Annotated in this window: 57 protein-coding genes (2 of these 57 cut by a window edge); 31 read left to right on the plus strand and 26 right to left on the minus strand. The window is 72.4% G+C overall.

What is annotated here, in order from left to right; translation table 11 throughout:
* Positions 1-33, minus strand: the beginning of a protein-coding gene (locus ACFVST_RS12300) for an inorganic diphosphatase (protein WP_390149684.1). 459 nt of this gene lie to the left of the window's left edge; only the first 33 of its 492 coding nucleotides appear in the window; its start codon is at positions 31-33; its stop codon lies off the left edge, out of view.
* A gap of 85 nt (positions 34-118) precedes the next feature.
* Between ACFVST_RS12300 and dacB the strand changes: the two genes are divergently transcribed.
* The 6 genes from dacB to folE all read left to right on the plus strand — a co-directional run bounded on the left by dacB (position 119) and on the right by folE (position 7790).
* Positions 119-1675 (plus strand): D-alanyl-D-alanine carboxypeptidase/D-alanyl-D-alanine-endopeptidase, encoded by a 1557-nt coding sequence (dacB, locus tag ACFVST_RS12305; RefSeq protein ID WP_390149560.1) that lies wholly within the window; start codon positions 119-121, stop codon positions 1673-1675.
* Positions 1676-1747: 72 nt separating this feature from the next.
* Positions 1748-2869, plus strand: coding sequence for a zinc-dependent metalloprotease (locus tag ACFVST_RS12310; protein ID WP_390149562.1), 1122 nt, complete (start codon positions 1748-1750; stop codon positions 2867-2869).
* Positions 2870-3140: 271 nt separating this feature from the next.
* Positions 3141-4232 (plus strand): tRNA lysidine(34) synthetase TilS, encoded by a 1092-nt coding sequence (tilS, locus tag ACFVST_RS12315; RefSeq protein WP_390149564.1) that lies wholly within the window; start codon positions 3141-3143, stop codon positions 4230-4232.
* A 55-nt stretch (positions 4233-4287) separates the two neighbouring features.
* Positions 4288-4848, plus strand: a complete 561-nt coding sequence (hpt, locus tag ACFVST_RS12320; RefSeq protein ID WP_390149566.1) for a hypoxanthine phosphoribosyltransferase — start codon at positions 4288-4290, stop codon at positions 4846-4848.
* A 185-nt stretch (positions 4849-5033) separates the two neighbouring features.
* Complete coding sequence (ftsH, locus tag ACFVST_RS12325) at positions 5034-7079, plus strand: ATP-dependent zinc metalloprotease FtsH (protein ID WP_390149568.1); 2046 nt, start codon at positions 5034-5036, stop codon at positions 7077-7079.
* Between the two features lie 105 nt (positions 7080-7184).
* Positions 7185-7790: a GTP cyclohydrolase I FolE gene (gene folE, locus ACFVST_RS12330; RefSeq protein WP_390149570.1), complete on the plus strand. Its 606-nt coding sequence runs from the start codon at positions 7185-7187 to the stop codon at positions 7788-7790.
* Between the two features lie 13 nt (positions 7791-7803).
* Here folE and ACFVST_RS12335 read toward each other — a convergent pair whose 3' ends face one another.
* The 6 genes from ACFVST_RS12335 to ACFVST_RS12360 all read right to left on the minus strand — a co-directional run bounded on the left by ACFVST_RS12335 (position 7804) and on the right by ACFVST_RS12360 (position 12750).
* Entirely contained in the window at positions 7804-8292 is a 489-nt protein-coding gene (locus ACFVST_RS12335; protein WP_390149572.1) for a DUF3180 domain-containing protein, read from the minus strand.
* A 105-nt stretch (positions 8293-8397) separates the two neighbouring features.
* Positions 8398-9009 (minus strand): 2-amino-4-hydroxy-6-hydroxymethyldihydropteridine diphosphokinase, encoded by a 612-nt coding sequence (folK, locus tag ACFVST_RS12340; protein WP_390149574.1) that lies wholly within the window; start codon positions 9007-9009, stop codon positions 8398-8400.
* On the minus strand, positions 9006-9365 hold the full coding sequence (folB, locus tag ACFVST_RS12345) for a dihydroneopterin aldolase (protein WP_390149576.1): 360 nt from the start codon (positions 9363-9365) through the stop codon (positions 9006-9008). Before folB ends, folK begins: the two co-directional genes overlap by 4 nt.
* Before the next feature lie 144 nt (positions 9366-9509).
* On the minus strand, positions 9510-10001 hold the full coding sequence (locus ACFVST_RS12350; RefSeq protein WP_390149578.1) for a nuclear transport factor 2 family protein: 492 nt from the start codon (positions 9999-10001) through the stop codon (positions 9510-9512).
* Positions 9998-10861 carry a dihydropteroate synthase gene (gene folP / locus ACFVST_RS12355; protein WP_390149580.1) on the minus strand — a complete coding sequence of 288 codons (864 nt, stop codon included), beginning with the start codon at positions 10859-10861 and terminating at the stop codon, positions 9998-10000. Before folP ends, ACFVST_RS12350 begins: the two co-directional genes overlap by 4 nt.
* Complete coding sequence (locus tag ACFVST_RS12360) at positions 10858-12750, minus strand: phosphatidylglycerol lysyltransferase domain-containing protein (protein WP_390149582.1); 1893 nt, start codon at positions 12748-12750, stop codon at positions 10858-10860. Before ACFVST_RS12360 ends, folP begins: the two co-directional genes overlap by 4 nt.
* A gap of 130 nt (positions 12751-12880) precedes the next feature.
* Between ACFVST_RS12360 and ACFVST_RS12365 the strand changes: the two genes are divergently transcribed.
* Entirely contained in the window at positions 12881-13996 is a 1116-nt protein-coding gene (locus ACFVST_RS12365; RefSeq protein WP_390149585.1) for an alpha/beta hydrolase, read from the plus strand.
* 72 nt (positions 13997-14068) lie between these two features.
* Complete coding sequence (locus ACFVST_RS12370) at positions 14069-15028, plus strand: hypothetical protein (RefSeq protein WP_390149587.1); 960 nt, start codon at positions 14069-14071, stop codon at positions 15026-15028.
* Between the two features lie 57 nt (positions 15029-15085).
* Here ACFVST_RS12370 and ACFVST_RS12375 read toward each other — a convergent pair whose 3' ends face one another.
* The gene (locus ACFVST_RS12375; RefSeq protein WP_390149589.1) at positions 15086-16399 is read right to left on the minus strand and encodes a PH domain-containing protein; all 1314 of its coding nucleotides are present in this window, start codon (positions 16397-16399) and stop codon (positions 15086-15088) included.
* Positions 16396-16902, minus strand: a complete 507-nt coding sequence (locus ACFVST_RS12380) for a PH domain-containing protein (protein WP_390149591.1) — start codon at positions 16900-16902, stop codon at positions 16396-16398. The genes ACFVST_RS12375 and ACFVST_RS12380 overlap by 4 nt, the downstream gene beginning before the upstream one ends.
* A gap of 31 nt (positions 16903-16933) precedes the next feature.
* Between ACFVST_RS12380 and ACFVST_RS12385 the strand changes: the two genes are divergently transcribed.
* Positions 16934-18085 (plus strand): NADH-quinone oxidoreductase subunit D, encoded by a 1152-nt coding sequence (locus tag ACFVST_RS12385; protein WP_390149592.1) that lies wholly within the window; start codon positions 16934-16936, stop codon positions 18083-18085.
* On the opposite strand, the gene ACFVST_RS12390 is transcribed toward ACFVST_RS12385, so the two are convergent.
* Entirely contained in the window at positions 18050-19081 is a 1032-nt protein-coding gene (locus tag ACFVST_RS12390) for an SAM-dependent methyltransferase (RefSeq protein WP_390149594.1), read from the minus strand. The genes ACFVST_RS12385 and ACFVST_RS12390 overlap by 36 nt on opposite strands.
* Before the next feature lie 109 nt (positions 19082-19190).
* Here ACFVST_RS12390 and ACFVST_RS12395 point away from each other — a divergent pair, with 109 nt between their 5' ends.
* Positions 19191-20387, plus strand: coding sequence for a sensor histidine kinase (locus ACFVST_RS12395; RefSeq protein ID WP_390149595.1), 1197 nt, complete (start codon positions 19191-19193; stop codon positions 20385-20387).
* Between the two features lie 74 nt (positions 20388-20461).
* Here ACFVST_RS12395 and ACFVST_RS12400 read toward each other — a convergent pair whose 3' ends face one another.
* Both ACFVST_RS12400 and ACFVST_RS12405 read right to left on the minus strand, forming a co-directional pair.
* Positions 20462-20830: a hypothetical protein gene (locus ACFVST_RS12400; RefSeq protein ID WP_390149596.1), complete on the minus strand. Its 369-nt coding sequence runs from the start codon at positions 20828-20830 to the stop codon at positions 20462-20464.
* Positions 20827-21309 carry an ATP-binding protein gene (locus ACFVST_RS12405; RefSeq protein WP_390149597.1) on the minus strand — a complete coding sequence of 161 codons (483 nt, stop codon included), beginning with the start codon at positions 21307-21309 and terminating at the stop codon, positions 20827-20829. Before ACFVST_RS12405 ends, ACFVST_RS12400 begins: the two co-directional genes overlap by 4 nt.
* Before the next feature lie 214 nt (positions 21310-21523).
* Between ACFVST_RS12405 and ACFVST_RS12410 the strand changes: the two genes are divergently transcribed.
* From ACFVST_RS12410 to ACFVST_RS12420, 3 genes are all read left to right on the plus strand, one after another.
* Positions 21524-22387 carry a helix-turn-helix domain-containing protein gene (locus ACFVST_RS12410; RefSeq protein WP_390149599.1) on the plus strand — a complete coding sequence of 288 codons (864 nt, stop codon included), beginning with the start codon at positions 21524-21526 and terminating at the stop codon, positions 22385-22387.
* A gap of 15 nt (positions 22388-22402) precedes the next feature.
* The gene (locus tag ACFVST_RS12415; RefSeq protein ID WP_390149601.1) at positions 22403-22609 is read left to right on the plus strand and encodes a DUF397 domain-containing protein; all 207 of its coding nucleotides are present in this window, start codon (positions 22403-22405) and stop codon (positions 22607-22609) included.
* Between the two features lie 198 nt (positions 22610-22807).
* Entirely contained in the window at positions 22808-23014 is a 207-nt protein-coding gene (locus ACFVST_RS12420) for a DUF397 domain-containing protein (RefSeq protein WP_390149603.1), read from the plus strand.
* Between the two features lie 38 nt (positions 23015-23052).
* Here the strand turns inward: ACFVST_RS12420 and ACFVST_RS12425 are convergent, their stop codons facing one another.
* Together ACFVST_RS12425 and ACFVST_RS12430 are read right to left on the minus strand one after the other, a co-directional pair.
* Positions 23053-23745: a class I SAM-dependent methyltransferase gene (locus ACFVST_RS12425; RefSeq protein WP_390149605.1), complete on the minus strand. Its 693-nt coding sequence runs from the start codon at positions 23743-23745 to the stop codon at positions 23053-23055.
* An 82-nt stretch (positions 23746-23827) separates the two neighbouring features.
* A complete protein-coding gene (locus ACFVST_RS12430) occupies positions 23828-24331 on the minus strand; it encodes a hypothetical protein (RefSeq protein WP_390149607.1) in 504 nt (167 codons plus the stop codon).
* A gap of 217 nt (positions 24332-24548) precedes the next feature.
* Here ACFVST_RS12430 and ACFVST_RS12435 point away from each other — a divergent pair, with 217 nt between their 5' ends.
* The 3 genes from ACFVST_RS12435 to ACFVST_RS12445 all read left to right on the plus strand — a co-directional run bounded on the left by ACFVST_RS12435 (position 24549) and on the right by ACFVST_RS12445 (position 26970).
* Positions 24549-25301 (plus strand): DUF6879 family protein, encoded by a 753-nt coding sequence (locus ACFVST_RS12435; protein ID WP_390149609.1) that lies wholly within the window; start codon positions 24549-24551, stop codon positions 25299-25301.
* Between the two features lie 10 nt (positions 25302-25311).
* Positions 25312-26160: a helix-turn-helix domain-containing protein gene (locus ACFVST_RS12440; protein WP_390149611.1), complete on the plus strand. Its 849-nt coding sequence runs from the start codon at positions 25312-25314 to the stop codon at positions 26158-26160.
* A 102-nt stretch (positions 26161-26262) separates the two neighbouring features.
* The gene (locus tag ACFVST_RS12445) at positions 26263-26970 is read left to right on the plus strand and encodes a response regulator (RefSeq protein WP_390149613.1); all 708 of its coding nucleotides are present in this window, start codon (positions 26263-26265) and stop codon (positions 26968-26970) included.
* Between the two features lie 34 nt (positions 26971-27004).
* On the opposite strand, the gene ACFVST_RS12450 is transcribed toward ACFVST_RS12445, so the two are convergent.
* Positions 27005-28234, minus strand: coding sequence for a threonine aldolase family protein (locus ACFVST_RS12450; protein ID WP_390149614.1), 1230 nt, complete (start codon positions 28232-28234; stop codon positions 27005-27007).
* A 172-nt stretch (positions 28235-28406) separates the two neighbouring features.
* Between ACFVST_RS12450 and ACFVST_RS12455 the strand changes: the two genes are divergently transcribed.
* From ACFVST_RS12455 to ACFVST_RS12500, 10 genes are all read left to right on the plus strand, one after another.
* Positions 28407-29354, plus strand: coding sequence for a Rossmann-like and DUF2520 domain-containing protein (locus ACFVST_RS12455; protein ID WP_390149616.1), 948 nt, complete (start codon positions 28407-28409; stop codon positions 29352-29354).
* Positions 29351-30349: a pantoate--beta-alanine ligase gene (gene panC, locus ACFVST_RS12460; protein WP_390149618.1), complete on the plus strand. Its 999-nt coding sequence runs from the start codon at positions 29351-29353 to the stop codon at positions 30347-30349. Before ACFVST_RS12455 ends, panC begins: the two co-directional genes overlap by 4 nt.
* A complete protein-coding gene (locus tag ACFVST_RS12465; protein ID WP_390149620.1) occupies positions 30346-32082 on the plus strand; it encodes an L-aspartate oxidase in 1737 nt (578 codons plus the stop codon). Before panC ends, ACFVST_RS12465 begins: the two co-directional genes overlap by 4 nt.
* Positions 32083-32087: 5 nt before the next feature.
* Complete coding sequence (gene nadC / locus ACFVST_RS12470) at positions 32088-33095, plus strand: carboxylating nicotinate-nucleotide diphosphorylase (RefSeq protein WP_390149621.1); 1008 nt, start codon at positions 32088-32090, stop codon at positions 33093-33095.
* Position 33096: 1 nt separating this feature from the next.
* Positions 33097-33894 (plus strand): type III pantothenate kinase, encoded by a 798-nt coding sequence (locus ACFVST_RS12475; RefSeq protein ID WP_390149623.1) that lies wholly within the window; start codon positions 33097-33099, stop codon positions 33892-33894.
* Positions 33895-34016: 122 nt separating this feature from the next.
* Positions 34017-34613, plus strand: a complete 597-nt coding sequence (locus tag ACFVST_RS12480) for a hypothetical protein (RefSeq protein ID WP_390149625.1) — start codon at positions 34017-34019, stop codon at positions 34611-34613.
* A gap of 13 nt (positions 34614-34626) precedes the next feature.
* The gene (locus ACFVST_RS12485) at positions 34627-34809 is read left to right on the plus strand and encodes a hypothetical protein (RefSeq protein ID WP_390149627.1); all 183 of its coding nucleotides are present in this window, start codon (positions 34627-34629) and stop codon (positions 34807-34809) included.
* Positions 34810-34943: 134 nt separating this feature from the next.
* Positions 34944-35369 (plus strand): BlaI/MecI/CopY family transcriptional regulator, encoded by a 426-nt coding sequence (locus ACFVST_RS12490; RefSeq protein ID WP_390149686.1) that lies wholly within the window; start codon positions 34944-34946, stop codon positions 35367-35369.
* A 9-nt stretch (positions 35370-35378) separates the two neighbouring features.
* The gene (locus ACFVST_RS12495; protein ID WP_390149629.1) at positions 35379-35909 is read left to right on the plus strand and encodes an amino-acid N-acetyltransferase; all 531 of its coding nucleotides are present in this window, start codon (positions 35379-35381) and stop codon (positions 35907-35909) included.
* 222 nt (positions 35910-36131) lie between these two features.
* Positions 36132-36470 carry an Lsr2 family protein gene (locus ACFVST_RS12500; protein ID WP_390149631.1) on the plus strand — a complete coding sequence of 113 codons (339 nt, stop codon included), beginning with the start codon at positions 36132-36134 and terminating at the stop codon, positions 36468-36470.
* Here ACFVST_RS12500 and ACFVST_RS12505 read toward each other — a convergent pair.
* Entirely contained in the window at positions 36443-37042 is a 600-nt protein-coding gene (locus tag ACFVST_RS12505) for an SCO3374 family protein (RefSeq protein ID WP_390149633.1), read from the minus strand. The genes ACFVST_RS12500 and ACFVST_RS12505 overlap by 28 nt on opposite strands.
* Positions 37043-37493: 451 nt before the next feature.
* Here ACFVST_RS12505 and ACFVST_RS12510 point away from each other — a divergent pair, with 451 nt between their 5' ends.
* Positions 37494-40019, plus strand: coding sequence for an ATP-dependent Clp protease ATP-binding subunit (locus tag ACFVST_RS12510; RefSeq protein ID WP_390149634.1), 2526 nt, complete (start codon positions 37494-37496; stop codon positions 40017-40019).
* Positions 40020-40512: 493 nt separating this feature from the next.
* On the plus strand, positions 40513-41154 hold the full coding sequence (locus ACFVST_RS12515) for a M23 family metallopeptidase (RefSeq protein WP_390149636.1): 642 nt from the start codon (positions 40513-40515) through the stop codon (positions 41152-41154).
* A 57-nt stretch (positions 41155-41211) separates the two neighbouring features.
* Here ACFVST_RS12515 and ACFVST_RS12520 read toward each other — a convergent pair whose 3' ends face one another.
* On the minus strand, positions 41212-41796 hold the full coding sequence (locus ACFVST_RS12520; RefSeq protein ID WP_390149638.1) for a TetR/AcrR family transcriptional regulator: 585 nt from the start codon (positions 41794-41796) through the stop codon (positions 41212-41214).
* Between the two features lie 247 nt (positions 41797-42043).
* On the opposite strand from ACFVST_RS12520, the gene ACFVST_RS12525 reads away from it, so the two are divergent.
* Complete coding sequence (locus tag ACFVST_RS12525; protein WP_390149640.1) at positions 42044-43642, plus strand: MDR family MFS transporter; 1599 nt, start codon at positions 42044-42046, stop codon at positions 43640-43642.
* Positions 43643-43746: 104 nt separating this feature from the next.
* Here ACFVST_RS12525 and cseC read toward each other — a convergent pair whose 3' ends face one another.
* The 6 genes from cseC to ACFVST_RS12555 form a co-directional block, all read right to left on the minus strand.
* On the minus strand, positions 43747-45216 hold the full coding sequence (gene cseC / locus ACFVST_RS12530; protein ID WP_390149641.1) for a two-component system sensor histidine kinase CseC: 1470 nt from the start codon (positions 45214-45216) through the stop codon (positions 43747-43749).
* A gap of 5 nt (positions 45217-45221) precedes the next feature.
* Positions 45222-45929: a two-component system response regulator CseB gene (cseB, locus tag ACFVST_RS12535; protein ID WP_390149644.1), complete on the minus strand. Its 708-nt coding sequence runs from the start codon at positions 45927-45929 to the stop codon at positions 45222-45224.
* A 30-nt stretch (positions 45930-45959) separates the two neighbouring features.
* Entirely contained in the window at positions 45960-46565 is a 606-nt protein-coding gene (locus tag ACFVST_RS12540) for a hypothetical protein (RefSeq protein ID WP_390149646.1), read from the minus strand.
* Positions 46566-46606: 41 nt separating this feature from the next.
* Entirely contained in the window at positions 46607-47155 is a 549-nt protein-coding gene (locus ACFVST_RS12545) for a SigE family RNA polymerase sigma factor (protein ID WP_390149648.1), read from the minus strand.
* Between the two features lie 162 nt (positions 47156-47317).
* Positions 47318-48295: an A/G-specific adenine glycosylase gene (locus ACFVST_RS12550; RefSeq protein ID WP_390149650.1), complete on the minus strand. Its 978-nt coding sequence runs from the start codon at positions 48293-48295 to the stop codon at positions 47318-47320.
* A gap of 118 nt (positions 48296-48413) precedes the next feature.
* Complete coding sequence (locus ACFVST_RS12555) at positions 48414-49127, minus strand: phosphatase PAP2 family protein (RefSeq protein ID WP_390149651.1); 714 nt, start codon at positions 49125-49127, stop codon at positions 48414-48416.
* A 197-nt stretch (positions 49128-49324) separates the two neighbouring features.
* Between ACFVST_RS12555 and ACFVST_RS12560 the strand changes: the two genes are divergently transcribed.
* A complete protein-coding gene (locus ACFVST_RS12560; RefSeq protein ID WP_390149653.1) occupies positions 49325-50176 on the plus strand; it encodes a hypothetical protein in 852 nt (283 codons plus the stop codon).
* Between the two features lie 31 nt (positions 50177-50207).
* On the opposite strand, the gene disA is transcribed toward ACFVST_RS12560, so the two are convergent.
* Both disA and radA read right to left on the minus strand, forming a co-directional pair.
* The gene (gene disA, locus ACFVST_RS12565) at positions 50208-51329 is read right to left on the minus strand and encodes a DNA integrity scanning diadenylate cyclase DisA (RefSeq protein ID WP_390149655.1); all 1122 of its coding nucleotides are present in this window, start codon (positions 51327-51329) and stop codon (positions 50208-50210) included.
* Positions 51330-51399: 70 nt separating this feature from the next.
* Positions 51400-52809, minus strand: coding sequence for a DNA repair protein RadA (radA, locus tag ACFVST_RS12570; protein WP_390149657.1), 1410 nt, complete (start codon positions 52807-52809; stop codon positions 51400-51402).
* Positions 52810-53098: 289 nt separating this feature from the next.
* On the opposite strand from radA, the gene ACFVST_RS12575 reads away from it, so the two are divergent.
* Entirely contained in the window at positions 53099-55027 is a 1929-nt protein-coding gene (locus tag ACFVST_RS12575; RefSeq protein ID WP_390149659.1) for a hypothetical protein, read from the plus strand.
* 98 nt (positions 55028-55125) lie between these two features.
* Here ACFVST_RS12575 and ACFVST_RS12580 read toward each other — a convergent pair whose 3' ends face one another.
* Positions 55126-55883, minus strand: the 3' portion of a protein-coding gene (locus ACFVST_RS12580; RefSeq protein ID WP_390149661.1) for a hypothetical protein. Its footprint extends 133 nt past the window's final position; the window shows 758 of its 891 coding nt (coding positions 134-891); the start codon falls outside the window, past its right edge — the gene reads right to left on this strand; the stop codon is at positions 55126-55128.

A 55883-nucleotide genomic window follows, 5' to 3' on the forward strand; every position in this document is an offset into this window, starting at 1 on the left:
CTTCGGGATCTCGATCGTGACGTCGAACTCCACCGGTGGCTCCTCCATGATCAGCACATACTTCTGGTGGTTAAGTGTCCCTCACGCAGGTACATGATCGCGAAAGGGGCTGGTTGTGGTGCCGGAGCTGCCGAAGCCGAAAACGGGTGCCGGGCTGTGGGCCCGACTGCCGCTGAAACGGCCCGTGGTGCGGCTCGCGGATCTGGCGCACCCCGCGAGCCTGAAGACCTGGCAGGTCACGGCGGGTGCCGCCGCGCTCGGCCTGGTCGTCGTGGCCGGCGCGCTCACCGCCGCCGGCCCCTGGGACTCCGACGGTCAGCGTACGGCCGAGGCGCGACGGGCCACCGCCGGGGCCCCCGGGGGTGGCGCAGATCACGGACGGCCCCGGCCCGGCGGCACCCCGCAGCCCGCCCGCAGCGCCCCCGAGGTGCTCTCCGCGCTCGGTTCCACCGCCCCCGATACGCACCGCGCCACCGGCACCGAACCCACCGAGGCCTCCCTCCGGCGGCTGCTCGGACCGCAGCTCGCCGACGCCTCCCTCGGCGAGCACCGCGCCGCCGCCGTCGTCGACATCGCCACCGGCCACCGCCTCTACGGGGAGGACGCCGGGCGCAGCCTCACCCCCGCCTCCACCACCAAGCTCGCCACCGCCGTCGCCGCCCTCTCCGCCGTCGGCCCCGGCCACCGCCTCACCACCCGCACCGTCCTCCAGCCGGGCGGGCACGGCACCCCGCGAGTGGTCCTCGTCGGCGGCGGCGACCCCACCCTCACCGCGCGCCCCGACGCCGCCGGCAACGCCAGCCTGCGCAAGCTCGCCGCGGACACCGCCCGCCGCCTCGCCGCGGACAAACACGACGAGATCAGCCTCGGCTACGACACCGGCCTCTACACCGGCACCGAGCAGCACCGCATCGGCCCCAACGAGAACCTCGCCCCGGTCACCGCCCTGCTGCACGACGAGGGGCGGCTGGACGACTCCACCGGCGGGCCCGCCCCCCGCTCCACCGACCCGGCGGCCGACACCGCCCGCACCTTCGCCGCGCTCCTCGCCGACCACGGCGTCCGCACCCGCGGCAGGCCCGCCCCGGCGTCCGCGGGCGGCAAGCCCGAGCAGCTCGCCGCCGTCCACTCCCCGCCGCTGTCCGCCCTGGTGGAGCGGATGCTGACGCAGAGCGACAACGACATCGCGGAGCACCTCGCCCGGCACACCGCGCTCGCCGCCGGGAAGCCCGCCGACTTCGCCGGTGGCGGCGCCGCCGTCCACGCCCGGCTCGCCAAGCTCCAACTCCCGCTGAACGGGGCGCACTTCGCCGACGGCAGCGGCCTCGACCGGGCCGACCGGCTCACCGCGGGCCTGCTCACCTCGCTCCTCGCCACCGCCGGCGACAAGGACCACCCCGAGCTGCGCTCCGTCCTCACCGGCCTGCCCGTCGCCGGCTTCACCGGCACCCTCCAGAACCGCTACGGCGGCGCCGAGGAAGCCCCCGCCACCGGCCTGGTCCGCGCCAAGACCGGCACACTCACCGGCGTCAACACCCTGGCCGGCACCGTGGTGGACGCCGACGGCCGGCTCCTCGCCTTCGCCTTCATGACCGCCGGATCCACCACCCCCGGCCCCACCCAGACCTCCCTGGACCGCCTCGCCACCACCCTCACCACCTGCGGCTGCGGCTGACTCGGCGGTTCCGGATCAGTCGGCCTCGCGCAGGGGGCGCATCAGGCGGAGCCGAGCACGTACCGTTGACGCATGACGAGCATCGGCGGTGCTGCAGCTTCAGGGATGGTCGACTGGAATCTCGCGGTGGCGACCGCGACCCGGCTCGCTCGTCCCGGCCCGGAGGTGAGCCGGGACGAGGCCCGAGCCGTCGTCGCCGAACTGCGGCGGCACGCGGCCCAGGCCGAGCGGCATGTCCGCGGCTTCACCCGGCTCGGCACCGACGCCGCCCACGACACCCCGGTCCTGGTGGTGGACCGGCCCGGCTGGGTCCGCGCCAATGTGGCCGGCTTCCGCGAACTGCTCGGCCCGCTGCTGGAGAAGATGCAGCAGCGCCGCGGCGGCGGCCCCGGCGGCGCCGTCCTCGGCACCGTCGGCGGCAAGGTCACCGGAGTCGAGCTCGGAATGCTCCTCTCCTTCCTCTCCTCCCGCGTCCTCGGCCAGTACGAGACCTTCGCGCCCGCCACCCGCGAGCTTCCGGCCGCCGCGAACGGCGGCGGACGGCTCCTCCTGGTGGCGCCCAACATCGTCCATGTGGAACGCGAACTCGACGTGGAACCACATGACTTCCGCCTCTGGGTCTGCCTGCACGAGGAGACCCACCGCACCCAGTTCACCGCCGTGCCCTGGCTGCGGGACCACCTGGAGGGCGAGATCCAGTCGTTTCTCGCCGAGACCGACGTGGACGCCTCGACCTTCCTGGAGCGGATCCGGCAGGCCGCCCAGTCCCTGGTCGGAGGCAGCCCCGAGGGCGAGGACGAGGGCGGCCGCTCCCTGGTGGAGCTGGTGCAGACCCCCGCCCAGCGCGAGATCCTCGCCCGCCTCACCGCCGTGATGTCCCTCCTCGAAGGCCACGCCGACTTCGTGATGGACGGCGTGGGACCCGATGTGGTGCCGTCCGTCTCCGAGATCCGGGAGAAGTTCCAGCAGCGCAGGGCCCGCGGGGCCTCCCGGCTCGATCTCGCCCTGCGCAAACTCCTCGGCCTGGACGCCAAGCTCCGCCAGTACCGCGACGGGGAGCGCTTCGTCCGCGCCGTGGTGGACGAGGCCGGAATGGACGGCTTCAACCGCGTGTGGACCTCGCCCAACACCCTCCCCACCAAGGCGGAGATCGCCGACCCGGCCGGCTGGCTGGCCCGGGTGCACCGCTCCTGAGGAGGTGGTCCGGGCGCCCCGTCCCACCGCCGCCGGACAATCGGATCCGGCCGTTGGCAGAAGCGCGCCCCGCCAATCACCCGTCCGAGGGACCGTGGGCCAGGAGTAGGCGTGCGATGCTCGGGGAACAGCTCGGTTCTGTCACCATCTACCCACTCTGAGTGACTGCTCGGTCGGGCGCGGAGCCCAATTCCCGCGCCGACCGTGACGCACCCCCGGAACCGGCAGTTACCGAGGCACACCTCCCGAACTTCACGAAGGGAACCGGACCATGGGTCCCCATCCAGCGGTCGCGGCGATACGCCTGGCGGTCCGCCACGTACTCAACGACATCCGGCAAGACCTCCGGATCCAGTCCGCCGCCCAGGCCGAGCGGCCTGCCGTCGCGGCCGCCCCGCCCGCGCCCCGCAGCCAGTCCACCCCGCCCGCGGTCACCGTCCCCCCGGCCCCCCTGGTGCTGGTCGCCTGCTCCGGCGGGGCCGACTCCATGGCCCTCGCCTCCGCCCTCGCCTTCGAAGCCCCCCGCCTCGGTGTCCGCGCCGGCGGCATCACCGTCGATCACGGCCTCCAGGCCGGCTCCGACGCCCGTGCCGCCGAGGTCGCCGCCCGCCTCACCGCCCTCGGCCTCGGCCCGGTCGACTCCGTCGCCGTCACCGTCGGCACCGCCGGCGGCCCCGAGGCCGCCGCCCGCGACGCCCGCTACGCCGCACTGGACGCCGCCGCCGAACGCCATGGCGCGCACGCCGTACTCCTCGGCCACACCCGCGACGACCAGGCCGAGACCGTGCTCCTCGGGCTCGCCCGCGGCTCCGGCATCCGCTCCCTCTCCGGGATGGCCGCCGTCTCCGGCACCCGCGGCCGCTACCGCAGGCCCTTCCTCCAGCTCGACCGGCAGACCGCCCGCCGCGCCTGCCTCGCCCAGCACCTCCCCGTCTGGGACGACCCGCACAACGCCGACCCCACCTACACCCGCTCCCGCCTCCGCCACGAGGGCTTGCCCGCCCTGGAGAAGGCCCTCGGCAAAGGCGTCGTGGAGGCCCTCGCCCGCACCGCCCGCCTCTCCCGCGACGACGCGGACGCGCTGGACGCCTGGGCCGAGCGCGTCCAGGCCACCGTCCGCGACGCCACCGGCCGTATCGAGTGCGACAAGCTCCACGACCTGCCGCCCGCGGTACGCCGCCGGGTGCTGCGCCGGGCCGCCATCGAGGCGGGCGCCCCGGCCGGCTCGCTCTTCGCCCGCCACATCGAGGAGTTGGACCGCCTGATCACCGGCTGGCGGGGGCAGGGCGCCATCAATCTGCCGGGCCGCGTCGTCGCTCAGCGGCAGGGTGGCAGACTGGTTATCCGGCAAGGCTGCCCCTGACCCACCGGCCCGCGGGCCGGTGCGGTGCTGACAGCGGCTCGGACGACCGAAAGTGATGCGGGTGGACGCGAACGACATGGGCACCGACCTCAAGTCGGTACTCATCACAAAGGAAGAGATCGACGCCAAGCTGGCCGAGCTGGCCGCGAGGATCGACGCGGAGTACGCGGGCCGGGAGCTGCTGATCGTCGGAGTCCTCAAGGGCGCGGTGATGGTCATGGCCGATCTGGCGCGTGCCCTGTCCACCCCGCTCACCATGGACTGGATGGCGGTGTCCTCCTACGGCGCGGGCACCCAGTCCTCCGGGGTGGTGCGGATCCTGAAGGACCTCGACACCGACATCAAGGGCCGCGACGTCCTGATCGTCGAGGACATCATCGACTCCGGGCTCACCCTGTCCTGGCTGATCTCCAACCTCGGCTCCCGCGAGCCGGCCTCGCTGAAGGTCTGCACCCTGCTGCGCAAGCCGGAGGCGGCCAAGGTCTCCATCGACGTGGAGTGGGTCGGCTTCGACATCCCCAGCGAGTTCGTCGTGGGCTACGGCCTGGACTACGCGGAGAAGTACCGCAATCTCCCCTTCGTCGGTACGCTCGCCCCCCACGTCTACGGCGGCTGAAACACAGCGTCCGGGCGGGCGGAGCGGCCGGGAACCCGGAGCGTGCTTCCGCCGTTGGAGGATGCGGAGACGGGTTTGGGCCACCGCCCATGCGCCCCGGGTGACAAAGCTGGGGTACCGTCCGAAGAACACTCTTTATCAGACTCACTATGGCAGGAGGGACGGGGCGGCACCGCTCCGTATGGATGGACGTGAAGCGATACTTCCGTGGGCCCGTCATGTGGATCGTGCTGGCCGTCCTTGCCGTGGTCGTGTTGATGCAGGTCGTCGGTTCTTCCGGCGGCTACAAGACGGTGGACACGGGCCAGGTCGTCCAGGCGATCGACAACAACAGGGTCCAGCAGGCCAAGCTCACCACCGGTGACGAGCAGACCATCAAGGTCCAGCTGAAGAACGGCCAGAAGGTCGACGGCAGCAGCAAGATCCAGGCGAGCTACATCGGCGACCAGGGCGTCAATCTCGCCAAGGACCTCCAGGCCAAGTACGAGAGCAAGCAGATCCCCGACGGCTACACCGTCTCGCCGTCGAAGCAGAACCCGTTCTTCGGGTTCCTGCTCTCCCTGCTGCCGATCATTCTCATCGTCCTGGTCTTCCTGTTCGTCATGAACCAGATGCAGGGCGGCGGCTCCCGGGTCATGAACTTCGGGAAGTCCAAGGCCAAGCTCATCACCAAGGACACCCCGAAGACGACCTTCTCCGATGTGGCGGGCTCCGACGAGGCCGTCGAGGAGCTCCAGGAGATCAAGGAGTTCCTCCAGGAGCCGGCCAAGTTCCAGGCCGTCGGCGCCAAGATCCCCAAGGGCGTGCTGCTGTACGGCCCGCCCGGCACCGGCAAGACCCTGCTGGCCCGCGCCGTGGCCGGCGAGGCCGGGGTGCCGTTCTACTCGATCTCCGGCTCCGACTTCGTGGAGATGTTCGTCGGTGTCGGCGCCTCCCGGGTGCGCGACCTGTTCGAGCAGGCCAAGGCGAACGCCCCGGCCATCGTCTTCGTCGACGAGATCGACGCCGTCGGCCGGCACCGCGGTGCGGGTCTCGGCGGCGGCCACGACGAGCGCGAGCAGACGCTGAACCAACTCCTGGTAGAGATGGACGGCTTCGACGTGAAGGGCGGCGTCATCCTGATCGCCGCCACTAACCGGCCCGACATCCTCGACCCGGCGCTGCTGCGGCCGGGCCGCTTCGACCGGCAGATCGCCGTCGACCGCCCGGACATGCAGGGCCGGTTGGAGATCCTGAAGGTCCACCAGAAGGGCAAGCCGGTCGCGCCGGACGTCGACCTCTCGGCCGTCGCCCGCCGCACCCCCGGCTTCACCGGTGCCGACCTGAGCAACGTCCTCAACGAGGCCGCCCTGCTCACCGCGCGCAGCGACCGCAAGCTGATCGACAACCAGATGCTGGACGAGGCGATCGACCGGGTGGTCGCGGGCCCGCAGAAGCGGACCCGGATCATGTCGGACAAGGAGAAGAAGATCACCGCGTACCACGAGGGCGGTCACGCCCTGGTCGCGGCGGCCTCACCCAACTCCGACCCGGTGCACAAGATCACCATCCTGTCCCGCGGCCGCGCCCTCGGCTACACCATGGTGCTGCCCGACGAGGACAAGTACTCGACCACCCGCAACGAGATGCTCGACCAGCTCGCCTACATGCTGGGCGGCCGGGCGGCGGAGGAGCTGGTCTTCCACGACCCGACCACCGGCGCGGCCAACGACATCGAGAAGGCCACCACCACGGCCCGCTCCATGGTCACCCAGTACGGCATGACGGAGCGGCTCGGCGCCATCAAGTTCGGCGGCGACAACACCGAACCCTTCCTCGGCCGGGAGATGGCGCACCAGCGGGACTACTCGGAAGAGGTCGCCGCGCTGGTCGACGAAGAGGTCAAGAAGCTCATCGAGAACGCGCACAACGAGGCCTGGGAGATCCTGGTCGAGAACCGCGACGTGCTCGACAACCTCGTCCTCCAGCTCCTGGAGAGGGAGACCCTGGGCAAGGAGGAGATCGCCGAGATCTTCGCGCCGATCGTCAAGCGGCCCTCGCGGCCCGCCTGGACCGGTTCCTCGCGGCGCACCCCGTCGACCCGTCCGCCGGTGCTCTCCCCCAAGGAGCTGTCACTGACGAACGGCGCCAACGGCACGCCGCCCTCCCTCACCAAGGGTTCCCCGGGTACCGAGAGCAGCCCGCTCCCGCCGGCCGAGGCGCCCTCGCCGGAGGACCGCCCCGAGGCGTGACAGCGGCCACACCGGCCCGGAATGTGTACCGCGCCCCCCAGGTTCTAGCCTTGGGGGGCGCGGTCGTGTCCGAGGCCGCGCACTGAGCACAGGAACGAGGGACCGATGATCGACCCCGTGACGCTGGACGGTGGGAGCCGGATCGGCGAGTTCGACGAGAAGCGGGCGGCGGACGCCGTACGGGAGCTGTTGATCGCGGTCGGTGAGGATCCGGACCGCGAGGGGCTGGTGGAGACTCCGGCCCGGGTGGCGCGGGCGTACCGGGAGATATTCGCCGGGCTGTGGCAGAAGCCGGAGGATGTGCTCACCACCACCTTCGACCTGGGCCACGACGAGATGGTGCTGGTGCGGGACATCGAGGTGATGAGTTCCTGCGAGCACCACCTGGTGCCGTTCGTGGGGGTGGCGCACGTCGGGTACATCCCGTCCGTCGACGGGAAGATCACCGGTCTGTCGAAGCTGGCCCGGCTGGTCGACGTCTACGCCCGCCGCCCGCAGGTGCAGGAGCGGCTGACCACGCAGATCGCGGACTCCCTGATGGAGATACTGGAGCCGCGCGGGGTGATCGTGGTCATCGAGTGCGAGCACATGTGCATGACGATGCGCGGGGTGCGCAAGCCGGGAGCCAAGACCATCACCTCGGCGGTGCGCGGGCAGTTGAGGCACCCGGCCACCCGCAACGAGGCGATGAGCCTCATCATGGCGAAGTAGCCGGGCGCGGGGGTCAGTTCGGGCGGCGCGGGTGGTCCGGGTCGTCGTCCTCGTCGTCGGGGAGTCTGCAGACCCGCTCCAGGAACAGCGCGGCAGCTATCACGCCGAGGCCGGCGAGGACCGAGAAGCCGGCGGTGATGGCCTGGTCGCGGCGGGCCGGGATGTCCAGGAACTCCAGCAGGAAGACGCCGGTGCCGGCGTACCCGCCGGCGACGAGGGCCGCGACCAGGGCGCTGGCCTGGGCGAAGCCGACGGCTCTGGCCGCCACCAGCGGGTCCACGCCCTTGGCGTCGGGCTGCCGTTCCCGCTGCGCCTTCAGCCGGGTGCGCAGCGAGAGCGCGGTGGCGAGCAGGATGACGGCGATCACCGCCAGTACGACGGGTGCGGCGCCGGGCACCCGGGGCAGGGTCCCCAGCGAGTCCCACAGCCGGGCGCCGGCCCAGGCCAGCACTCCGGCGCCGAGGAACAGCCCGGCCAGGACCCTGATGCGCAGCTCTTTCACAAATCCCCTTCGCCGCCCGGTGCGCCGCGGCACCGGGGCCGCCGTCGTCCGGTCCCGGCACGGGGCGCGCCGTCGCCGGGCGCCCCGTCCGGTAGACCCTAACGACTACTCGGGCAGGTGGAGTTCCAGGTCGGTGCGCGGCGTGACGCCCTGTCGGGTGACGCCGTCCAGCAGCCCGGCGACGGGGCCGCGGCCGGGGAGCTGCGCCTCGGGTTCGATGTCGTGCCAGGGCGCGAGGACGAAGGCCCGCTGGTGGGCGCGGGGGTGGGGGAGGGTCAGCACCGGGTCCTCGGAGACCTCCTCGGCGTAGGTCACGATGTCGACGTCCAGGGTGCGGGCGCCCCAGTGCTCGTCGCGGGCGCGGTGGAAGGCCTCCTCGACGGCGTGGGCGCGCTCCAGCAGGGAGGACGGCGGCAGGGTGGTCTTCACCACGGCGACCGCGTTGAAGTAGGAGGGCTGGGTGCCCGGTTCGACGCCCCAGGGTTCCGTCTCGTAGACGGGGGAGACGGCTTTGACGCGCAGTCCCGGGGTGTCGCCGAGGGCGTCGACCGCGCCCTGGAGGGTTTCCAGCCGGTTGCCGAGATTGCTGCCGAGGGCTATCACGGCCCGGCGCGGGTTGCTGAGGGTGGTGTCGGCGGCGTCCACCTGTTCCACCACGGAGGCGGGTACGGGCTGGACGGTCGGGTCGCTCGGCCCCGTGGGGAAGGGTGCGCTCATACTCGCCTCCGTGTGATGGTGACGGTCACGTCGTCGAACGGGACGGAGATCGGGGCGTCCGGCTTGTGGACGCAGACCTCGACCTCCGCCACCGTCTCGTGCTTCAGACAGGTCTGCGCGATGCGTTCCGCGAGGGTCTCGACGAGGTCGACCGGTTCGCCCTTGACGACGGCGACGACCTCCTCGGCGACGACGCCGTAGTGCACGGTCTTCTCCAGGTCGTCATCGGCGGCGGCCGCACGGATGTCGAGGCCGAGGACGACGTCCACGATGAAGGTCTGGCCCTCCTCGCGTTCCCTGGGGAAGACGCCGTGGTGCCCACGGGCCTTGAGGCCACGCAGCGCGACACGATCCACGCGAATCACTCCTGCAGTAGTCGGTGTGCCCGGCCGGTGCCGGGTGCGGCCGGCCCGGCGGGCACGTTCGAATCTACCGCCGGACCGCGGCGGTGCCTGCGCTCGGGGGGTGGAGTGCGGTCGCCGCCTGGGATTCGCGGCCGGTCAGGCGGGGCTGCCGTCCGGGTCGCCGCCGGGCGGGTCTCCGGAGCCGCCCTGGTCGTCGGACTCGGCGAGGACCGGGGAGGAGTGGTGGGACCAGAGCCGCCAGCCCTCCGGGGTGCGCAGGAACACATTGGTGGCGACGACGAGTTGGCCCACCAGCGGCCCCAGTTCCTCACCCTCGTCGGGGGCGGGGCCGCCGCTGAGGATGTTCTCGGTGCAGGTGACCACCGCGGTGTCGCCGGCCACGTCGACCTCGACGTCGGTGAGGAAGAACTGAATGTACTCGGTGTTCGCCATGATCAGCGCGTAGGACCTGAGAACTTCGCCGCGGCCGCTGAGGACGGGCCAGCCGGGGTGCACACAGGACACGGCGGGCCGGTCGTCGGAGAGCCAGAGGGCGGTGAGGGCGTCGAAGTCGCCGCGCTCCATGGCCTCGTAGTAGGCGGTGTTGGCGTCCTGGACGCGATCGGCGTCGGTACGGGCGCCGCTCACCGGGCTCCTTCCACTGCCTGGACGACGCGCACCGCGTCCGCGGTGGCGCGGACCTCGTGCACCCGGACCGCCCAGGCGCCCTGGCGGGCGGCGAGGGCGGAGACGGCCGCGGTGGCCGCGTCGCGTTCACGGGCGGGCGGCGGGGCGCCGTCGGGGCCGGCGAGCACCCGTCCGAGGAAACGTTTGCGGGAGGCGGCGACCAGCAGGGGGCGGCCGAGTGCGGTCAGCCGGTCGAGGTGGGCGAGGAGGGTGAGGTCGTGCTCGGCGTCCTTGGAGAAGCCGAGGCCCGGGTCGACCACTATCCGCTCGGGGTCGATTCCGGCGGCGGTGGCGTGCTCCAGACCCGCGGCCAACTCCTCGACGACCTCGGCGACCACGTCGGCGTACTCGCCGTGCACGGTGGCGCCCTCCAGGAAGCCGCGCCAGTGCATCAGGACGAACGGGGCGCCGGCCGCGGCCACCACGGGGAGCATCGCCGGGTCGGCGAGGCCGCCGCTGACGTCGTTGACCAGGGCGGCGCCCGCGGCGAGGGACTCCTCGGCGACGCGGGCGCGCATGGTGTCGACGGACACCGTGACGCCCTCGGCGGCGAGTTGGCGGACGACGGGCACCACGCGGCGCAGTTCCTCCGCGGCGTCGACGCGGGCGGCGCCGGGCCGGGTGGACTCGCCGCCGACGTCTATCAGGTCGGCCCCCTCGGTGACGAGGTCCAGGCCGTGCTTGACCGCGCGGGTGGTGTCGAACCAGCGGCCGCCGTCGGAGAAGGAGTCCGGGGTGACGTTGACGACGCCCATCACCGCACAGCGGTCCCAGTCGGGCAGGCCTGCGACTCGGCGGCCGGGGCTGCGCAGCTCAGTCATACCCCCAGCGTAGAGCCCTGGCCGGAGTCCCCGGTCCGCTGGTCGTCGGGCGCGGTACGGCCGCGGGGCACCGCGCCGTCCGCGGCGGGGGTGTGGTGGGGGCACGGCTGGGGGCTGCGGCGGCGCAGCGCGGCGGGCAGGCCGAGCTGCACGAAGCCTTCGGCGCGGAGTGCGGCGAGCCCGATCCGGGGCAGGTCGCGGGAGGTGCGGTACACCACGAAGCGCGGTTCCCAGCGGGGGCGGAACTTGGCGTTGAAGCGGTACAGGGACTCGATCTGGAACCAGCGGGAGAGGAACACCAGCAGGGCCCGCCAGGCCCGCAGTACGGGGCCGGCGCCGATCTTCTCGCCGCGGGCCAGGGCGGCGCGGAACATGGCGAAGTTCAGGGAGACACGGCTGATGCCGAGGCCGGGCGCCTCCCGCAGGGCGGCCACGATCAGGAGCTCGTTGAGGCCCGGGTCGGCGGCACGGTCACGGCGCATCAGGTCCAGGGAGACCCCGTCCTCGCCCCAGGGCACGAAGTGCAGTACGGCCTTGAGGTCGCCGTGCGGGCCGGGCTCGTCCGGGTCGGCGCGGTGGGCGGTGGCGATGAGGCAGTCCCCGTCGGCCGGGTCGCCGATGCGGCCCAGGGCCATGGAGAAGCCGCGTTCGGTGCCGGTGCCGCGCCAGTCGTCGGAGGCCTGACGGATGCAGTCGAGTTCCTGCTCGTCGAGTTCCGAGACGCGGCGTACCCGGGTCTGGTAGCCGGCGCGTTCGATGCGGGTGACCATCTGGCGGACGTTGCGCATGGCCCGGCCGCTGAGGGAGAAGCCGGCGGTGTCCACGATGGCCTCGTCGCCGATCTCCAGTGCGTCCAGGCCGGTTTCGCGGGTCCACACCTCGCCGCCGGTCTCCGAGCAGCCCATGACGGCGGGGGTCCAGGAGTGGGCGGTGGCCTCGTCCATGAAGCGTTCGATGGCGCCGGGCCAGGCCTCGACGTCGCCGATCGGGTCGCCGCTGGCGAGCATCACACCGGAGACGACGCGGTAGCAGACGGCGGCCTTGCCGCTGGGGGAGAAGACGGCGCCCTTGTCGCGGCGGAGCGCGAAGTGGCCGAGGGAGTCGCGCCGGCCGTGCTTGGCGAGCAGGGCGCGCAGCCGGGCCTCGTCGTCCTCGGTGAGCCGGGCCGCGGGGTGTTCGGGGCGTAGCGCCAGATAGCTGGTGGTGAGGGCGGTGAGCAGGCCGAGGGCGCCGAGCGAGAAGGCCACCGTGAAGCTGGTGTTGCCGGTGTAGTCGACGGGGCCTTCGAGGCCGAAGAGGCCGTACAGGACGTGGGCGAGGCGGTCGTAGAGGCCGGGGTCGCCGACGGTGCGGCTGGGGTGGGCGCTGACCACGAGCAGGCCGAGCAGGACCGAACCGCTGCCGGTGAGAAGGAAGTTGGTGAGGGCGCGCCAGCGGCTGCGCGGGTCGGGCAGCGCCGCGAACTCGCCGCGGTGGCGCACCAGCAGGGTGAAGAGGGCGAGCGAGATGACGACGCCGAGCACCGAGTGCCGGTAGGCGAACTGGGAGACGGCGCCGGCCGGCAGCAGCAGCACCGCGGCCCGCCAGGCGCGGCGCTTGCGGCGTCTGAGCCCGTGCGCGAGCAGCAGCAGCAGGACGCCGGCGCTCAGCGAGAGCGCGGCGGCGAACGGGCCGAGGGCGCCGGGCAGCACCTCGGCCAGGGTGTGCATCCGGCTGTGCCGGAAGCGGGGGAAGACTCCGGCGGCGATGTCCAGGAGGCCTACGAGGGTGCCGGCGCGGGCTGCGAAGGCGGGTACGGCGGAGGGGCGGGGGCCTCGAAGTACCCGCCGCAGCGGGTGACTCGGGCGCGCAACCCGACCTGACTTTTCGCCATCTATCCTGACAGACATCGCATCCCGTGATTCCGCGCGAAGTGGTGGCGGAAGCCTAGTCCGGCTTTCCGGCAGTAGTGCCCTTCTTAGGACGACGTGGATTGACACCGGGTTCAGTCCCGGCGGGAAAAGACAGGAATCTCACTCCATGGGTCTTACCAGTACCGCGCTGCTGGGTTTGGCGGCGGCTCTGGCCGGGCTGCTGTTCGGCGGCACGGTGTGGCTGTGGCCGCGGTTCGCGGGCCGCGGCTGGCGGTGGATCGCGGCCCGGACGGGCGTACTGCTGGCGGCGCAGGCCGCGCTGTTCTGCACCCTGCTGCTGGCGGCCAACCAGAACTTCGGCTTCTACGGCTCCTGGTCCGACCTCCTCGGCACCGAGACCGGGCAGGGCGTGGTGGTGGACCAGACCGCCCGCGGCCCGCTGCGGCTGCTGGGCACCGAGCCGGTCAGCGCCGCGTCCCCTTCCGCGCCCTCGGCCGGCGGGCAGATCCAGCGCATCCGGATCACCGGCGCCGTCTCCCGCATCTCCTCCCCGGCCCTGCTGTACCTGCCGCCGGAGTACTTCCAGCAGCGCTACCGGCAGCACACCTTCCCCGCCGCCGTCGTCCTCACCGGCTACCCCGGCACCGCCGCCGCCCTGGTCAACGGCCTGCACTACCCGCAGACCGCGCAGCGCCTGGTACGCGGGAGCCGGATGCCGCCCATGGTGCTGGTGATGATGCGGCCCACCGTGGTGCCGCCGCGGGACACCGAGTGCGTGGACGTGCCCGGCGGCCCGCAGACCGAGACCTTCCTCGCGGAGGATGTGCCGCGGGCCGTCGCCGGGCACTACCGGGTGGCCCGCGCCCCGCACTCCTGGGGCGTCATCGGCGACTCCACCGGCGGCTACTGCGCCCTGAAGCTGGCCGTGCACCACCCCGGCCGGTACGCGGCGGGCGCCGGCCTCTCCCCCTACTACAAGGCGCCCGAGGACCCCACCACCGGCGACCTCTTCCGCGGCGACCAGTCGGCGCGGAACCACGCCGACCTGATGTGGTCGATGCGGCACGGGCCCGCGCCGCGCACCTCGCTGCTGGTCACCACCAGCCGGCACGGGGAGCGCAACTACCGTGCCACCCGCGCCTTCGTGAACCTCGTACGGCACCGCGGCCCCACCCGGATCTCGTCCATCGTGCTGGACACCGGCGGCCACAACTTCAACACCTGGCGGCGGGAGATCCCGGCCGCGCTGGAGTGGCTGGGCGGCCGTCTCAGCGGTGGCTGAACCGGGGCCGGAGGCTGGGGAATTGCGGGGCTCCGGCACCAAGGGCGGCGTACGCGCGGTAAGTTTCTGGCCATGCCACGTGGACGTCACCGCCATTCCCCGCCCCTGCACCGGCTGCTGCCGCCCTCGGTGATCGCGGGCGTGTCCGTCGCGTGCGGCGCCGCCTGCTGGTTCGTCGACCGGACGCTGCCGCTGCGCGGTCTGGCGTCCGTCGCCGCTTTCGCCGCGGTGGTCGGCGCGGTCGTGATGCGCGGCTGGGACCTCACCGCGGGCAAGCGGGTCGCGGACCTCACCCGGGGCCGCGCCAGCGACGCCTGGCAGCACGAGGAGCGCGTGGCCGAACTCGAAGGCGACCTGGAGGAATCCCGCGAGGTACGCGCCAAGCTGGAGCAGAAACTGCGCGCCAAGCGGGCCGAACTCGCCGGGCTGCGCGGCGAACACGCGGCCCTGCTGCGCCGCTACGCCAACGCCGAGACGGAACGCGCCAGCGCCCTGGAGGGCCGCCGGCAACTCGCCATCGAGGCCGCCGCCCCCACCCCGGCACTGACCTCGTCGTCCAGCCCGCCCGCCCTGCGGCCCTCGCTCTATCTGCGCGCCAACCGCGCCCTGGACCGGCTGGCCCCGCCCCGGCCCGCCACCCACCGGGTCCCGCCGCACGGCATCCCGCTCCCCGAGCGCGGCACCGGTCGGGAGGCGGGGGAGCAGGGGAAGGACGCGGCGGCCGGGCACCGGCGCGCGGCCGCCGGAACCACCGGGCACCGGGCGCAGCCGGGCATCGCCGCCGCGCCCCGCCGCCCCGCCCTCACCGGCGGCTTCGACTACTTCGGTACCAAGTCCGACCCGTCCGCCGCACTGGAGTCGGTGCAGCACGCGGACCTCGCCGATGTGGTGGGCGAGGAGGCGCTCGCCGAGCATCAGGCGGAGGAGGACTCCGGCGCCCCGGACGGCCGGAGCGCCGAGGAGGTCATCGACCTGACGGCGCACGACGAGACCGAGCAGATGGACCTGGCGGCACTCCGCGGCGCGGTCTGACCCAGGGGGTGTCTCCCCCTCTCAAGTCCCCTGCTGCCGACCGCACTTGGGCACAGCTCAGGACATCCACCGGTCCGGTCCCGCCAGCCGGCGCCCGGTGCGGGAGCGGTCGGCCTGGGCGTACAGCAGCTCCGCCGCCTGCGAGGCGTCCCGCACCCTGGCCCGTACGGTGGTGTTCGCGCCGGTGTCCACGCGGAGTTCGGCCAGTCGCAGGGCCCGCGCCCAGGGGCCCCGGACCAGGCGGACGCTCTGCACCTTGGCGTGCGGGACCAGGCTCACCCGGTGCTGGAGCAGGCCCTGCCGGGCGGCGAACACCGCCTCGTCCACGGCCAGTCCGTGGCCCCGCCACCACAGCGGCAGCCGGTAGCGGGCCCGGGCGGGCGGCCGGGTGAAGTGCCGCGGCACCGCGACGCCCGGCAGCACCCGCGCCACCAGTTCCTCCGCCTGCGGCCGTGAAGCGACCGGCACCAGCACGGAGTTGTCGGAGCCCGCCACGTCCAGCTCCACCCGTACCCAGTCCAGCCGCCGCCACAGCAGTGGTGTCACCAGCCGCACCGCCTGCACCCGGCCCGGCGGCACCGTCTCGTGTGAGCGGTCCAGCAGGCCGTGGTCGAGCCGCAGCCCGTCCGGCGAGGTGCCCACCGTCCAGTCGTAGCCGACGGCGAAGCGGCCGAAGCTGGCGGCGCCCGCGACGCTCAGCATCGGCAGCGCGACCGCGAGCACCGTCCACGGGCTGCGCAGGTACAGCCACAGCAGCGGCGGCACCGTCAGCGCGGCGAGGACCGGGCCCCAGGCCGCGCCGGTCAGCAGGACCGAGAGCACCAGCATCCGCGGCGGCACCCGCAGCAGCGGCCGGGCCGGGGCCTCGCCCACCCCGCCCGCCGTCTCGGGGGCGAACCCGGCGGCGCGGGCCAGGAGTTCGGCCCGCAGAGCGCGCGCCCGGCCCTCGGCGAGATAGGCCAGCTCGTCCTTCTTCGCGGTGCCGATCACATCGAGCCGCAGCTTGGCCACGCCCGCCACCCGCGCCGGCAGCGGCTGCGTCAGATCCACCGCCTGCAACCGGTCGAGCCGGATGTGCGCGGTACGGCGGAACAACAGGCCGGTACGGATGCGGAGTTCGCCGCCGGTCACCGCGTAGTGGGTGAACCACCAGCTCAGAAAGCCGTACAGGCCGGCCGCCAGGAGGAGGGCGGCGAGCAGGCCGAGGACGGTGGTGAGGGTGAGCCGGGCCAGATGGTGCTGGGCCTGCGCCGGGTCGTGCACCGCCCAGCCGATGACCACGGCGATCGGCGCCCAGGCCCGGCGCAGCGGTGTCACCGGGTGCAGCCGGTGCTCGCGGGCGGGCTCCCCGCCGGACGGTTCCCCGCTCACAGCCCGGCCGATCTGGCCTCGCCCAGCTCGGTGAGCCGGTCCCGCAGCCGCTCCGCCTCACCGGGCAGCAGACCGGGGACCCGGGCGTCGGTCGCGGCGGCCGCGGTGTGCAACTGGAGCCCCGCCAGCCCGAATTGACGCTCCACCGGCCCCGAGGTCACCTCCACCAACTGCATCCGCCCGTACGGCACCACGGTCTCCCGGTGCCAGAGGACACCGCGGCTGATCAGCAGGTCGTCGGCGCGCTCCGCGTAGCGCCAGGAACGCCAGTTGCGGCCCAGCAGCAGCCACGCCCAGAGGAGGGCCGCGGCGGGGGCGGCCGCGCACAGCGCCCACAGCGGGCCGAGGAGGACGCCCGGTACCACGGCGGCGGTCACCGTGAGCGGCCCCAGCCACAGCGCCAGCAGCAGCCGCCGCATCCGCAGCAGCCCGGCGGGCAGCCCCACCCACCGCGGCTCCCGGCCCCCGCCCCCGCCCGGCTCCCCGCCCGTCCCCGTCTCCATGAGGCAAGCGTACGTAGGGGAGACTGGGCGTATGAGTCCCACGACGCAGACCACGGTCGGTATCGGCGGTGCCGCAGAGAGCACCGACATGGTGCTGAACATCGGGCCGCAGCATCCGTCGACGCACGGTGTGCTGCGGCTGAGACTGGTGCTGGACGGGGAGCGGATCGCCGAGGCGGAGCCCGTCATCGGCTATATGCACCGCGGCGCGGAGAAGCTCTTCGAGGCGCGCGACTACCGCCAGATCATCGTGCTGGCCAACCGGCACGACTGGCTCTCCGCCTTCTCCAACGAGCTGGGCGTGGTGCTCGCCGTGGAGCGGATGCTGGGGATGGAGGTGCCCGAGCGCGCGGTGTGGCTGCGCACCCTGCTCGCCGAGCTGAACCGCGTCCTCAACCATCTGATGTTCCTCGGCTCGTACCCGCTGGAGCTGGGCGGCATCACGCCCGTCTTCTACGCGTTCACGGAGCGCGAGGAACTCCAGGCGGTGATGGAGGAGGTGTCCGGCGGGCGGATGCACTACATGTTCAACCGGGTCGGCGGCCTCAAGGAGGACATCCCGGCCGGCTGGACCGGCCGCGCCCGCGAGGCGGTCGCCGGGGTCCGCTCCCGGATGGACGTCTACGACGACCTGGTCCTCGGCAACGAGATCTTCCGCGCCCGCACCCGCGGCGTGGGCGTACTGGACGCGGCGGCCGTGCACGCCTACGGGGTGAGCGGCCCCATCGCCCGCGCCTCCGGCGTCGACTTCGACCTGCGGCGGGACGAGCCGTATCTGGCGTACGGGGAGCTGGCGGACACGCTGAAGGTGGTGACCAGGGCCGAGGGGGACTGCCTGGCCCGGTTCGAGTGCCTGCTGGAGCAGACCCGTATCGCGCTCGACCTGGCCGACGCCTGCCTGTCGCGGCTCGCCGAACTGCCGCCCGGTCCGGTCAACCAGCGCCTGCCGAAAGTCCTCAAGGCACCCGAGGGCCATACCTACGCCTGGACCGAGAACCCCCTCGGCATCAACGGCTACTACCTGGTGTCCAAGGGCGAGAAGACGCCGTACCGGCTGAAGCTGCGGTCCGCGTCCTTCAACAACATCCAGGCGCTGACCGAGCTGCTGCCGGGGACGCTGGTCGCGGACATGGTCGCGATCCTCGGCTCACTCTTCTTCGTCGTCGGCGACATCGACAAGTAGCGGTACGGACCACGCCCGGTCCGCGGGCAGGCCCACCGGCTGGAGCAGCCAGCCGAAGTCCCCGAGCCCGCCGCGCGCCGTCAGCTCCGCCGCCTCCCCGGCCCGCGCCAGCGCCCGTACGTACCCGGCCGGGTCGGTGCCGGCCAGTGCCAGCGGCGGGCGGGCGCCGGACAGCCCGAGGGCGGTGAGCGCGCCGCGCTGGGTGCGCAGCCGGCCGCCGGGCAGCAGGCAGGCGTCCAGCGCCACATGCGCGGTCAGATCGCAGGACCCGTCCGGCACCGGCCGCGTCTCCCGCCCCGCCCGGAACCCGGTGAGACTGCCGTACGGCGGCCGGGCGCCCCGCGTGTGCCCGTAGTCCACCGCCACCGCCAGGCCCCGCTCCAGGCTGCCGACGGCCGCCGCCCAGGCCGTGTCCCGGGGCCGCCCGATCTCCGCCCGCAGCCCCGGCGCGCGCCCCACCGGCCACCACCGCGCCAGCCACTCTGCGTCCTCGGCACCGACCGCGCCGCCCACGCTCTCCTCGCCCTCCGCGTCCACCAGGACCAGCCGGGGCTCGCCGTCCGCACCGGTCTCCACCACGTCCAGCGGGACGTTGTCCAGCCACTCGTTGGCGAAGAGCAGCCCGGACGCGCCGGACGGCGGCTCGTCGGTCCACCGGATCCGGGGATCGGTGCCCGCCGGCCGCGGCGCCCGCTCCACCGCGTACGCCCGCAGCCGCTCCCGCACCCCGGGCTCCAGAGCGGCGAGTACGGCGGTGACCAACTCGCCGCGGCCCGCGCCCAGATCCACGAAGTCCAGCGCGGCGGGCCGGCCCAGCGCGACGTCCACCCGGCACAGCAGCTCCGCCACGGCGCCCGCGAAGAGCGGGGAGGCGTGCACCGAGGTGCGGAAGTGGGCGGCGGGGCCGCCCTCGGGCCGCAGATAGAAGCCGCCGGGGCCGTAGAGGGCGTCCTCGGCGGCGGCCCGCCAGGTGCGCGGCGCTGGTGTCCTGGTCACCCGTCGAAGGGTAGGCGGGCGGCCCTCCACCTTGGGGAGTAGGTGCCGGGGGCAGGGATCGGCCCTCCGGTTGACCCCCGGCCGCGAAGCCGTACCTACGCTTGGTCGTGTGCAGCGCGTCTACGCCTTCCTCCGCCGCTACCCGACCGGGGTCGACACCTTCTGGGCTGTCTTCGTGGTCGGGGTCGCCGTCGTGAGCATGAGCGGTACGACGCACGTCGGGTCGCCCGCCGCCGCGGTGCCGATCCTGCTCACGCTGGGTGCGGTGATCGCGCTCCGGCGGCGGATGCCGGTGTGGATGCTGATGCTGGCCGCCGCCGCCGGTGTCGCCCAGCTCGTCTTCGACACCCAGGTCATGGCGGCCGACTTCGCCATGCTGGTGATCATCTACACGGTGGCCGCCGACGGCCCGCGCTGGGCCTCCCGGCTCGCGCTGGCCGGCGGCCTCTGCGCGGCACCACTGGCACAGTTGCGCTGGCCCGCCGAGACCGGCAGCGGTCCCCTCGGCGCCGTCCTGGTCACCGCCTTCGGCATCGTGCCGTTCGCGCTGGCCTGGGTACTGGGCGACTCGATGCGCACCCGCCGCGCCTATCTGGCCCAACTGGAGGAGCGCGCCGCCCGGTTGGAGCGCGAGCGGGAGGCCCAGTCCAAGGTGGCGGTGGCCGCGGAACGCGCCCGGATCGCCCGCGAGCTGCACGATGTCGTCGCCCACAACGTCTCCGTGATGGTGGTCCAGGCCGACGGCGCCGCCTATGTCATGGACGCCGCGCCCGACCAGGCGAAGAAGGCCCTGGAGACCATCTCCGGCACCGGCCGCCAGGCCCTCGCCGAAATGCGCCGCCTCCTCGGCGTACTGCGCACCGGGGAGCCCGAGGAGAGCGGCGAGTACGTGCCCCAGCCCGACGTGGACCAGCTCGACGAACTCATCGAGCAGGTACGGGTGTCCGGCCTGCCCGTCGACTTCAAGGTGGAGGGCACCCCCCGCCCCCTGCCCAGCGGCGTCGAGCTCACCGCGTACCGCATCGTCCAGGAAGCCCTCACCAACACCCGCAAACACGGCGGCTCCGGCGTCGGCGCCAGCGTCCGCCTCGTCTACTTCGACGACGGCCTGGGCCTCCTGGTGGAGGACGACGGCAAGGGCGCCCCCCACGAGCTGTACGAGGACGGCGGCGCCGACGGCCGCGGCCACGGCCTCATCGGAATGCGCGAACGCGTCGGCATGGTAGGCGGCACCCTCGACGCCGGCCCCCGCCCCGGCGGCGGCTTCCGCATCAGCGCGCTGCTGCCGCTGAAACCGGGGGTTTGAGGGGGCTTGAGCCCCTCCGTGACCCCGCCAACGGCTCGCCACTGTCGCGTGACCACAGGGTTCCGGTGGGGCTCTCAGGTGTGGAACTTGCGTGCGGCGGGCGGGAGTTGTGAGGCCACGGTCTGTGTGGTGAAGACGTAGCGGGTGCCGTCCTCGTCTGTTGCCAGGAAGGCGTACGGCTCGCCGTGCGCCACGTGGTCCAGAGCCCAGGCGTGTTCGTTCGCGTCGGCCGCCCATGCCCGTACGTGGCGGGCGTACGGAGGGGCGAGTTGGTCCGCGACGTGCTGGGCGCGGGTGCGGAGCCAGCGCAGGGCCAACCTCGGGGAATCGGTGCGGTGTTCACCGAGGGGGACGCGGGCGCCGCCGGGGGTGTGGGCGAGGAGACGGGCGCTGTAAGTACCGCGGACCCGGCCCCATGCAGGGGCTTCTCGCAGCAGCGTCACGACGGCACCACCTCCGGCAGCAGCAGCCGCGCCCACACCGTCTTGCCTACGCCGGTACGGGGCGCGACGCCCCAGGAGTCGGCCAGTGCGGACACAAGGGCCAGCCCCCTACCCGACTCGTCGTCGGGCCCCGCGTCCCGCGGTGCCGGTTTCTCATCACTCGCGTCCTCAACCGCGAGACACAACTCCCGGCCCGTCAACTCGAAACGGACCCGGAACTCGCGGTCCCGGGGCGCCTTCGCCGCGACGGCGTTGGTCGCCAGCTCGGACAGCAACAGGACCGCGGTGTCGGTGACTTCACCGTCTACGTGCCATGCGGCGAGCTGATCCCGAAGGGTTTCGCGGGCGCGGCCGACGTTACGGCGGTGCCGGGGGAACTGATGCGCAACTGCCCTGCCGGGGACGGGTGTCGGTGCGGCGGTTGCGGTTGCGGGTGTGGTTGCGGTTGCGGGTGCGGTCGGTGCGGTGCTTTCGAGCATGGCTCAACCTCTTGGGGGAGCGGGTGATGGCACGTCAAGTCGATTGCCGCGCAACCGTGTTGGTACGCACAGCAGGAATAGGCCTAGTGTGCTCTCGCCTACCGATAGAATGCAAGCCTTGCGAATTACTGCCATGTGTTCGAACAGAGTTGAGTTGCGGCCCGGTGGTCACCCACACTCGCCGTAGCACCGAGGTAGCGAAGGGACCCGCACTGTGCCGGAGAAGCGACAACCTCCCCCGACGGTCAGGCTTCGGCGACTGGCCGCCGAGCTACGCCGACTTCGTGCGGCGGCAGGGTTGACCCGCGAGGAGGTCACGGAGCGGAAGGGGATCAACGCCGCGACGCTGTACCGCATCGAGAAGGCCCGCGCCAAACCCCAGAAGCGGACCCTGATCGCCCTACTCGATCTCTACGAGGCGACCGACTCGCGGCGAGCCGACCTGTTGGCGATCCAGAGCGGCTCCAATGACCGGGGCTGGCTGCGGCCCTTCCATGCGGAGCTGTACGAGGAGTACACGGCGTACATCGGGTTCGAGTCCGAGGCGCGCACCGTGCGCAACTATGAATCCATGTTTGTCCCGGGCCTTGCCCAGACCGAGCGTTACGCCTACGCGGCAATCAAGGGTGCGCTGCCCACCGCCAGCAAGCGAGGTGTGGAGCAGCGAGTCCAGACGCGTATGGATCGACAGGCATTGCTTACGAAGGAGAACCCGCTGCGGTTCTGGGCGATTGTCGATGAGGCGGTCGTCCGGCGCGCAGTGGGTGGACGCGAAGTGATGCGGGAGCAGTTGCTGCATCTGCTTCAGCTCATGGAAGAACCGCATGTGACGCTTCAGGTGATCCCCTTCGACAAGGGGGCTCACGCGGGCATGTCGGGCAGCTTCGTCCACATGGACTTTCCCGATGCTGCCGATCCCGAGCTGGTCTACGTGGATTCTCAGGCTGGCGACGTATTCCTGGAGACCGAGGACGAGCTTCGGCACTACAAGTCGAGGTTCGAGCACCTGCAGGCCATCGCCGCAGGACCGAACGAGAGCGCTGACCTGCTGGCTAAGCTTGCCCAAGCAAAAATCTGAGGAAGGGTGTTCGTAGTGCAGTACAACCTCACCAACGCCGTGTGGCGGAAGAGTAGTTACAGCGGCGGCAATAATCAGTGCGTCGAGGTAGCTGATGGCTTCCCGGACGTCATGCCCGTCCGCGACAGCAAGACCCCCGAAGGCCCCTGCCTTGTGTTCGGGGTGAGTGCGTGGGCTTCGTTCACGAGGACTGTGAAGGACAGCGAACTGCCCTCGGTCTGAGGAGAGTTCGAGAGCCCCACGTCAAGACCGTGGGAGGGAGCCCCTGACTCGTGCCGGGTCGGGGGCTCTCGCGTGTGTGGGACGGTTCCACTCGATGTGCCTGCACCTTCAGGCCGTTGTGGCCGCGCTTGGCGTAGACGCCGGGTTGCTGGCCGAGCCTGGGTGGAGACGGCCCGAGTCAGAAGGAAGGTGTGCGGAGTGCTGTACGACCTTGTCAATGCCGTGTGGCGCAAGAGCAGCTACAGCGGGCAGGGCGGCGACTGCGTCGAGGTAGCCGACAGCGTCCCCGGCATCACGCCCGTGCGCGACAGGAAGACCCCCGAAGGCCCCTGCCTCATGTTCGGGACAGTGGCATGGGCCTCGTTCGCCAGGATGGTGAAGATTGGCGAACTGCCCTCTGACTGAAGGGAGTTCACCATTCTCCCGCTCGTCGGGGCTCCGGCTCAGCCTTCCCCGCCGGGAGCGGTGGCGGCCCCGCGCGCAGGTGCCTGTCCGGTTACGATCAGGGTGCCGATGTGGCCCGGTGTCGGCGCGTCCAGGACGTTGGCTTTGGCGGTGGCGAAGCCCGCGCGGAGGAGGTGGCGTTCCCAGACCGCGGGTCGGTAGCTGTAGCGGTAGGTGAACTGGGCCTTGCCTGCGAAGCCGCCCTTGTACATGCCCTGCGGGCCGTAGGCGCCGGGGATGGCGGGCGGCTGGGAGAACACGAACTGGCCGCCGGGCGTGAGGTGTTGGCGGACGAGGGGGAAGAGGCGGGAGGGGTCGGTGAACCAGGCCGCGCCGAAGATCGAGTAGACGGCGTCGTAGGTCTGCGTGTCGTCCGCCAGCACCTCCAGGACCTCGCCGCACACGAACTCCGCGCCGGTGTGCGCCCACCGCTCGGTGGTTTTCCGCACCATGACCGGTGACAGGTCGACACCGCGCGCCTTCACCCCGCTCCCCGCGAGGTGGGCGAGCGCGCGACCGGTCCCGCAGCCGATCTCCAGCACGCTGCCGGGGCTGCCGAGGAGTTCGGGGCCGGGACCGTGCCCGGCGTACTGGGTCCAGCCGAAGCACGGTTCGGCGTCGTCCTTGAACGCCGACTCCGCGTAGGTGTCCCACAGGGCGGTCTCGGCGGCGATGTCGTGGGGTACGGGCACGGGGGTCCTTCAGGGGGTCGTGGGTGTGGGGGAGCCCCGCCCCTTGGTGTGCGGTGGGGCGGGGCGAGGGTAGCGGGCGGGGTCAGTGGCTGTCGGGGACCTTGTCGTCGCACGGCGAGCAGTCGGCGCCGTCGACGGCCCAGAGTTCCGCGTCGATGTCCCAGCCCTGGGACTTGAGGAAGTCACCGGTACGCAGGCACAGGCCGTCGCGGCGGCGTTCGATGAACGGGGCGTGGTGCTTGAACGCACCGCCGTTGTAGCGGCGGCAGATGCCCCACCAGACGGGCGTGTCCAGGATGAGTTGGTGGACCCCGATGTCCACCAGCTTCCCGACGCCGAGGTGGACGTCCGGATTCTGGATGGAGCCCATGACGTACATGACGGCGTTGCCGAGGATGCGTTCCGCCATGTCGCGGACCATGGTGTGGTCGCGGAGCAGCAGGGCGATCTCGCGGTCCCACAGACTCATGCCGGAGTCGAACACGTTGGTGGTCAGCTCGGTGATGTGCGGGGCGACCGCGTTGAGGATCAGCTCGGGGTCGCGGGTGAGGGTCCTGACGGGCTGCTCGCCGAGTGCAGTGGCCACTGTGCCTCCTGAAGTGGTGAGTGCCTGTTGCCTGTTGAGTCGGCAAGGAAGGTATCGATGCGGCATTGACGGCAGCCATGGAGTGTTCTCGAATGTTCTCGGTGCTTGTCTGGATGTTCTCGTGTGGTCCCGCGACGGTGTCCTCACCGGGTAGTGCCGTGCACCGAGCCTGGCAATGCTGAGTGAGACCCGAGCCGGCAGGAAGGGGCACAGACTCATGGCGCGACGACTGCGTTTCAGGGGCACCGACAGCAAGAACGGCGGCTGCCCGGCGGTTCATGAAGACCTCGACAGCGGGGAGATCATCGTCCAGGGGCCTCCTCTGACAGATCCCGAGGACATCGACCAGCTCAAGCACTTCGGGCCGCATGATGCTGCGGTGGCGGTGCCCCGCGAACTGCTGGTCAACCACGGGCCCAAGGAGGTGGACCGGGTGCCCCGGCTGATCGGCCTGGAGGAGTTCGGTCGGCTTTTCCACCACTTCGAGCACTCGGCCTGGCATCTGGAGACCCGGCGCGGATACGCCTCTGACCGGGAGGACGAGGGGTACGCCCGGTTCCTGGAGACCGGCGAGGCCCTCATGGACATCGACAGCGAGTGGTGCCGGAACATCCGGCGGCAGACGGCGGCCGGGAAGTACGTCGGCCGGGTGCGGGTCGTTGACCGACCGCCCACCGACGGGCAGCGGTTCCTGCTCTCCTACGCGCGCTGCAACGCGGCCACCGGGGAGGACGTACGGAATCTGTGGCGGGACGAGGCCGACCGGGCCCAACTCCCCGGGGAGGACTTCTGGTTGTTCGACTCCCGACTCGTGGCGATCCTCCGCTTCGACGACGCCGATGTCTTCCAAGATGTGGAGGTCATCACGGAACCGGCGGCGGTCCTCCGTTACTGCCAGATCCGGGACGCCGCCGTTCACACCTCCGTCCCCTACGACGAGTTCACGGCGCGACTAGAATCCCAGGGCTGACTGAGCGTCGGTGAGTACGGACTACCAGCAGGCCCGCGAGGCCCTTGGTGCGCGGCTGAGGGAAATGCGCTTCTCGGCCGCTGGTGGTCGCCTCACCGGGACTCAGCTCGCCCAGCGGATCGGTTGGCCGCACTCCAAGGTGTACAAGCTGGAGGGCGGTCGGCAGACCGCCACGGAAGAAGATCTCCGGGCCTGGGCCGAAGGGGTCGGACAGCCGGAAGCGTTCGAGGAGCTGGCCGCGCGCCTGCGTGGATTCGAGTCGCACATACGATCCTGGCGTCGGCAACTCGCCGCCGGTCACAGGCCCGTTCAGGATGGTTGGAACGTCGAAGTCGACCGCTCCCGAGTCATCCATGTGTGGGAGGAGGCGGTCGTTCCGGGATTGCTGCAGACCGCTGAATACGCCCGGCACATCTTCCACCGCTACGCGCGTCTGCAGGGTTCCGCCCCCGACACGGACGCCGCTGTACGGGCCCGCGTACAACGCCAGGAATGGCTCTACCGGGGTGGGCGGCGCCTGCGGGCACTCGTGTGGGAGGCCGCTCTGCACGCTCTGGTGTGCCCGCCGCCGGTCCTGTTCGCCCAACTCGACCGGCTCGCGGGCGTGATCGGCATGGACACCGTCGAACTGGGTGTCGTCCCGCTCGGCGCCCCGCTCAGGATTCCCACCGCCAACGGGTTCTGGATCCTGGACGACCGGCTGGTCATCACGGAGGACTGGCACGCGGAGATGTGGCTGGACGACGCGGAATCGGTGACCTCGTACCTACGGGTCTGGGAGGCCCTGCGCGAGTCGGCGGTGTACGGGGCCGACGCGCAGAACGTGATCAGCCGTGCCCGCCGCGCCCTCACTCTCTAGGCCGCCCCCACCGCCCCCCTCCTCCCAGCGGAGGAGCCCCCCGCCCCCGGCCTCCGCCTCTCGGGGGCCGCGGGTGGGGCGGGGAGTTCGTACGCTGGGCGTATGAGTGGTGAGAGTGACGGTGGCCGGCGGGGTCCCTGCGTGCGGGTGATGCTCGTGGACGATCAGGTGCTGCTGCGGACCGGGTTTCGGATGGTGCTGGCTGCTCAGCCGGATATGGAGGTGGTGGCCGAGGCGGGGGACGGGGTGGAGGCGTTGGAGGCGCTGCGGTCCACCGCGGTGGACGTGGTGCTGATGGATGTGCGGATGCCGAAGCTGGACGGGGTGGAGACGACCCGCCGTATCCACCAGCGGCCGGATCCGCCGAAGGTGCTCATCCTCACCACCTTCGATCTGGACGAGTACGCCTTCTCCGGGCTGAAGGCGGGGGCCTCCGGTTTCATGCTGAAGGATGTGCCGCCCGGGGAGCTGCTGGCCGCGATCCGGGCGGTGCACAGCGGGGACGCGGTGGTCGCCCCGTCCACCACCCGGCGGCTGCTGGACCGCTTCGCGCCGATGCTGCCGAGCAGTGGGCAGCCGCCGCGGCACGAGGGGCTGGAGCGGCTCACCGAGCGGGAGCGGGAGGTGATGGTGCTGGTGGCGCACGGCTTGTCGAACGGGGAGATCGCCGCCCGGCTGGTGCTCTCGGAGGCGACGGTGAAGACCCATGTGGGCCGTATTCTCACCAAGTTGGGGCTGCGGGACCGGGTCCAGGTGGTGGTTCTCGCCTATGAGTCGGGCCTGGTGCGGGCGGGCGGCGGCACCGGCTGACCCGCCGACCGGACCACCCGCCGACCGGCCACCGTCATGGCCGCCCCGGGATCCGCTCCACGAACTCCCGTGCCGCGGCGCGGACTTCGTCCCCCGTCCAGTCCATACCGGCCTCCGTCACCGCGACCTCGGTGACCGCGAGACCGGCCGGGCCGGGGGACTTCCAGTAGCGGAAGAGGGAGGTGCCGGTCTCCTCGGCCTGGCGGACCAGCGCGTCCTCCAACTCCCGTACGCCGTACGGCAGCCACAGCTGGAACTCATGGGTGTGCGGCACCTCGGGGTGGACGCGGGACCAGGGCACGCTCGCCTCGCGGAAGCCGTCCCGCAGTGCCGCGGCGACCCGCCTGGCCTGGGCCACGTACCAGGGGAGCCGCGGCAGTTCGCGTTCCAGGCCGGCCAGGGCGGAGAGCACGGTGGGGAACTGCTGGAAGATCTGCCCGCCGTACCGGTGCCGCCAGGCGCGCGCCTCCTCGACGAGGGTGAGCGGGCCGGCCAGCGCGGCGCCGCCGAGGCCCGCCAGCGACTTGTAGAAGGAGACGTAGACGCTGTCCGCGAGGGCGGCGATCTCGGGCAGCGGGCGGCCGAAGTGCTCGGTGCACTCCCATAGCCGCGCCCCGTCGAAGTGCACCACCGCCTCCCGCTCCCGGGCCGCGGCCACCACCCCGGTCAGTTCCTCCCAGGTGGGCAGTACGAACCCGGCCTCGCGCAGCGGGAGTTCGAGCATCAGGGTGCCGAAGGGCTCATCCACGGCGCGGATCTCGTCCGCGGTGGGCAGCCGGGGCGCCTCGGTGGGGTGCAGGGTGCGCAGTCCGCTGACGGTGGCCAGCGCCTCCCGCTCGTGGACCTCGGGGTGGGACTGCGGATGCAGCGCCACCGTGCGGTTGCCGGTGCGCCCGGCCCAGCAGCGCAGGGCGACCTGCTGGGCCATGGTGCCGGTGGGGAAGAAGGCGGCGGCCTCGGTGCCGAGCAGCCCGGCCACCTTCTCCTCCAGCGCCTCCACCACACCGTCCCCGTAGACGTCGACCGGCTGGTCCAGGTCGTACAACTCCGGTGCGGCGGAGGTCAGTTGGTCGAGCCGCTGGCCGAGGGTGGCGGTGAGTGAGGGGCGGGAGAGGACGCGGTCGGCGGCGCGGATCGCGGCCTGTCGGCGAGCTCGGCGGACCGCCGTCTCGTCGGGTATGTCCGTGCTCTCCGGAGTGGGTGCGATGGCCCGTTCCCGATGGCCGGATTCATGCGCGGTGTCGTTGTGTTCGGTGCCCGTCATGCCCCGATGATGTCCCACGGGCGGCGGGGCGCCCACCGAATTCCGGGGCGGCGGAGGCGCGGGGGCGCTGTCCACAGGCTGTGGACGGTCGCGGTGCCGGGGGCCGATCGCGTTAACATGACGAGAAATCGTCCGGTACCCCGAGCGGACTGGAACGGAAGGCCGTCGTCCAGTGACCACCACACCCCCGTCCGACCCGGGCGAGCGCCCCGCGCGCCTGTCCGTCGGCGTCGTCGGCGCCGGCCGCGTCGGCCCCGCGCTCGCCGCCTCGCTGCGACTCGCCGGGCACCACCCGGTGGCCGTCTCCGCGGTGTCCGACGCCTCCGTGCGCCGGGCCGCGGCGCTGCTGCCCGAGGTGCCCGTGGTGCCGCCCGCCGAGGTCCTGCACCGCGCCGACCTCGTCCTGCTCACCGTCCCGGACGACGCCCTGCCCGGCATGGTCGAGGGCCTCGCCACCACCGGCGCCGTCCGCCCCGGCCAGCTCCTGGTGCACACCTCGGGCCGGTACGGGACCCGGGTGCTGGATCCGGCGCTGCGGGCGGGCGCGCTGCCGCTGGCGTTGCACCCCGCGATGACCTTCACCGGCACCCCGGTCGACGTACAGCGGCTGGCGGGCTGCTCGTTCGGGGTGACCGCGCCGGAGGAGCTGCGGCTCGCCGCGCAGGCGCTGGTCATCGAGATGGGCGGGGAGCCCGAGTGGATCGAGGAGGAGGCCCGCCCGCTCTACCACGCGGCCCTCGCCCTCGGCGCCAACCACCTGGTCACCCTGGTCGCGGAGGCCATGGAGCTGCTGCGCGCCGCGGGTGTCTCGGCGCCCGACCGGATGCTCGGCCCCCTCCTTGGCGCCGCCCTGGACAACGCGCTGCGCTCCGGTGACGCCGCCCTCACCGGCCCCGTCGCCCGCGGTGACGCCGGCACCGTCGCCGCGCACATCGCCGAGCTGCGCGAGCACGCCCCCGGCAGCGTCGACGGATACCTCGCCATGGCCCGCGCCACCGCCGACCGCGCCCTGGCCCACGGCCTGCTCAGGCCCGAGCTGGCCGAGGACCTGCTGGACGTCCTCGCCCGCCGCACCCGCAACGGCCCCACCGGCGACGACACCGAAGGAGACGGGACGTGACCTGCGCCCTGCTGCACACCGCGGACGAACTGCGCGCCCGCCCCCGCACCGGCCGCCGCGCCGTGGTGATGACGATGGGCGCCCTGCACGAGGGCCACGCCTCCCTGGTACGCGCCGCCCGCGCCCTGGCCGGCCCGCGCGGCTCCGGCGAGGTCGTCGTCACCGTCTTCGTCAACCCGCTCCAGTTCGGCGCGGGCGAGGACCTCGACCGCTATCCGCGGACCCTCGACGCCGATCTGGAGATCGCCGAACAGGCCGGTGCCGACGTGGTGTTCGCGCCGTCCGCGGAGGAGGTCTACCCGGGCGGCACCCCCCAGGTCACCATCGCCGCCGGTCCGACGGGCGGCCGGCTGGAGGGCGCCTCCCGGCCGGGCCACTTCGACGGAGTGCTCACCGTCGTCGCCAAGCTGCTCCACCTCACCGCGCCCGACGCCGCGCTCTACGGGCAGAAGGACGCCCAGCAACTCGCCCTGATCCGGCGGATGGTGCGGGATCTGAACTTCCCGGTGGAGATCGTCGCCGTGCCCACCGCCCGCGAGCCCGACGGGCTGGCCCGCTCCAGCCGCAACCGCTACCTCTCACCCGCCGAGCGCCGTACCGCACTCGCCCTCTCCCAGGCCCTCTTCGCCGGGGAGGACCGGCACGCCGCGCAGGAGGCGCTGCGGGCCCGCGCCGCCCTCGCCCCGTCGAGCGCCGCCCGCGCCCAGGGGCTGAACGCCCTGGGCGAGTCCCGGGCCGCGGCCGACGCGCACGCCCTGGCACAGGCGGCGCCCGGCGGCCCGGCCGGGGTCCGCTCCGCCGCCCGGCTGGTACTGGACGAGGCGGCCCGCCTCGACCCCCCGCTGGAGCTGGACTACCTCGCCCTGGTCGACCCGGCCGACTTCACCGAGATCACCGACGGCCACACCGGGGAAGCGGTCCTCGCCGTCGCCGCCCGCGTCGGCTCCACCCGGCTCATCGACAATCTCCCCCTCGTCTTCGGAGCCGCCCAGTGACCGGCACCCCCCACCCCACCGGCATACGGCTGCACGCCCCCGCCCCCGGCTGGGCCCGCACCGCGGACGTGGTGGTCGTCGGCTCCGGCATAGCCGGGCTCACCGCCGCGCTGCGCTGCTCCGCCGCCGGCCTGAGCACCGTCGTCGTCACCAAGGCCCGCCTGGACGACGGCTCCACCCGCTGGGCGCAGGGCGGTATCGCGGCCGCCCTCGGCGAGGGCGACACCCCGGGCCAGCACCTGGACGACACCCTGGTCGCGGGCGCCGGCCTCTGCGACGAGGAGGCGGTACGCACCCTCGTCACCGAAGGCCCCGGCGCGGTGCACCGCCTCATCGACACCGGCGCCCGCTTCGACACCTCGCCCACCACCGGCGGTATCGCCCTCACCCGCGAGGGCGGCCACCACCGCTCCCGGATCGCGCACGCCGGAGGCGACGCCACCGGTGCCGAGGTCTCCCGCGCCCTGGTCGACGCGGTACGCGCCCGCGCCATCCCCACCGTGGAGAACGCCCTCGTCCTCGACCTGCTCACCGACGCCGCGGGCCGTACCGCCGGAGTCACCCTGCACGTCATGGGGGAGGGACAGCACGACGGGGTGGGCGCGGTGCACGCCCCCGCCGTGGTCCTCGCCACCGGCGGAATGGGCCAGGTCTTCTCCGCCACCAGCAATCCCGCGGTCTCCACCGGCGACGGGGTGGCCCTCGCCCTGCGGGCCGGGGCCGAGGTCAGCGATCTGGAGTTCGTGCAGTTCCACCCCACGGTGCTCTACCTCGGCCAGGACGCCGCCGGCCAGCAGCCCCTGGTCTCGGAGGCGGTACGCGGCGAGGGCGGGCACCTGGTCGACGCGGCCGGCGTCCGCTTCATGCTCGGGCAGCACGAGCTGGCGGAGCTGGCCCCCCGCGACATCGTCGCCAAGGCCATCACCCGGCGGATGCGGGAGCAGGGCGCCGCCCATATGTATCTGGACGGGCGGCACTTCGGGGCGGAGATGTGGGCGCGGCGCTTCCCCACCATCCTCGCCGCCTGCCGCTCCCACGGCATCGACCCGGTGACCGAACCGATCCCGGTCGCCCCCGCCGCCCACTACGCCTCCGGCGGCGTACGCACCGACCGCCACGGCCGGACCACGGTGCCCGGCCTCTACGCCTGCGGCGAGGTCGCCTGCACCGGGGTCCACGGCGCCAACCGCCTCGCCTCCAACAGCCTGCTGGAAGGCCTGGTGTTCGCGGAGCGGATCGCGGAGGACGTCACCGCCGCCGCGGACCCGGCACGGGCCGCGGTCCCGGAGCCGCCGCCCGCCCCGGCCCACCCGCTGCTGCCGGCCGAGGCCCGCCACACCATCCAGCGGATCATGACCGAGGGAGCCGGCGTCCTGCGCTCCGCCGAGTCCCTGGACCGCGCCGCCGCCCGCCTCCAGCAACTCCACGACGACGCCCGGCGGCACCTCGCCGAGCACGGCAGCACGGCCGAACCGGGCGTCGCCACCTGGGAGTCGACCAATCTGCTGTGCGTCGCCCGGGTCCTGGTCGCCGCCGCCCGGCAGCGTACGGAGACCCGCGGCTGCCACTGGCGCCAGGACCACCCCGAGCGCGCGGACGGCACCTGGCGCCGCCATATCGTGGTCACCCTCCGCCCGGACCGCTCCCTCGCCACATCCACCACGGACTCGGCCGCCTTCCCCGCCACCACCCGACCCCCGCACTCCGCCCACTCCCGCCCCCAGGAGCAGTGACCCACGTGAGCACCCCCGACCTTCCCCTCGCCCCGTCCGGCCCGGACGGCTGCGGCGACGGCTGCGGCTGCGCGGCCGGCGCCGGGGCAGCCGAGCCGGAGTGCGGGCTCGACCCGGCGCTCGCCGCGCTCCTCGCCGAGGCGGGCCTCGACCCGGTCCTCGTCGAGGACCTCGCCCACCTCGCCATCGCCGAGGACCTCGACCACGGAGTGGACGTCACCAGCGTCGCCACCATCCCCGAAACCGCCGTCGCCACCGGCGACTTCACCGCCCGCGAGGACGGCGTGGTCGCCGGGCTGCGGATCGCCGAGGCCGTCGTCTCCGTCGTCGCCACCGACGACTTCGCGGTGGAACGGCACGTCGACGACGGCGAGCGGGTCACCGCCGGGCAGCCGCTGCTCAGCGTCACCACCCGCACCCGCGACCTGCTCACCGCCGAGCGCAGCGCCCTCAACCTCCTCGGCCGCCTCTCCGGCATCGCCACCGCCACCCGCGCCTGGGCCGACGCCCTGGAGGGCACCCGGGCCCGGGTCCGCGACACCCGCAAGACCACCCCGGGCCTGCGCGCCCTGGAGAAGTACGCGGTGCGCTGCGGCGGCGGCCTCAACCACCGGATGTCGCTCTCCGACGCCGCCCTGGTCAAGGACAACCATGTGATCGCGGCCGGCGGCACCGCCGCCGCCTTCGAAGCCGTACGGGACGCCTTTCCCGAGGTGCCGGTCGAGGTCGAGGTGGACACCCTGCACCAGTTGCGCGAAGTCCTCGACGCGGGCGCCGACTTGATCCTCCTGGACAACTTCACCCCCGTCGAGACGGAGGAGGCGGTGGCCCTCACCGACGGCCGCGCCCTCCTGGAGTCCTCCGGCCGCCTCACCCTGGACAACGCCCGCGCCTACGCGGAGACCGGTGTCGACTTCCTGGCCGTCGGCGCCCTCACCCACTCCGCGACCGTCCTCGACATCGGCCTCGACCTGCGGGACGCGGACGCCGACACCGCGGCGGGAGCTGAGTGACATGCTGCTGACCATCGACGTGGGCAACACGCACACCGTGCTCGGCCTGTTCGACGGCGAGGAGATCGTCGAGCACTGGCGCATCTCCACCGACCCCCGCCGCACCGCGGACGAACTCGCTGTCCTGCTCCAGGGGTTGATGGGTATGCACCCCCTGCTCGGCGAGGAACTCGGCGACGGCATCGAGGGCATCGCCATCTGCGCCACCGTCCCCTCCGTCCTGCACGAGCTCCGCGAGGTCACCCGCCGCTACTACGGCGACGTACCCGCGGTCCTGGTGGAGCCGGGCGTCAAGACCGGGGTGCCGATCCTCACCGACCACCCCAAGGAGGTCGGCGCGGACCGCATCATCAACGCGGTCGCCGCCGTGGAGATGTTCGGCGGCCCCGCCATCGTCGTGGACTTCGGCACCGCCACCACCTTCGACGCGGTGTCCGCCCGCGGCGAGTACACCGGCGGCGTGATCGCCCCCGGCATCGAGATCTCGGTGGACGCACTCGGGGTACGCGGCGCCCAGCTCCGCAAGATCGAGGTGGCCCGCCCGCGCAGCGTCATCGGCAAGAACACCGTGGAGGCCATGCAGTCCGGCATCATCTACGGCTTCGCCGGCCAGGTCGACGGAGTGGTGCGCAGAATGGCCCGGGAGCTGGCGGAGGACCCGGACGACGTCACGGTGATCGCCACCGGCGGCCTCGCCCCGATGGTGCTCGGCGAGTCCGAGGTCATAGACGAGCACGAGCCCTGGCTGACCCTGATCGGCCTCCGCCTGGTCTACGAACGCAACATCGCCCGCCGGTAGCCGGAGCGCCCGGAAGCCCCCGGTCGGGCTCTCCGGGCCACCCGCACGGGTCACCCGGAGAGCCACGCCGGAAAGAGGGTGATATGGGCGATTTGCCGCGAACGGGATTTATCGTCACGCCCATGCCCACCCCCTACGGTTCCCACGGCGGCATGGCGTTCGGCGCGGCCGAGCTGCGTGTGCTGCGGCGCGCCCTCGCCCTCGCCCTCCACCCCGGCTCCGCGCGAGCCGAGGACACCCAGGCCTGCCGCCGCCTGGCCGAGGCCGTGGACGAGGCCGCCCACGAAGGCGCCCGGTACCGCGCGTTCCTCCTCGCCGACCTGGCCCGCTACCGTGCCGCGCTCCCCGGCAGCACCAGCGGCTACCTCGCCCTCCTCAAGGACGCCCTGGAGGCCGGCTACCGGCCGGGCCCCGACGACCTCGCCGCCCTCAGCGCCCTGCGCGGCAACACCTCCGCCGCCGCCCTGCTCCAGCGCTGCGGCCACGCCCCCGTGCCCCGCCGGGCCGAGGTACCCCGCCGCCGGCTGCTGGCCCTGCCCGGCGGCCGCGACCAGGGCGACGAGGGCGACCAGGACGACCGGGACGACGAAGAGCGCCCGGAGCACCCCAAGCGACCGGAGCCGGACCGCCCGGTCCCCACGCCGGCCGAGGTCTTCCCGCCCAAGCGGCGCCCCGTCCAGCCCGAGCAGGAGCCCCCGCAGGAGCGCGCCGCGGGCTGAGTAACCTGGAGCCATGGACTACGTCTCCGCACTCGTGCCCCCGGTGGTCATGGCCGTGCTCTTCACCTGGCTGATCGTCACGATCGTCAAGAACCAGGGCGGCGCCAACAAGGCCAAGGAGGACGCGGCCGTGGACGCCGCGCTCGCCCGCGCCGACGGCACCCGCCAGGCCACCGGCGAGACGCCCACCGCCTGACACGCAGGACGCCCCGGACAGGCGGGGCCGCGGCAGTGCCCGCCGCGGCCCCGCCTGTCTTTTTTGTCCCTTCAGCGACGATTCGTTGTCTTATGCGGCACTTCAGCTACTAGGGTGCTGGTGTGCCACGCCCCCTGGGAGAACTCGAAGACGCGGTGATGACGCGGGTCTGGAAGTGGAACCGCCCGGTGACCGTTCGGGAAGTCCTGGAAGACCTCCAACAGGAACGCTCCATCGCGTACACCACCGTGATGACCGTTCTGGACAATCTCCACCAGAAGGGCTGGGTGCGGCGGGAAGCCGAAGGGCGCGCCTATCGATATGAAGCGGTCTCCACCCGAGCCGCGTACGCCGCCGCACTCATGAACGAAGCCTGGCAGCGCAGCGACAACCCGGCGGCCGCACTCGTCGCCTTCTTCGGGATGATGTCGCCGCAGCAGCGGGAGGCACTCCGTGATGCGATGCGGGTGGTGCAGGGACCGGAAGAGAGTGCGGAGAGCCAAGAGAGCGGCGGCCCTGTGGAGAACCCCGCTTCCGGCTCCGCGGAGGACGGGCGATAGCGTCCGGACATGCCAGCAGAGCCCGAAGTCCCCGCAAATGCCCTCACCATCCGCCGGGCCAGGACCAGTGATGTCCCGGAGCTCCGCCGCCTCCTCGACTCGTACGTGGACGATGGGATCCTGCTCGACAAAGCGACCGTCACGCTTTACGAGGACATCCAGGAGTTCTGGGTCGCGGAACGGGATGACAACGCGCGGATCCTGGGATGTGGCGCACTCCATGTCATGTGGGAGGACCTTGCCGAAGTCCGTACGATCGCGGTGGTTCCCGAGGTCAGAGGCGCGGGCGTGGGTCATCAGTTGCTGGAGAAGCTGCTGCGGACCGCACGCTGGCTCGGAGTGCGGCGCGTATTCTGCCTCACCTTCGAAGTGGACTTCTTCGCCCGGCACGGCTTCGTGGAGATCGGCGAGACACCTGTCGACACCGATGTGTACAGCGAGCTCCTTCGTTCCTATGACGAGGGTGTTGCGGAGTTCCTCGGTCTCGAACGGGTGAAACCGAACACCTTGGGCAACAGCCGGATGCTTCTGCATCTGTGATCGCTCTCGGCATTCCCGCGGTCACTCTGCCCGAGTGCCCTATGTCCGAAACGCGCATGTTTCCGGGCCCCTTGAGCGGGCGGCCTCTGCCAAGGGTTTGTGTTTTCCCGGGAAAAGCGGTTTGCTTTCTGACGTACTGCAGCACTGCATATAACAAGGGGACGGCGAAACAGCGGCCCGCGCCGCGCACCGACCCGCACGTTATCGATGAAAGGAAATACGGTGGCACAGAAGGTTCAGGTCCTTCTTGTCGATGACCTCGACGGCGGCGAGGCGGACGAGACCGTAACGTTTGCACTGGACGGCAAGACGTACGAGATCGATCTCACTACTGCTAACGCGGACAAGCTGCGCGGTCTGCTCGACGCCTATGTGAAGGGCGGCCGCCGCACCGGTGGCCGGAGTGCCGGTGGCCGTGGCAAGGCGCGCGCCGCCTCGTCCGGGTCCAGCCAGGACACCGCGCAGATCCGCGCCTGGGCGAAAGAGAACGGCTACGAGGTCAACGACCGCGGCCGTGTCCCCGCCAACATCCGTCAGGCATACGAGGACGCCCACCGCTGAGCACCCCGGCCCCGCAGCCCGACCCGGTGGCACTGCGTCGCGGCGGTGGTCACCAGCCGTACGAGATCGGGGCCGGCGGTGGGGCGGTGCGGCGCGGCCGGTGACGGCAGCGCGGGCAGCGTCGCCTCCACCGGGGACCCGGGCTCGGGGGGCCGCAACCAGACGGCGGCCCCCTGCCCCATGGACGTACCCCGCGGATGCGGACCGGGCGGCAGCGGCGCATCCATGCACCCGCCGGCCCCGAGCGCGGTCAGCCCCAGCGGCAGCTCGCCCCACTCCAACCAGGCCAGCAGGCCGGGCAGTTCGTCCGCACCGCCCACGGCGACCAGCAGCCGCACGGTGTCGTCCTGGAGCGCGACGGGGCAGCGCGGCCGCAGCGCCCGCAGCACGGCGAAGCCGGCCTCGGCGGGCAGTTCGAGCACATCGAAACGCAGCCCGGCCGCCAGCCGCAGCGGCGTCGCGCCGCCGGTGCCGGGGACCGTGACCGAGGTCCAGCCGAGCCGCCGGTACCAGCGCTCCACCGGACCCGTGGACTCAGGCGCGCTCCTCGGCGTGGGGACCCTGGGTGTCATGCCGGGGCCAACTCACCCCGGCTCAGCGGGGTTACGCACCGCGCAGAGGAATACACGTTCGGTGCGGAGTGATGGGTTCCGTATCCCTTGCCGGACATAAATGTTGTTCGCCCATAGCGGAGGGCGGGGGTGCGCCGGGCATGGACTGTCGGTGGCAGCGGGTAAGACATCCCTAGTGGGGAGGGTCGACACACACGGCAGGCCCGTCTCGCGTTCGCCATCGGCGTACAGATGGTGCGGGTCAGTAGCTGGCCTGCGGGAACATCGTCTCGCACCATCGGGTTGGAGCAATTGCCGATGTTTCGGCCGGTCGTTTCCTCGTATCGGCGGGGGAGAACCGGACGGATGTCGGCAGTTGGAATGAGCGGTCCCCGCTTGCGGGACTAAGCTGCGGAAGGACAGGGAGGGGAGCGTCCCCTTACTGCCTGACCGCTCTGAGGAGCGATTAACGATGTTCGAGAGGTTCACCGACCGCGCGCGGCGGGTTGTCGTCCTGGCTCAGGAAGAAGCCCGGATGCTCAACCACAACTACATCGGCACCGAGCACATCCTCCTGGGCCTGATCCACGAGGGTGAGGGTGTCGCCGCAAAGGCCCTGGAGAGCCTCGGCATTTCGCTTGAGGCGGTCCGCCAGCAGGTGGAGGAGATCATCGGCCAGGGCCAGCAGGCCCCGTCCGGCCACATCCCCTTCACCCCCCGTGCCAAGAAGGTCCTGGAGCTGTCGCTCCGCGAGGCCCTTCAGCTCGGCCACAACTACATCGGCACGGAGCACATCCTGCTCGGCCTGATCCGCGAGGGCGAGGGCGTCGCCGCCCAGGTCCTGGTCAAGCTGGGCGCCGACCTCAACCGGGTGCGGCAGCAGGTCATCCAGTTGCTCTCCGGTTACCAGGGCAAGGAGACCGCCACCGCCGGCGGCCCCGCGGAGGGCACCCCTTCCACGTCCCTGGTCCTGGACCAGTTCGGCCGGAACCTCACCCAGGCCGCGCGCGAATCCAAGCTCGACCCGGTCATCGGGCGCGAGAAGGAGATCGAGCGGGTCATGCAGGTGCTGTCCCGCCGCACCAAGAACAACCCGGTGCTCATCGGCGAGCCCGGCGTCGGCAAGACCGCCGTGGTCGAGGGCCTGGCGCAGGCCATCGTCAAGGGCGAGGTGCCCGAGACCCTCAAGGACAAGCACCTCTACACCCTGGACCTGGGCGCGCTGGTCGCCGGCTCCCGCTACCGCGGTGACTTCGAGGAGCGCCTGAAGAAGGTGCTCAAGGAGATCCGCACCCGCGGCGACATCATCCTGTTCATCGACGAGCTGCACACGCTGGTCGGTGCGGGTGCCGCCGAGGGCGCCATCGACGCCGCCAGCATCCTGAAGCCGATGCTGGCCCGCGGCGAGCTGCAGACCATCGGTGCCACCACGCTGGACGAGTACCGCAAGCACCTGGAGAAGGACGCGGCCCTGGAGCGCCGCTTCCAGCCGATCCAGGTCGCGGAGCCCTCGCTGCCGCACACCATCGAGATCCTCAAGGGCCTGCGCGACCGGTACGAGGCGCACCACCGGGTGTCCATCACCGACGAGGCCCTGGTGCAGGCGGCGACGCTCGCCGACCGGTACATCTCGGACCGCTTCCTGCCGGACAAGGCGATCGACCTGATCGACGAGGCGGGCTCCCGGATGCGCATCCGCCGGATGACCGCGCCGCCGGACCTGCGCGAGTTCGACGAGAAGATCGCCGGCGTCCGCCGCGACAAGGAGTCCGCGATCGACTCGCAGGACTTCGAGAAGGCCGCCTCCCTGCGGGACAAGGAGAAGCAGCTCCTCGCCGCCAAGGCCAAGCGGGAGAAGGAGTGGAAGGCCGGCGACATGGACGTCGTGGCCGAGGTCGACGGCGATCTGATCGCCGAGGTCCTCGCCACCGCCACCGGCATCCCGGTCTTCAAGCTGACCGAGGAGGAGTCCTCCCGCCTGCTGCGCATGGAGGACGAGCTGCACAAGCGGGTCATCGGACAGAAGGACGCCGTCAAGGCGCTCTCCAAGGCGATCCGCCGTACCCGGGCCGGCCTCAAGGACCCGAAGCGCCCCGGTGGTTCGTTCATCTTCGCCGGCCCGTCCGGTGTCGGTAAGACCGAGCTGTCCAAGGCGCTCGCCGAGTTCCTCTTCGGCGACGAGGACGCGCTGATCTCCCTCGACATGTCGGAGTTCAGCGAGAAGCACACGGTCTCCCGCCTCTTCGGTTCGCCCCCCGGTTACGTGGGCTACGAGGAGGGCGGCCAGCTCACGGAGAAGGTGCGGCGCAAGCCGTTCTCGGTGGTCCTCTTCGACGAGGTCGAGAAGGCCCACCCGGACATCTTCAACTCGCTGCTGCAGATCCTGGAGGACGGTCGGCTGACCGACTCGCAGGGCCGGGTCGTGGACTTCAAGAACACGGTCATCATCATGACGACCAACCTCGGCACCCGGGACATCTCCAAGGGCTTCAACCTGGGCTTCGCCGCCGCGGGCGACACCAAGACCAACTACGAGCGGATGAAGAACAAGGTCTCGGACGAGCTGAAGCAGCACTTCCGTCCCGAGTTCCTCAACCGCGTGGACGATGTGGTGGTCTTCCCGCAGCTCACGCAGGAGGACATCCTGGCCATCGTCGACCTGATGATCAGCAAGGTCGACGAGCGCCTCAAGGACCGGGACATGGGCATCGAGCTGTCCCAGTCCGCCAAGGAACTGCTCTCCCAGAAGGGCTACGACCCGGTGCTGGGTGCCCGGCCGCTGCGCCGCACCATCCAGCGCGAGGTCGAGGACAGCCTCTCGGAGAAGATCCTCTTCGGCGAGCTGCGCCCCGGTCACATCGTGGTGGTCGACACGGAGGGCGAGGGCGAGTCCAAGACCTTCACCTTCCGCGGCGAGGAGAAGACGGCGCTTCCGGACGCCCCGCCGATCGAGCAGGCGGCGGGCGGCAGCGGCCCGAATCTGAGCAAGGAGGCCTAGCCTCCGGGCGAGCCCCGAGGGCTGCCCTCGACCGGTCACCGGTCGGGGGCAGCCCCTTTTCCATGCCTCCCGGTACGTAACCGCGGTCACAATCAGGGGCGTTCGCGGCGGGGGTGCCGGTGACATGCGGCACAGGCGTTCCGAGGGGTACTAGGCGGCGTAGTGGATCCGGTGCGGATCGGGCCGGGACTTCCGTCCTGCGGGCTTCGGGACGTACGGGGACTCGGGGCGGGGCGCCGGGCGGGCGCGGGGGTGCCACCGGTCCCGGGCCTTGGTACAGCAGAGGACAGATGTCCGATTTGGTACTAATTCTCGCGGTGTTGAGGTGCGAGACGGGCTGGGGCAAGAGGTCTCGCGGTCCTCGTTCCGATACGGCCGGGGCTAGTAGAGAGGGGGTTTGAGCGCGGCTCGGGGTCCGGGTTACCAAGGTGGGGCCAGCCCGGGATGTACGAGCTTGTACGCCCAGTCCCTTTATGTCCGGAGGTACTCCCGTATGTCGAAGCGCGCCACCACCCGCCGTTCCGCCACGTCCCTGGTCCGCACCCGGGTGGCCGTGGTCGCCGCCGGTCTCGGAGCCTCGGCCGTGCTCGGGGCCGGGGTCGCGGCCGCTGCCGACACCGGCGCCGCCCCCGCCACGACCGTCGCTTCCGTCCAGGCCAAGGCTCAGACCGCCAAGGCCGCTGCCACCAAGAAGGCGGCCGACGCCAAGAAGGCGGCGTCGTGGGTCAAGCCCGTCTCCCACTACACCCTGTCCGCCTCGTTCGCCCAGAACGGCGGCATGTGGTCGCACAAGCACTCCGGCCAGGACTTCGCGGTGCCGGTCGGTACCTCGGTCATGGCCACGCACGGCGGCACCGTCGTCAAGGCCGGCCCCAACGGCGGCGGCGACGGCCCCGCCTACGGCAATGCCATCGTCATCAAGCACGGCAACGGCACGTACTCCCAGTACGCGCACCTGTCGCGGATCGATGTGCGCATCGGCGAGCAGGTGAAGACCGGCGAGCACATCGCGCTCTCCGGCAACACCGGCAACAGCAGCGGCCCGCACCTGCACTTCGAGATCCGCACCACGCCGAACTACGGCTCCGCGGTCAACCCGGTCACCTTCCTGCGTGCGCACGACCTGAAGATCTGATCGCACCCCGGGTGTGACGTACGGCCGGTCCGCGTCGCGCGGGCCGGCCGTCGGTGCTCAGCGGCGGGTGTCGTCGCCGTGCGCCTGGGAGACCAGGTCGATGGCGACGGTGAGGACGGCTCCGCGCTTCTCCTCCGGATCGCCCTCGAAGCTCTTGAGGGCGAAGCTGCCGGCGTGCAGGGTGAAGAGCGCGCTCATGCACCGCACCTGGTTCTCCAGGGGGGTGTCCGGTTCCTGCATCAGCGCCATCAGGCTGAGCATCCGCTCCTTGAACATCTCGCCGATGCTCAACTCCCGTACCGTCGCCTGGTTTTCCTGCATGAAGCGGAAGAGGCCCTCCGCGGAGGCGAGGGCGGCGCTGTAGCGGCGGAGCAGTTCGCGTTTGGTGTCCAGGGTGCGCGGCTGCCGCGAGCCCCATTCGATCAGCTCGTCTATCGGACCGGTCAGGTCCTCGAAGAGGCTGATCAGAATGTCCTCCTTGGTCTTGAAGTGGTAGTAGAGCGCGGCCTTGGTGACGTCCAGGTGCTCGGCGATCTCCCGCAGGGAGGTCTTCTCGTAGCCCTGCTCGGCGAAGAGCTCCAGGGCTACGTCCTGGATGCGCTGCCGGGTGTCGCCCCGCCGCTGCTGCCGTCCGCTCTGCATGGCCAGTCCTCGCCCTCATGGAAAAACTTACTTGACGCCCGGCTAGTTAGCCCTCTATTTTGTACCAGTGTAGTCAACTAGCCGGGCGGCAAGTAAGCCTGCCGGGGTGCTCAGGTCCCCTGCGCACCATCCCGCACCCGGCCGCAGTACGACTTTTCCGTCGTGCCCCGCGTCCTACTGCACGCAGTACTTCGTACCGTGCTTCTGCGGCGGAGCCCCGCCGTCCTTCACGTCCCAGGGGGATTCGATGACCACCCAGCCCGACCAGGCGGCCGAGGCCGTACCAGAGGGCGGCAAACCGCAGCGCAGTGTGCGTGTCGTGCTGCTCGCCCTGATGATCGCCATGCTGCTCGCGATGCTCGACAACATGATCGTGGGTACCGCGATGCCGACGATCGTCGGCGAGCTGGGCGGTCTGGAGCATCTCTCCTGGGTGGTCACCGCCTACACCCTGGCCACCGCCGCCTCCACCCCGATCTGGGGCAAGATCGGCGACATGTACGGCCGCAAGGGCAGCTTCCTGACGTCCATCGTGATCTTCCTGATCGGTTCCGCGCTCAGCGGTATGGCGCAGGACATGGGGCAGCTCATCGGCTTCCGCGCGATCCAGGGCCTCGGTGCCGGCGGTCTGATGGTCGGCGTGATGGCGATCATCGGCGATCTGATCCCGCCCCGGGAGCGCGGCAAGTACCAGGGCATGATCGCCGGTGTGATGGCCCTCGCCATGATCGGCGGGCCGCTCGTCGGCGGCACCATCACCGACCACCTCGGCTGGCGCTGGTCCTTCTACATCAACCTGCCGCTGGGCGTCGTCGCACTGGCCGCCGTCACCGCCGTGCTGCACCTGCCGAAGAAGCGCGCCCAGGGCCGTATCGACTACCTCGGCGCCATGCTGCTCACCGTCGGCATCACCGCCATCGTCCTGGTCACCACCTGGGGCGGCACCGAGTACGACTGGGGCTCGGCCGTCATCATGGAGCTGATCGGCATCGGGGTCGCCGCGCTCATCGGCTTCGTCTTCGTCCAGACGCGGGCCGCGGAACCGATCGTGCCGCTGCACATATTCCGCAGCCGCAACTTCACGCTGATGTCCGTGATCGGCTTCGTCACCGGCTTTGTGATGTTCGGCGCGGTGCTCTTCCTGCCGCTCTACCAGCAGTCGGTGCAGGGCGCCTCGGCGACCAACTCCGGGCTGCTGCTGCTTCCGATGCTGCTGGCGATGATGGTGGTGTCGCTGGTCGCCGGCCGGATCACCACCAGCACCGGCCGGTACAAGATCTTCCCGATCCTGGGCGGGGTGCTGATGGTCGTCGGCCTCTATCTGCTCTCCACCATGGACACCGGCACCACCCGCTTCACCTCCGGCCTCTTCATGGCGGTGCTGGGCGCGGGCATGGGCTTCCTGATGCAGATCACCATGATGGTGGCGCAGAACAGCGTGGAGATGCGTGACATGGGCGTCGCCTCCTCGGCGACCACCCTCTTCCGCACCCTCGGCTCGTCCTTCGGCGTCGCCGTCATGGGCGCGCTCTTCAACCACCGGGTGCAGGACGTGATGGCCGAGAAGGCCGGGGTGCTCGGCGGGCAGATCACCGCGAAGTCGGCGCAACTCGACGCGGCCAGCCTGGCCAAGCTGCCCGCCGCCGCCCGCGAGGCCTACCAGTACGCCGTCAGCGCCGGTACCCACTCCGCGTTCCTGCTGGGCGCGGTCATCGGGGTCGTCGTCCTGGTCATGGCCCTCTTCGTCCAGGAGACCCCGCTGCGGGGCGCCGACCCCAAGAAGCCGGCCGAGTCGGCGGACGGGGACGCGGCGCGGGGCGGTCAGACGGTCGCGGAGTCCGTCTGACGGTTCCCCTGCTCTGCCGTGGCCCGGTCCCCCTCGCCCGGTCCACGTCGGTCCACGTCGGCCCCCGGAGCGGTGCGCCCCGTCTCCCCGATCACCCGCCCCGGTCAGTCCTGGGGCGGGTGCAGCATCGGGTAGCTGCCGGTGCTGGTGGGGGCGTGTTCGGGGAGCCAGAGGATGGCTACCGCGCCCTGGGCGGGGGTGTCCTCCGGGGCGCCTGGTGGGCGGACGTTGCGGAAGGTGAGGCGGGCGCCGAGGACGCGGGCCTGGCCGGCGGCGATGGTGAGGCCGAGGCCGTGTCCGTGGCCCGCCCGGTCCGCGCTGCCGGTGCGGAACCGGCGCGGCCCGCGGGCCAGCAGATCCGCGGGGAAGCCGGTGCCGTGGTCGCGGATCCGGATCACCCGGCCCTCGACGGTGACCTCCACCGGCGGCCGCCCGTGCTTGGCGGCGTTGGCGAGGAGGTTGGACACGATGCGGTCCAGCCGCCGTGGATCGGTGGTCACCTCCGCCTCGTGCTCCACCCGTACCGACACCTCGTGGTGGTGGACGGCGGCCACCCGGCGGGAGACGAACTCGCCGACCAGGATGTCGTGCAGCTCGGCCCGTTCCGCGGCACTGTCCAGCCGGGCCACTTCCAGTACGTCCTCGACCAGGGTCCGCATGGCCTGCGCCCGGTCCTTGACCAGTTCGCTGGGGCGGCCCTCGGGCAGCAGCTCGGCCGCGGTGACCAGACCGGTGACCGGGGTGCGCAGCTCGTGCGCGATGTCCGCGGTGACCCGCCGCTCGGCCAGTACCCGTTCCTGCAGGGCGTCCGCCATGGCGTCCACCGCGCGCGCCAGGTCGTCCGTCTCGTCGCGGACCACCCCGCCGATCGACTCGCGCACCCGTACATCGGTCTCGCCCTGGGCGACGCGGCCCGCGGCGGCGGCCGCCTTCCGCAGCCGCCGCGACAACTGGCCGCCGATGAGCACCCCGAGCGCGCAGCCGCCGAAGACCACCGCGATCGAGCCGATGACCAGCGCCTGGTCCAGGTCCTTCAGCACCCGGGCGTTGCGGTCGGTGAACGGTGTGTGCAGCGAGAGCACATGCCCGTCCTTGAGGGGGACCGCGGCCCAGATGTCCGCCGTTCCGCTGGCGCTCTGCGAGACATAGGTGGAGCGCCGCCCGTCCTGCGCCTTCTCCCGGAGTCCGGCGGGCAGGCCCCGGTCGTCGACCTTGCTGCCGAACTGGAGCCGCCCGGTCGCCTCGTAGATCCGCTGGGCGTACTGGATGCGGACGTCCTGCACATCGCGGGAGCCGTCCAGCATGGAGCCGCGGGCCGCGTTGTGCACGACCAGGCTGAGGGTCAGCGCGACCAGCGCGCCGACCAGGGTGATGGCCGCGCTCAGCTTCCAGCGCAGCCCAGTGCGCAGCCGGCGCCGGCCGGCCCGGCGCAGTGCGCGAAGCCATCCCGCGGGCCCGCCCACCGCGGTGGCGCCGCGCTTCTCCCGGCCGGGCCCGGCGCCCGGCGCACGCTGCGGCGCCGGGACGCGGCGCGTGTTCCCGGTGTTCTGTGTCTGCTGCCTCGACGGCCCCATGGCGCTCAGGCCTTCAACTTGTAGCCGAAGCCGCGGACCGTCTCGATCCGGTCCTGGCCGATCTTGGTGCGCAGCCGCTGCACATGGACGTCCACGACTCTGGTGTCGCCGCCCCAGCCGTAGTCCCACACCCGTTCCAGCAGTTTGTCGCGGGAGAGGACGGTGCCGGGTGCGGTGGAGAACTCCAGCAGCAGCCGCATCTCGGTCGGGGTCAGCGCCACCGGGGCGCCGGCCCTCCGTACCTCCATGCCCTCGGTGTCGATCCGCAGATCACCGAAGTTCAGTACGGCGGCGACCGGTTCGTCCTCCCCGGTCCCGGTGCCGTCGCCGCCGGATCCGGCGTGGCCGAAGCGGCGCAGTACCGCCCGGATCCGTGCCACCAGCACCGCACCGTCGAACGGTTTCGTGACGTAGTCGTCGGCGCCGGCCTCCAGGCCGAGCACCACGTCGATCGAGTCGGCCCGCGCCGACAGCATGATCACCGGCACCGTGGACTCGTCCCGGATGCGGCGGCACAGGCTCACGCCGTCCATACCGGGCACCATCACGTCGAGCAGCGCGATGTCGGGCTGGTCGGCGCGGAACGCCTCAAGGCCGGCCAGCCCGTCGGGAATGGCGGTGACCGCGAAGCCGACCCGCTCCAGTGCCAACTGGGTCGCCTCCCGGATGACGTCGTCGTCCTCGACGAACAGGACATGAGTCTGCTCAGCCATCGGAAATCCGCTGCTCCGTGTGTCGTCGGGTCAGGTGTCGTCGGGTGAGGGGTCCGAGGGGACGGCCAACTGCCCGTCGCCCACCGCGTTGCTGTAGTCGTTGTGCGTCCGGTCCCGCTCGGCGAAGTGGCCGGCGGCCCACCGGTAGGTGATCACGTCCTCGCCCGAGGGGTAGGACGCCGGGTCGCCCTTCTCGTAGACCTGCTTCGTCACCACCAGGTCCCCGCGGTCGATCTCCGCGTACACCGGGGGGGCCTCCGCGGTGAAGACGTTCCGGTACTGCCCGCCCGCCAGCCGGTAGACATAGGCGCCGATACCGACGGCGTCGCCGCAGGTCATCACGTTCACCACGATGTCGGGGCGGGGACCCGCGGTGATGTTGCCGTAGGAGACGTCGACCGGGTACTCCTTGCCCTGGCCGCAGGGCTTCAGGCTCCGCTTGACCTGCGGGGAGACCTTCGGATCGGACTTGACCAGCCGCACCGGGTCCACCCGCCGCCGCGGGGACTGCGAGGCGACCGGCGCCGGGGAGGACCGCCCGACCTGGTCGGTACGGGCCGGGCCCTCGTCGCGGGTGCCGGTGCTGCCGGTGGAACAGGCGGCCAGAAACAGGCCGATGGCGGCGAGCACGGCCACCGCCGAACCCCCCGCCTTCAGAACCCGCCCGCCTCGTTCCCTTAGGCCGCGCAACTCTCCTGCTCCTCACGTACCTGCCGGTGCGCGGTGGACTCGTCGGCCGCGCGGCTCTCCAGTTCCTGGCGGAGCCGGGCGAGCGCGCGGTGCAGCGTGCTCTTGACCGTTCCGGCCGACATACCGAGGGCGGCGGCCGTCTCCTCCGTGGACATCTGCTCCCAGTGTCGCAGCACCACGACACTGCGCTGCTTGGGAGCCAGCACCTTCAGGACATCCATCAGCAGGGCCCGGTCCGCGTGCTGCTCGGTGGAGTCCTCGATCCGGGGCTCGGGGAGCTGCTCGGTGGGGACCTCCTCCAGCCGGCGGGCCCGCCACCACTCGGTCCTGGTGTTGATCATGACGCGGCGCAGATAGGCGTCCGCGAGGCGCTTGTCGGCGATGCCGTCCCAGCGGCCGTAGGTGCGGGCCAGCGCGGTCTGGAGCAGGTCCTGCGCGTCGACCGGGTCCGGGACCAGCCGGCGGGCACTGCGCAGCAGCGCATCCTGCCGAGTGCGGACGTACTCCTCGAACTCAAGCACCTCGCCGTGCGCCATGATCAACCGCCTCCGTTCTCTGCCTGCCGTCACCCTCGGTGGGGTACGGCCAAGAAGTTACGGAGCTGTTGTCACGGCACTGTGCGGTCCGGCCTGCGGCGGACGCACGGCTGTCCGTCGGTTGTGTAACGGAAGTAGGGGCCGCCTAAGAACGCGGCGGTCTCAGGTCAGCGGCAGCCGGTACGCCCCGCCCGGCAGCGGCTCCACCAGCCCGTCCGCGACCAGCCCGTCCAGCGCCCGCGCCCGCTGCACCGGCTCGTGCCACACCCGGTCCAGCACCGCCTGCGGCACCGGCCCGTCCACCTCGCGCAGTACGGCGAGCAGCTTGCCCCGCACCTGGCGGTCGGTGCCCGCATAGGTCTGGCCGCGCCGCGGGGGGCCGGCGTGCTCGGGCTTGCCGGCCTGCCGCCAGGCACAGCGGGAGGCGATCGGGCAGCGCACACAGCTCTCGTTCTTCGCCGTGCAGATCAGCGCGCCCAATTCCATGGAGGCGGCCGCCCAGGCCGCGGCCGTCGACTCGTCCTGCGGCAGCAGCGCGCGGGCGAGACGGCGCTCGGCCGCGGTGGTCGCGTTCGGCGGGTACTGCACACCGGTCACCGCCCGCGCCAGCACCCGCCGCACATTGGTGTCCAGCACCGCATGACGCTGCCCGTACGCGAAGGAGGCCACCGCCGCCGCCGTGTACTCGCCGATCCCCGGCAGCGCCAGCAGTTGCCCGTGCTCCGCCGGTACATCGCCGCCGTGCCGTTCCGTTATGGCGACGGCGGCCCCGTGCAGCCGCAGCGCGCGCCGCGGATAGCCGAGCCGCCCCCAGGCGCGGACCGCCTCACCGGGCGCCTCCGCGGCCAGGTCGGCGGGGCGCGGCCAGCGCGCGAGCCACTGCTCGTACACCGGGAGGACCCGGTTCACCGGGGTCTGCTGGAGCATGAACTCGCTCACCATCACGCCCCAGGCACCGGCCTCGGAGCGGCGCCACGGCAGATCGCGGGCGTGCTGGGCGAACCAGTCGATGACCGGTTCATGGAAGGCCTCGGGCGAGGCGGCGGGCTCCGGAACGGTGGGCAGGGCGGCCCCGGACTGCCCGGGTGCGGGCTGTACGTGCTGTGGTTGCTGTACATGCTGTGTGTGCTGTGCGTTCATGGCTTCCCGATCCTGCCATGTGCACCCCGCGCCCCGGGGCGTGCCCCGGCCGGGGCAAACGGGTACCGGACAGGGGGCGGCGCCCGGTTGACGACCGCCCGGCCCGATCCGCCCAGCCTCAACGGCGGCCCGCGCGGCGGCGGTTGCCGGTGCGGCGGTGGCTCGGCCGGTCCTCGGGGCGGTGGTCGGGGGCGCCGTAACCGACGGAGCCGGGTGCCGGCTGGCCGGGCAGTGCCGGGGTCCCGGCGCCCACGCACCAGCGCACCGCGCCGGACCCGGAGCCGCGCATCGCCAGTACCAGCTTCTCCACCGGGCCGCGCAGCACCCGCATCGCCAGCATCGCCAGCAGTGCGCCGAAGACCAGCCCGGCCAGCACATCGTGCGGGTAGTGCACGCCCACGAAGACCCGGGAGAACGCCATCAGCACCGCCATCGGCAGGGTGAGCACGCCGATGCCGCGCCAGGCCAGCAGCAGCGCCACCGCCGCACCCCCGGCGATCACCGAGTGGTTGCTGGGGAACGACCAGTCGCCGTGCGGCGGGCACTCGACCAGGGAGGCGGGCGCCCCGGCCACCGCACGGCAGGGCCGCTCCTCCTGCACCGCGGACTTGACCGCCTCGCTCAGTACCAGGGCGACCGCGGTGGCCACCGGCGCCAGTACGGCCAGGGCCACGGCCGCCGCGTCCTCGCGCCGGGACCGCCACCAGCCGATCACGAACAGCACGCCGAACAGCAGCAGTCCGGCTTCCGTCCACACTTCGCCGAGCTGCTGCACCCAAGTCGGGGTGGAGTGCGCGAAGTCCGTGATGTCGAGATAGAGGTCGGAGTCCATCCGTACATGGTCCCGGATGGGGGCGGGGTGCTCTGCCCCGCCCCCTGTCTCCGGGATGCGGGTGCGGGTCAACACCCTTGGCCGGTAAGGGAGAACGCCCGCGGAATCGCTTCTGCGGGATGATGATCGGCAAAAGTTGCCTACCCGCACCGGCGGGTAGGCGGGAGAACGCGCCGATCTCTCGTAGAGTTCGGGCCGTGGGATCTCTGCGCAATCCGGTCGGGCCGCTTCCCTCCTCCATCTACTGGCGACGGAGGGCCGTTCTGCTGTCCCTGCTCGCAGTGCTGGCGCTCCTCGTCACCTGGCTGGTGACGGTCGGCGGTGGCGGCGGGAAGAACGCGGGCGGCGCCGACGGCAAGGGCCCCGCGCCGTCCATCACCCCCGGACCGTCCGGTTCGGGCCCCGCGATCAGCGAGCAGCCGGGCGGCCGTGACGAGTCCGACGGGGGCAACGGGTCGGGCGGCAGCGGCAGTTCGGGCGGATCGGGAGACTCGAAAGGCTCCGGAGGCGAGGAGGCCGGCGGCGGTTCGGACGGCGGTTCCGGCGGTGGATCCGGTGGCGGTGCCGGTTCCGGTACGGGCGGTGGTTCGGGTGGGGCGGTCTACGGAGGCGGTTCGGGTGACCGGGTGCCGGCCGGGTCCAGCCTGCCCGACTGCACCACCGGCAGCGTGAAGTTGACCGTCCACAGTGTGCGCAACTCCTACCAGCCGGGCAGAAAGCCCCAGTTCGAGATCACCGTGAGCAACTCCTCGGGCAGCGCCTGCAAGATCGACCTCGGGCCGGTCCGCACCGTGCTCACCATCACGCCGACCGGGGACGACCAGAGCCTCTGGGCGTCCGACGACTGTGTGCGCGGCGGCGGCAGCCGGCTGCTGCGGGTGCCCGCCGACGGCCGGGTGAAGCAGACCGTGACCTGGGACCGCCGCCCCGGCGCCGCCGAGTGCGCCACCCCGTCCGGCGGCCCCGCCCCCACCGGCACCTATCTGGTGGAGGCCAAGGCGCCCGGCTTCCCGAAGGTGCGGACGTCCTTCGTCCTCGCGGCGGACTGAGACCGGCCCGCGCCCGCGGGCCGCGTAGAGGTCAGACGTAGCGTTCCAGGATCGAGGACTCGGCCAGGCGGGAGAGGCCCTCGCGGACGCTGCGGGCGCGGGCCTCGCCGACGCCGTCCACCGTCTGCAGGTCGTCCACGCTCGCGGCGAGCAGCTTCTGCAGGCCGCCGAAGTGCTCCACCAGCCGGTCGATGATCGCGCCGGGCAGCCGCGGCACCTTCGCCAGCAGCCTGAAGCCCCGCGGCGAGACCGCCGCGTCCAGCGCCTCCGGAGAGCCCGTGTACCCCAACGCCCTTGCCACCGTGGGCAGTTCGAGCAGCTCGCCGTGGGACAGCTTGTCCAGCTCGGTCAGCGCCTCCTCGACGGTGCGGGAACGCTTCGCGGTGGGCGCCGGCACATAGTCCCGCACCACCAGCTCACGCTCCGGCTCCACCCCGGCGATCAACTCATCGAGCTGGAGGGCCAGTAGCCGCCCGTCGGTGCCCAACTCCACGACGTACTCGGCGATTTCGGTGGCGATACGGCGCACCATCTCCAGGCGCTGCGCCACCGCCGTCACATCGCGCACCGTCACCAGGTCCTCGATCTCCAGCGCGGAGAGGGTGCCGGCGACCTCGTCGAGGCGGAGCTTGTACCGCTCCAGGGTGGCGAGGGCCTGGTTGGCCCGGGACAGGATGGCCGCCGAGTCCTCCAGGACCCGCCGCTGGCCGTCGACATAGAGCGCGATCAGGCGCATCGACTGGGACACCGAGACCACCGGGAAGCCGACCTGCTTGCTGACCCGGTCCGCGGTGCGGTGCCGGGTGCCGGTCTCCTCGGTGGGGATCATCGGATCGGGCACCAACTGCACACCGGCCCGCAGGATCTTCGTCATCTCCCGGTCCAGCACGATGCCGCCGTCGAGTTTGCACAGCTCCCGCAGCCGCGTCGCGGTGAACTCCACGTCCAGTACGAAGCCGCCGGTGCACATCGCCTCGACGGTCCGGTCGGAGCCCAGGACGATGAGACCGCCCGTATTGCCCCGGAGGATCCGCTCCAGGCCGTCCCGCAGGGCCGTGCCGGGGGCGACGGCACTCAGCGAGGCGCGCATCAGCACGTCGGCACTCGAACCCCCGGTCTTGCCGGGTGCTGCCGCCCGGTCGTTGGCTGCCACTGCATTCCTCCGGTCGGGTTCTGTGGGGGCGCCCCGCCGTTCGCACGCGTGGGCGAGACCGGGGCAAAGTCTACCGGCGCTGCTCCGTCTCCCGCGGGGCCTCTCGGCGGCGGCTGCGTGGCAGCACCCGCAGAGCGTCTCCCATGTCGGCCACCTCCGTCACCTTCATACCCGCCGGGACCTTCCCCGGATCCGCCGGGACGAGGGCGTGGGTGAAGCCCAGCCGGTGCGCCTCGGTGAGCCGCCGCTGCACACCGGTGACCCGCCGCACCTCGCCGGCGAGGCCCACCTCGCCGATCGCCACCAGGTTCTTCGGCAGCGGGGTGTCGCTGGCCGCGCTCGCCAGGGCCAGCGCCACCGCCAGGTCGGCGGCCGGCTCGGAGAGCTTCACCCCGCCGACGGTGGCCGAGTAGATGTCGCGCTTGCCGAGGGCGGTGATCCGGCCCCGCTGCTCCAGCACGGCCAGCATCATCGACACCCGGGACGTCTCAAGGCCCGAGGTGGTGCGCCGCGGGGACGGGATCTGGGAGTCCACCGTCAGTGCCTGCACCTCGGCGACCAGGGGGCGGCGGCCCTCCAGGGTGACGGTGAGACAGGTGCCGGGGACCGGCTCGGCGCGCCTGGTCAGAAACAGCCCGGACGGGTCGGCGAGACCGGTGATGCCCTCGTCGTGCAGCTCGAAGCAGCCGACCTCGTCGGTGGTGCCGTAGCGGTTCTTCACGCCGCGGACCAGGCGGAGGCGGGCATGGCGGTCGCCCTCGAAGTGGAGCACCACATCGACGAGATGCTCCAGCAGGCGGGGGCCGGCGATGGCGCCGTCCTTGGTGACATGGCCGACGAGCAGGGTGGCCATCCCGCGTTCCTTGGAGGCGCGGATCAGCGCCCCCGCCACCTCCCGGACCTGGGCCATGCCGCCGGGGGCGCCGTCGATCTCCGGGGAGGCCACCGTCTGCACCGAGTCCAGGATCAGCAGGGACGGCTTGACCGCGTCGAGGTGGCCGAGGACGGCGGCCAGATCCGTCTCGGCGGCGAGATACAGGTGGTCGTGGATGGCCTTGATGCGGTCGGCCCGGAGCCGGACCTGGCTCGCCGACTCCTCGCCCGTGACATAGAGGGTGCGGTGCTCCTCGTGGGCGGCCTTGGCGGCGACGTCCAGCAGCAGGGTGGACTTGCCGACGCCGGGCTCGCCCGCCAGCAGCACCACGGCGCCGGGCACCAGGCCGCCGCCGAGGACCCGGTCCAGCTCGGGGACGCCGGTGCTGCGGGCGGTGGCCTGGCGGCCGTCGACCTGGCCGATGGGGACGGCGGTGGTGGTGACCCGGCCGGGCGCGGTGGTGCGGACCGCGGGCGCGCCGTACTCCTCGACCGTGCCCCAGGCCTGGCATTCAGGGCAGCGGCCGAGCCATTTGGCCGTCTGCCAGCCGCACTCGGTGCAGCGGAACGAGGGCCGGTCCTTGCCGGTCTTGGTACGGGTCGCCATGCGGGAAACCGTAGCGGGCGCCACTGACAGCGCCGCCCACGCCACCGGCGCCGCGGGCACGGCACCCGGCAACTCCGGTGCGCGCGGCGGGACTTGGGCGGGTGAGGACCCGGGGGAGTGGGGCCGGTGCACGCCCGTGCACACGGCGGGGAGCCGTGTACCGGCCGCATCCTCGGTCCCGTGCGGGCGCTGCTTCGTCCGCTTTCGAGCGATGTGTTCACCCGTAAGAATTAAATGTGTGCAAGGGGCGGGATGGACCCTTGGTGCCCCGCCTACGGTCGCACGGGTGATGAGCAGCAGGCCGGAATCCACCGTGCACACCACCGGCGCACACCGGGCGCACCGGGTAGACCGGGCGGATCGGGGCGCGCCCCGATCCGAGGCCGCCGAGGGGCCCGCCCCGGAGCCGGGGCCGCCCCGTGACGAGGCGCAGTGGGACGGGCTCTTCACCTACTGCCTCTCCGTCCTCTGCGACCACGAGGCCGCCACCGCCGCCCTCCGGGACGCCCTCGCCTTCGCCGAGCGGCGCGGGTCGCGCGGCCCGCAGGACGGGGACCGCCGCGCCTGGCTCTACGCCCTGGCCCGCTGGTCCTGCCTGCGGCAGCTCTCCGGCGCCCGGCACGCAGAGTCCCGCCACCGTGACGGGGGCCGCGCAACAGGGGCGCACACAGGCGCAGACCGGCGCGCGAGGGGGCACACGGCTGCGCCGGGGCACACATACGGTACGGCCACCGCGGACCGCCACCGCACCCCCGCCGAGCCCCACCGCCCCGACTGGGCCACCCGCCCCGCCGCCACCGCCCCCCGGCCGGACCGCGAAGCCGCGGAACAGAACGAACAGCAGGAGCAGGCAGACCGCGAGGGACCGGCGGAGCGGGAGGCTCTGGAGCGGGAGCAGCGGCGTCAACTGGCGCTGCTGGCCTGGCCGGAGGCCGCCGGCACCACCCCCGAGCAGCGCGAGGCCCTGGAGCTGGCGGTACGCCACCGTCTCGCCGCCCGCGAGGTGGCCGCGGTGGTCGGGATCGAGGTGGCCGCCGCCCGTGATCTGATCGCGTCCGCGGCCTGCGAGGTGGAGCGCACCCGGGCGGCGCTCGCGGTGGTCGAGTCCGGCGGCTGCCCCATCGTGGCCCGGCTCACCGGCGACCACCAGCTCCTGCTCGGCGCCACCCTCCGCCGCGAACTCGTACGTCATGTCGACGACTGCCCCCGCTGCCGCCGTACCGCGGAGCGCTGTGCCGCCGGTGCCTGGCCCGGGACCAGCCTGACGCCCTCGGCGCTGCCCCTGCTGCCCGCGCCCCGCGCCGCGCTCGGCCCGGCGGCGGGGCGGGGGGCGCGCGGCCGGGGCGGGCCGCGCTACGACCGGCGCGGGTTCCCCATGGACCCCCGGGACCACGCCGCGCGCCGCGACCGGATCCGGGCCCGCGCCGTCACCACCACCGTCGTCGCCACCGTGGTCGCCGCCCCCGTACTGGCGCTGTGGGCCGCCTACCGGGGTGCCCCGATCATCGGCGAGGGCACCGACGGCCGGTCCGTCACCGCCAGCAGATCCGACGGCAACCGCTCGCTGGACTCCGGGCGGGACGGCGACCGGTACGAGAACGCGGGCAACGCCAGCCGCACCCCGGACCCGCGCTTCAGCCCCGGCGACCGGCGGCACGATGTGTCGGTGGAGGTGATCAGCCCCGGCGGCGCCTCGCACGCGCCGGACGGGCAGGGCCGGCTCACGGTGACCGCGCGCCCGGCGGGCGGCGCCACCGTCATCACGCTCAGCGCCGCCGGCGGCCCGGTGCGCTGGCGGGCCCGCACCGGCGCCCCCTGGCTCTACCTCAGCAGTACCTCCGGCACGCTCAGGGCGGGCGGTACGCAGACCGTGCATGTGTATGTGGACCGCGGCCGGCAGCCCGCCGGGCCGTGGAGTGCGCGGATCACGCTGGAGCCGTCCGGCGCGGTGGTCCGCGTCGACGGGCACGGGCGGGGGCGGCCGTCCGGGTACCCGCGTCCGACGCCGTCGCGGACGGTGCCGGGTACGCCCGGTACGCCGAGTCCACCCGGGTCGCCGGAGCCGACGCCCAGTGGGTCCACCTCGCCCACCCCCACTCCCACCGGGCCGGGCAGTCCGGAGCCGACTCCCACGCCGACCGGCTCCACGCCCGGCCCGGGGGACTCCGACCCGCCACCCGGGGGCGGCACCGGCACCCCGGCCCCGGGCCCGAGCTGAAAGGTTCCGCCATCGGCAGCGCACCGGCCGGGCGCCGGGCCAGGTTCCAAGTCCCGTACGCCGCAAGGCCGTTGGCCTCCGGTGGGCGGGGGCCGGGATCAGGCGCGGGCCGGGTCCGCGGGGTGCGGGGCGACCAGGGGGAGGCCCGCCGCGAGGCGCTGCTCGCACAGCTCGGCCAGCCGGTCGTAGCCCTCCTTGCCCATCAGCTCGGTCAGCTCCGCGCGGTAGGAGACGTACACCGGCTCGCCCGCGCCGTGGGCGGAGCGGGCCGAGGTGCACCACCAGTGGAGGTCGTGCCCGCCCGGCCCCCAGCCCCTGCGGTCGTACTCGCCGATGGAGACCCGCAGGACGCGGGTGTCGTCGGGCCGGTCGACCCAGTCGTAGGTGCGGCGTACCGGGAGCTGCCAGCAGACGTCCGGCTTGGTCTCCAGCGGTTCGCGGCCCTCGCGCAGCGCCAGGATGTGCAGCGAGCAGCCCGCGCCGCCCGCGAAGCCGGGGCGGTTCTGGAAGATGCAGGAGCCCTGCCAGCGCCGGGTCTGCCGCTCGCCGTCCTCGTCCTCCTCCACCCAGCCGGTGCCGGTGCCCACCGGATGGTGCTGCCAGATGTCCGGGGTCAGCCGCGCCACATGGCCCGCCACCCGCTCCTCGTCCTCCTCGTCCGAGAAGTGCGCGCCCAGGGTGCAGCAGCCGTCGTCGGCGCGGCCCGCCTGGATGCCCTGGCAGCCGCTGCCGAACACGCAGTTCCACCGGGAGGTCAGCCATGTCAGATCGCAGCGGAAGACCTGCTCCACGTCGGCCGGGTCCGGGAACTCGACCCAGGCGCGGGCGAAGTCCAGACCCTGCTCGTCCCCGACCG

Origin of the sequence: Streptomyces sp. NPDC058045 (assembly GCF_042885635.1) — a bacterium.
Taxonomy (GTDB): domain Bacteria; phylum Actinomycetota; class Actinomycetes; order Streptomycetales; family Streptomycetaceae; genus Streptomyces.

Excerpts from the sequence above, each read along its gene's own strand:
- ACFVST_RS12310 (WP_390149562.1), top strand. The coding sequence starts at position 1,748 with ATGACGAGCATCGGCGGTGCTGCAGCTTCAGGGATGGTCGACTGGAAT.
- tilS (WP_390149564.1), top strand. The coding sequence starts at position 3,141 with ATGGGTCCCCATCCAGCGGTCGCGGCGATACGCCTGGCGGTCCGCCAC.
- hpt (WP_390149566.1), top strand. The coding sequence starts at position 4,288 with ATGCGGGTGGACGCGAACGACATGGGCACCGACCTCAAGTCGGTACTC.
- ftsH (WP_390149568.1), top strand. The coding sequence starts at position 5,034 with ATGGACGTGAAGCGATACTTCCGTGGGCCCGTCATGTGGATCGTGCTG.
- folE (WP_390149570.1), top strand. The coding sequence starts at position 7,185 with ATGATCGACCCCGTGACGCTGGACGGTGGGAGCCGGATCGGCGAGTTC.
- folK (WP_390149574.1), bottom strand. The coding sequence starts at position 9,009 with ATGAGCGCACCCTTCCCCACGGGGCCGAGCGACCCGACCGTCCAGCCC.
- folP (WP_390149580.1), bottom strand. The coding sequence starts at position 10,861 with ATGACTGAGCTGCGCAGCCCCGGCCGCCGAGTCGCAGGCCTGCCCGAC.
- ACFVST_RS12360 (WP_390149582.1), bottom strand. The coding sequence starts at position 12,750 with ATGTCTGTCAGGATAGATGGCGAAAAGTCAGGTCGGGTTGCGCGCCCG.
- ACFVST_RS12365 (WP_390149585.1), top strand. The coding sequence starts at position 12,881 with ATGGGTCTTACCAGTACCGCGCTGCTGGGTTTGGCGGCGGCTCTGGCC.
- ACFVST_RS12370 (WP_390149587.1), top strand. The coding sequence starts at position 14,069 with ATGCCACGTGGACGTCACCGCCATTCCCCGCCCCTGCACCGGCTGCTG.
- ACFVST_RS12380 (WP_390149591.1), bottom strand. The coding sequence starts at position 16,902 with ATGGAGACGGGGACGGGCGGGGAGCCGGGCGGGGGCGGGGGCCGGGAG.
- ACFVST_RS12385 (WP_390149592.1), top strand. The coding sequence starts at position 16,934 with ATGAGTCCCACGACGCAGACCACGGTCGGTATCGGCGGTGCCGCAGAG.
- ACFVST_RS12405 (WP_390149597.1), bottom strand. The coding sequence starts at position 21,309 with ATGCTCGAAAGCACCGCACCGACCGCACCCGCAACCGCAACCACACCC.
- ACFVST_RS12435 (WP_390149609.1), top strand. The coding sequence starts at position 24,549 with ATGGCGCGACGACTGCGTTTCAGGGGCACCGACAGCAAGAACGGCGGC.
- ACFVST_RS12445 (WP_390149613.1), top strand. The coding sequence starts at position 26,263 with ATGAGTGGTGAGAGTGACGGTGGCCGGCGGGGTCCCTGCGTGCGGGTG.
- ACFVST_RS12450 (WP_390149614.1), bottom strand. The coding sequence starts at position 28,234 with ATGACGGGCACCGAACACAACGACACCGCGCATGAATCCGGCCATCGG.
- ACFVST_RS12475 (WP_390149623.1), top strand. The coding sequence starts at position 33,097 with ATGCTGCTGACCATCGACGTGGGCAACACGCACACCGTGCTCGGCCTG.
- ACFVST_RS12480 (WP_390149625.1), top strand. The coding sequence starts at position 34,017 with ATGCCCACCCCCTACGGTTCCCACGGCGGCATGGCGTTCGGCGCGGCC.
- ACFVST_RS12485 (WP_390149627.1), top strand. The coding sequence starts at position 34,627 with ATGGACTACGTCTCCGCACTCGTGCCCCCGGTGGTCATGGCCGTGCTC.
- ACFVST_RS12495 (WP_390149629.1), top strand. The coding sequence starts at position 35,379 with ATGCCAGCAGAGCCCGAAGTCCCCGCAAATGCCCTCACCATCCGCCGG.
- ACFVST_RS12505 (WP_390149633.1), bottom strand. The coding sequence starts at position 37,042 with ATGACACCCAGGGTCCCCACGCCGAGGAGCGCGCCTGAGTCCACGGGT.
- ACFVST_RS12510 (WP_390149634.1), top strand. The coding sequence starts at position 37,494 with ATGTTCGAGAGGTTCACCGACCGCGCGCGGCGGGTTGTCGTCCTGGCT.
- ACFVST_RS12515 (WP_390149636.1), top strand. The coding sequence starts at position 40,513 with ATGTCGAAGCGCGCCACCACCCGCCGTTCCGCCACGTCCCTGGTCCGC.
- ACFVST_RS12520 (WP_390149638.1), bottom strand. The coding sequence starts at position 41,796 with ATGCAGAGCGGACGGCAGCAGCGGCGGGGCGACACCCGGCAGCGCATC.
- ACFVST_RS12525 (WP_390149640.1), top strand. The coding sequence starts at position 42,044 with ATGACCACCCAGCCCGACCAGGCGGCCGAGGCCGTACCAGAGGGCGGC.
- cseC (WP_390149641.1), bottom strand. The coding sequence starts at position 45,216 with ATGGGGCCGTCGAGGCAGCAGACACAGAACACCGGGAACACGCGCCGC.
- cseB (WP_390149644.1), bottom strand. The coding sequence starts at position 45,929 with ATGGCTGAGCAGACTCATGTCCTGTTCGTCGAGGACGACGACGTCATC.
- ACFVST_RS12545 (WP_390149648.1), bottom strand. The coding sequence starts at position 47,155 with ATGGCGCACGGCGAGGTGCTTGAGTTCGAGGAGTACGTCCGCACTCGG.
- ACFVST_RS12550 (WP_390149650.1), bottom strand. The coding sequence starts at position 48,295 with ATGAACGCACAGCACACACAGCATGTACAGCAACCACAGCACGTACAG.
- ACFVST_RS12555 (WP_390149651.1), bottom strand. The coding sequence starts at position 49,127 with ATGGACTCCGACCTCTATCTCGACATCACGGACTTCGCGCACTCCACC.
- radA (WP_390149657.1), bottom strand. The coding sequence starts at position 52,809 with ATGGCGACCCGTACCAAGACCGGCAAGGACCGGCCCTCGTTCCGCTGC.
- ACFVST_RS12575 (WP_390149659.1), top strand. The coding sequence starts at position 53,099 with ATGAGCAGCAGGCCGGAATCCACCGTGCACACCACCGGCGCACACCGG.